Origin of the sequence: Actinomadura madurae, assembly GCF_047130825.1 — a bacterium.
Classification (GTDB): Bacteria; Actinomycetota; Actinomycetes; order Streptosporangiales; family Streptosporangiaceae; genus Spirillospora; species Spirillospora madurae.
Genome location: NZ_CP083237.1, coordinates 6186768 through 6243601, shown reverse-complemented (window position 1 = coordinate 6243601; position 56834 = coordinate 6186768). Strand labels below are relative to the sequence as shown.

Here is a 56834-nt window from a genome sequence, read left to right as displayed (position 1 = left end):
AGATGGCGGGCCGCTTCGCCGAACTCGAACGCGCCGCCGACGAGGCGCTGGAACGGGCGAGGGGTGACCTGCGTCTCAGTGCCGGGCTGCTCGACCGGCGGGGCGAGTTGCGCGGGCGGCTGGAGGCGTACCGGGCCAAGGCGGCGCGGCTCGGCCTGGCCGAGGACGAGCGGCTCACCGTCCTGTACGGGGAGGCCCGCGAGGTGCTGTGGACGGCACCCTGCGACCTGCGCAGGGCGACCACGGTACTGGCGGAGTACCAGCGAGCGATCAGGGCGTGCGAAAGCGAGACGGGGACCCGGCGATGAACCGATGCACCCAGCCCGGCTGCACGGGCGAGGTGGAGGCCGACGGCTTCTGCGACGTGTGCGGCATGGCCCCGGCCGCCGCTCCGGCCGCCGCTCCGCCGCCCGCGGAGTCCGCCGCCGGACCGGTCGCGGAAAGCCCCGCGAACTCGGTGTCCCGGCCCGCGCCCGCCGCACCGGCGCCGCAGATGCCGCCCGCGCGGGCGGCGGCGCCCGCGCGTCCCGCCGCGCCCGTGGCCCCCGGCTACCCCGGCGCGTACGGGCGGCCTCCGAACCCCGCCCCGGTCACGACTCCGGCGACTCCCGCGGCCCCCGTCGGCGCGCCGCCCGGGCCTCCGGTCGGGGCGCCGCCCGGCTCGTCCGGCCCGAGCGGGCCCGGCTCGTCGTCCGGCGGCTCGTCGAGCAGCGGGTCGCCGGCCAGCGGGTCGCGGAGCGTCGGGTCCGGGCGGACGGCGTCGCGCGGCGGCACCCGCGGCACGGGCTCCAGCGGCTCGGCCCGGCGCGGCATGCTCGGCGCCGGGCTGGTGGAGGTGCCGCCCGTCCCGGCCCGCGACCCCGCCTCGGCGATCATGGACAAGCCGGAGGTGCCGGAGAACCGGCGCTTCTGCAGCAAGTGCGACGAGAAGGTCGGGCGGAGCCGCGGCGGGCGCCCCGGACGCACCGAGGGGTTCTGCCGCAACTGCGGGCACCCGTTCTCGTTCACCCCGAAGCTGCACCCGGGCGAGATGATCGGCGGGCAGTACGAGGTGCTCGGCTGCCTCGCGCACGGCGGGCTCGGCTGGGTGTACCTCGCCCGCGACCACAACGTGAGCGAGCGGTGGGTCGTCCTGAAGGGCCTGCTCGACACCGGGGACGCCGACTCGCTGGCCGCCGCGACCGCCGAGCGCGCCTTCCTCGCCGAGGTCGAGCACCCCAACATCGTCAAGATCTACAACTTCGTCCGGCACGGCGAGTCCGGCTACATCGTGATGGAGTACGTAGGCGGGCGGTCGCTGAAGGACATCCTGCTCAGCACCCGCAAGCAGCAGGGCGAGCAGGCGGCGCTCCCGCTCGGCCAGGTGATCGCCTACGGGCTGGAGGTGCTGAGCGCCCTCGGCTACCTGCACGGCGTCGGGCTGCTGTACTGCGACTTCAAGCCGGACAACGCCATCCAGTCCGAGGAGCAGCTGAAGCTGATCGACCTCGGCGGCGTCCGCCGCGCCTTCGACGTCGACAGCCCCATCTTCGGCACGCCCGGCTACCAGGCCCCGGAGATCGGCTCGCAGGGCCCGTCGATCACGTCCGACCTGTACACGGTGGGACGGACGCTGGCCGTGCTGAGCTTCCCGTTCCGCGGCTACACCGGACGGCACCTGCGCAGCCTGCCGCCCCGCGAGGAGGTGCCGCTCTTCCAGCGGTACGAGTCCTACCACCGGCTGCTGCGCCGCGCCACGCACCCTGACCCGGCCCGCCGGTTCCAGAGCGCCGCCGAGATGGCCGAGCAGCTCACCGGCGTCCTGCGCGAGGTCCTGTCCGCCGAGGACGGCCGCCCGCGCCCCGCCCCGTCGCCGCTCTTCGGGCCCGAGCAGCAGACGGCCGGCACCGAGATCGTCGAGGGGCTGGAGCACACCGCCGCGAACGGGGCGGCCCCGCCGATCCTGGCGCGGCTGGAGCCCGCGGCCGCCGCGGCGGCGCTGCCCGTCCCGCTGGTGTACGCCTCCGACCCGGCCGCCGCGTTCCTCGCCGGGCTCACCGCCCGCGACCCCGCCGACCTCGCCGCCGCCCTCGGCTCGGCCCCGGTGGCGTCCCGCGAGGTGCGGCTGGCGCTGGTCCGCGTCCGCATCGAGCTCGGCGACCTCGACGGCGCCGCCCGGCTCCTGGAGGACATCGCCGCCGAGGCCCCGGACGACTGGCGCGTCGACTGGTACCGCGGCGCCCGCGCCCTCGCCGGCGGCCGCGGCACCGAGGCGGTCGCCGTCTTCAACGACCTGTACGACCTCGCGCCCGGCGAGCAGGCGCCGAAGCTGGCGCTGGCGTTCTGCCACGAGACCCTCGGCGACATGCAGAGCGCCGGCCACTTCTACGAGACGGTCTGGCGCACCGACCCGACGCACGTCAGCGCCGCGTTCGGGCTGGCCCGCACCCGCCTCGCCGCCGGTGACCGGGCGTCCGCCGAACGCGTCCTGGACTCGGTGCCGAACATCTCCAGCCACTACCTGTCCGCGCAGCTCGCCGCCGTCGCCACCACCGTCCGGGGACGGCGCCCCGCCGAGCTGACCGCGCCCGCGCTCATCGAGGCGGGCCGCCGGCTGGCGTCGCTGAGGCTCGACACCGAGCGCTCCGCCGCGTTCACCGCCGAGGTCCTGGAGGCGGCGCTCGGCTGGCTCCGCGCGGGCCGCGGCTCCGCCCCGCCCGGCGTCCGGCAGCAGGTCCTCGGCACCGACCTGGACGAGCAGGCCCTCCGCAAGAGGCTGGAGGACACCTACCGCGTCCTCGCCAAGCTCGCCGACGGCTCCGAGCACCGCCACGCGATGGTCAAGCGCGCCAACGCCGTCCGCCCGAGGACGCTCTTCTGACCATGAACGCGGACCAGCACACCCCCGTGGCGCTCTGCCGTACCTGCGGCGAGCCCGTCCAGCCCCGCGACCGCTTCTGCGAGGAGTGCGGCCGGCCCGATCCGACCATCCGGCGGACCCCGCCCCTCGGCAACTCCCTCCCGAACGCCGCCCCTCCGCCCGCCGGCCGCGACGTCCTCTTCGTCCCCAACCCCTCCCCCGCTCCCGAGACGCCCGCACCGCCCGGTGGAGGTGCGGTCTGCGTGGACTGCGGGAGCGGGGCCGTCGGGGCGGACGGGTACTGCGAGCAGTGCGGGCTGCGGCAGCCGAGCGGGCGGGAGCATGTGGAGGCCGACCTCGGCCGGCTGGGGGCGGCGGTCAGCGACCTCGGTCTCCGGCGCAGCCGCAACGAGGACGCGTTCGCGCTGGCGGCGCTGCCCGCGGGCGCGTGCGCGGTGGTGTGCGACGGCGTCGCGACGGCCCCCGGGTCGGAGGAGGCGTCGCGGGTGGCCGCCGAGACGGCCGTGTCGGTGCTGACCGGACGGGTCTCGGTCGGCATGGATCCGCGCGGCGCGATGCGCGCGGCGGTGGCGCGGGCGGCCGAGGCCGTGGCCGGGCTGCCGGGCGATCCGGAGTCCTCGCCCGCCTGCACGTTCGTGTCGGCCGTGGTGGACGCGTCCGGCGTGACCGTCGGGTGGGTCGGCGACAGCCGCGCGTACTGGCTGTCCGCCACAGGCTCGTGCCGGCTGAGCACGGACGACTCGTGGGCCGCGAACATGATCGAGCAGGGCACGATGACCGCCGCCGACGCGTGGGCCGACAAGCGGGCGCACCTGCTGACCGCGTGGCTGGGCGCGGACGCGGGGCCGGTCGAGCCGCACGTGACGGCGTTCCGCCCGACGCGGCCGGGGATGGTGGTGCTCTGCAGCGACGGGCTGTGGAACGACCTGCCGGAGCCGTCCGACCTCGCGCGCGTGGCGCTGGACGGGCGGGACGGCCCGCTCGGCGCGGCGCGCAGGCTGCTGCGGGCGGCGCTCGACGCGGGCGGGCACGACAACGTCACGGTGGCGGTGATCCCCTGTCCACCGCCGGAACCGATCAGGGAGCGGGGCAGATGAGCGATTTTCCGGAGTTCACCGTCCGGGTGGACCAGAACCCCTACCTTCCGGCGGGCGGACGGGAGATGCACGCGATCGTGTCCGTGGAGGCGCGGTCGTCGGGCGCCGCGCCGGCCGCGGCCGGGCGGGCGCCGGCCGCGGAGATCATCATGATCGACACGTCCGGGTCGATGTCGTACCGGGGCAAGATGGCCGCGGCGAAGCGGGCGGCGCGGGCGGCGGTGAACGTGCTGCGCGACGGCGTGCACTTCGCGGTGGTCGCCGGCGCGAACCGGCCGCGGATGATCTACCCGCAGGGGGAGCGGCTCGTCGTGGCGGACGAGACGTCCCGGCGCAACGCGGCGACCGCGATCGGGCGGCTGGAGGCGGCCGGCGGCACCGCGATCGGGTCGTGGCTGCGGCTCGCCGAGCGGCTGTTCGCCGGGCACGACGCGGCCGTCGGGGAGAGCGCCGTCAAGCACGCGATCCTCCTCACCGACGGCAAGAACCAGCACGAGTCGGACGAGGAGCTGGACGCGGCGCTGCGGCAGTGCACCGGCCGCTTCCTGTGCGACGCGCGCGGCGTCGGCACCGACTGGGACGTCGCCGAGCTGCGCAAGATCAGTTCGGCGCTGCTGGGCGGGTTCCTGGACGTCCCCGACCCGGCCGACCTGGAAGCCGACTTCCTGGCGATGACGCGCGCCGCGATGAGCAAGGAGATCGCGGACGTGACGCTGCGGGTGTGGACGCCGCAGCAGGCGAAGCTCCGGTTCGTCAAGCAGATGGTCCCGGTCGTGGAGGACCTGACCGGCCGCCGGGTCGAGTCGGGCACGCAGACGGGCGACTACCCGCTCGGCGCGTGGGGGAACGAGAACCGCGAGTACCACGTGTGCGTGGAGGTGCAGCCCGGGGACATCGGGCGGCAGATGCGCGCCGGGTGGGTCAAGCTGGTCGCGGGCGACGAGGTGCTGGCGTCCGGGAACGTCCTCGCCGAATGGACCGACGACGAGGCGCGGTCGACGCGCATCAACGGCCGCGTCGCGATCCACACCGGCCAGTCGGAGCTCGCCGACGCCATCCAGGAGGGTCTGGAGGCGCGCCGGGAGGGCGACGAGGACACCGCGACCGCGCGGCTCGGCCGGGCCGTGGTGCTGGCCCGCGAGGTCGGCAACGAGCAGATCTCCGATCTGCTCGACAAGGTCGTCGACGTGGTCGACCCGGTGCGCGGCACGGTGCGGCTCAAGCGGGACGTGGCGAAGGCGGATGAGATGTCGCTCGACACCCGTTCCGTCCGGACCGTGCGGACCCGGCACGGCGACGAGGCAGGGGGCTGAGGCCCATGCCGGTCTGCCCGAGCGGGCATTCCTCCCAGGCCACCGACTACTGCGACGTGTGCGGTGACCTGATGGAGGGCGCCCAGCGCGCCGAGTTCGCCGAGCCCGTCCCGAAGCCGCCGGAGCCGTCCGCGCCGTCCCAGCCGTCGGCGTCGTCGAAGCCGGAGCCGGCGGACTGCCCGCACTGCGGGACGCCCCGCTCCGGCCGGTTCTGCGAGGTCGACGGGTACGACTTCGAGACCGGCACCGTCTACACCGTCCAGCTGTCCGCGGCGGGCACCGCGCACGCGGTGCCGCTGGTGCCGCGGCAGCGTACGCCCGGCCCGCCTTCCGCCCCGACCCCGGCGCCGTCCGCGCCCGCCGGCCCGTGCGCGGTCATCGCGGCCGACCGCGCCTACTTCGACACGGTGGTCGCGGAGATGGGGCCGGACGCCGGGGGCCTGACGTTCCCGCCGTACTGCCCGGAGCGCCGCGTCCCGCTGCTCGGCGACCAGATCCGCATCGGGCGGCGCAGCACGTCCCGCGCGCTGCTGCCGGAGATCGACCTGAGCACGCCGCCGGAGGACCCCGGCGTCTCGCATCTGCACGCCGTCCTGCTCGCCCAGCCGGACGGCACCTGGAACCTGATCGATCCCGGGTCGACGAACGGCACGACCGTCAACGGCGGGACGGAGCCGATCCCGGTGAACGTGCCGATGCCGGTCGGTGACGGCGACCGCATCCACGTGGGCGCCTGGACGACCATCACGCTGTCCCTTCAGGAGGGCACGCCATGACGATGAGTCCCGCACCGCCGGCGGCCCCCGCCCCGCAGCCGTCGCGGCCGCCCGTTACGGAGGACGCCGCGGAGGTGCGGCGCACCGGCCGCCTGCGGACGTTCGTCCGCGGACGGTGGCTGAAGACCATCCCGGGCCGGATCCGCTCCCACGTGGTGCTGTGCCTGGCCGCGCTCCTGGCGCTGCTTGCCGTTCTCACCGTGGCGATCGGGAACGCCCGCGACTCCGTCGAGACGATCGGGCACGACGCGGGCCCGCAGGTCGTCGCGACCGGCACGCTGTACTTCGCGCTGAGCGACATGGACGCGCAGGTCTCCAACATCCTGCTGATCGGGCGCGAGCACGATCTCGGCATCGGCTACGACGAGACGCTGCGGGTGTACGAGCGGCGCCGCGCGGAGGCAGACGCGGCGGCCGTGCAGGCCGCGCAGCTCGCCGGAAGCGACCTGGCGCTGAAGCGGACCGTCCAGGAGGTGCTGGACGGCCTCGGCAAGTACGAGCGGCTGGTCGGTCAGGCGATGCAGCTCGACGCGCAGTCGAACCACGCGCCCGGCGAGACCCCGCCGCAGGTCGTGAACGCCTACCGGCAGGCGACCGACCTGATGAAGCTGCAACTGCTGCCGAAGGCGTACAACATCACGCTCGACACGGGCGCGCACGTGCGGGAGTCCTACGAGACGAAGCGGTCCGCGGTGCTGACGGGACGCGCCTGGGTCGCGCTCACCGGCCTGATCGTGCTGCTGTTCCTGATCGCCACGCAGCTGTACCTGATGCGGACGTTCCGCCGCGTGCTCAACCCGGCGCTGGTGCTGGCGACGCTCGGCACGCTCGTCCTCACCGCCGTCGGGGCGGGCCTGCTGACGGCCCACGCCGGGCACATCCGCAAGGCCAAGGAGGACGGGTTCGACTCCATCCTGCAGCTATCGCGGGCCCGCGCGATCAGCCACAGCGCGTTCGGGGACGAGAGCCGCTACCTCCTCGACCCCGGCCGTGCCGACACCTACGAGCAGACGTACCTGGACAAGTCGCTGTCGGTGATCTACCCCGACCTCGGCGACAAGCCGGTGAACCTGGAGAACTACTACGCGGGCCTGGAGCAGAAGGCGGGCGCGTACAAGTCCGGCCAGCGCACCGTCGGGTTCCTCGGGTTCTTCGGGGACGAGGCCCGCACCGCCGGCACGGGCCGCGAGGGCGACGCGCTGGCCAAGACGCTCGCGGCGTACCGGGCCGTCCAGCGCAACGACGCGGAGATGCGCCGGCTCGCGTCGGCCGGGAACCGGACGGCGGCGGTCGACCTGCGGATGGGCCGCAACAGCAGCACGATCCGTGACTTCGACGACTACGACTCGGCGCTGAGCGCGCTGACGGCCGTCCACCAGGACGTCTTCGACGAGGCGATCGAGGACGCGGACGGCGGGCTGCGCGGCTGGAACGCGGTCCCGCCGATCGCCGCCGCCGTCATCGCCGCCCTGATCATCGCGGGGGCCCGTCCCCGGCTGGCCGAGTTCCGCTGAGCGAGGGAGAGCAAGCCATGCGCGCGACCCGTGCGATCGCCGCCCCGGCGGCCGTCCTGGCGGCGGTGGCGCTGCTGCCCGCCTGCGGCCTCGGGGCCCAGGAGGAGCAGTCCATCGCCGACAAGGACACCCTCGTCATCGGTGTGAAGGAGGACCAGCCGGCCCTGGGCGTGAAGCGCCCGGACGGCAAGTACGAGGGCTTCGACGTCGACGTCGCCAAGTACATCGCGGGGCGGCTCGGCGTCCCGGAGAGCAGTCTGACGTTCCGGACGACGAACTCGTCCGTCCGCGAGGACGCGCTCGCCAAGGGCACCGTCGACATGATCGTCGCGACGTACTCGATCACGGCCAAGCGCAAGATGAAGGTGACCTTCGGCGGCCCGTACTACGTCGCGCACCAGGACACCTTCGTCCGCGCCGACGCGACCGCGGTCAAGGACGTCCGGGACCTGAAGGGCAAGCGGATCTGCGAGGTGACCGGGTCCAACTCCTGGCGGCGCGTCATCGAGGAGCGCAAGGTCGCGGCGAAGCCCGTCACCGTGAACACCTACGGCGCCTGCATGGACGCCCTCGCCGCCGGCCGGCTCGACGCCGTCTCGACCGACGACCTCATCCTCGCCGGGTTCGCCACCGGCCGCCCCGGACGGATGATCAACGCGCCGTTCACCGACGAGAAGTACGGCGTCGGGCTGAAGAAGGGCGACCTGAAGGGGTGCGAGGAGGTCAACCGGGCCATCACCGCCATGTACCAGGACGGGACGGCGCAGCGGCTGCTGAACAAGTGGTTCGGCCAGTCGGGGCTGAAGCTGACGACGAGCGTCCCCCAGTTCGAGGGCTGTACCTGAGCCGCGGAGGGCCCGGACCTATCTGGTCGTGGACGGGAAGGCGACGATCGCCTCCCGCAGCGTGTCGTGGATCGGGATGAACTTGTCGAGCCCGGTGATGCGGAAGACCCGCTGGACGCGCGGCGGCAGCGCCACCAGCGCGATGTGCGTGCCGCGCTCGCCCGCGCGGCGGTTGGCGGCGACGATCGCGTTCAGGCCCGTCGAGTCGCAGAACGTGACCTCGCGCATGTCGACCACCATCGGCTCGCCCGATTCGACGACCTCGAACAGCGTCTCCTCGAAGCGCGTGCGCGACACCACGTCGATGTCGCCCTTGACGCGGACGAGCGTGCAGCGGTCGTCGCGCATCAGACTGATGTCGAAGTCCATCGTCACCTCACGCCCCACTCCGGCGGTTCCCGGCCATCTCAGGTGACTCCTCAGGATTGCGCACCCGTGCCCGCATTCCAAGCACTTCCCGGGAAAAGGACCAGGTCGCCCGCCCCTCACCCGGGACCGTAACGCCCGCCAGGACGTCCGCCCGGTGCTCCGTGACGACTCTACCTGACGATGCGCCCGGGGCGTCCGGATGCCTCCCGGGGCGTCCGGGAAACAGGCGTAATAACTTACTCAAGAGAAACTTACTTGAGGGTAGGAAATGGCGTCCAATACCGCCTGGGTGGCCTTTGACCTGGGCTTGAACCATTCCTGACCGGCTCTCGGCCGGGAAAGGAGGGCGCTGACCGGGGCCCGGATCGGCGCAGAGGTTACAGTGGCGTTGGCGAATTCGGGAGGCTGGGTGTTCTACACGTTCATGACGCGCGTGGTGCGTCCGATCCTCTGGCTTCTTTTCCGCCCGCGGGTGGTGGGCGGCGAGAACGTGCCGAGCTACGGGCCGCTCATCGTGGCGAGCAACCACCTGTCGTTCATCGACAGCTTCATCATCCCCCTGGCGGTCCCGCGTCCGGTCACCTACATCGCCAAGGCGGACTACTTCGAGGGCGGCGGGCTGAAGAACGGCTTCGTCCGCTGGTTCCTCACCAACCTCGGGCACGTCCCGGTGCGGCGCGGTGCCCGGCGGGCCGCCATGGGCGCGCTGGAGCAGGCCGCCGAGGTCCTCGGCAACAGCGGCGCGTTCGCGATCTACCCGGAGGGCACCCGCTCCCCGGACGGGCGCCTCTACCGCGCCCGGACGGGCATCGGCTGGCTCGTCCTGCAGTCCGGGGCGCGCGTCCTGCCGGTGGCACTCGAAGGCACCGAGAAGATCCAGCCGATCGGCGCGAGCCTCCCTCGCGTGTTCGGCCCCCGCCCCACCGTGCGGATCGGCCCGCCGATGGACTTCTCCCACTACCGCGACCTGCCGCCCGCCAAGGCCCGCCGCGCCATCGCCGACGAGATCGTCGAGACCATCCAGAAGATGTCCGGCCAGGAGTACGCCGGCGAGTACAACGAGCGCGCCGAGAAAAGCTGACGGGTTCGTCCGGGGGTGTGTCGTCCGGGGCGACTCGCCCCCTGTGCCCCGTAGGGTCGCGCCATGGCGCACAGGCTCCTCCCGATCATGCTGCTGTCGACGGCCGCCGCCGCGACCGCGTGCGGCGGCGGCGACGCCGGACGCGCCTCCCAGGTGGGCGGCACGGCCCGCGCCGAGGTGGCGGGCATCGGCTACACCTCCGACCAGCTCGCGCAGGCGCTGCTCACCGCGCCGACCGGCTACCGGCGCGCGGGCGAGCCCGACTCGGGCGAGTACGGGTCGCTGAAGGCCATCCAGAACGCGGCCAGGCTGCAGCGGGAGGCGGCGCTGGACAAGCCCCGCTGCGGGACGGGACGCCTCGCCGGGGACGTCGCCGGCGACGTCCCCGCCGCCCTCGTCTCGTTCACCAACAGCAGCGGCCAGACCGCCACCGAGACGCTGATGGGCATGTCCGCCGCCGACGCCGAGAAGCAGGTCAACGCCCGCGTCCCCACCGGCTGCCTGACCTTCCGCACCAAGGTCGGCACCACATGGTCCGAGCACCGGGTCGTCGAGGCGCCCAAGGGCGACATCGGCGAGGGCTCCCGCACCGTCGGCGTCACCACGATCAGCGGCGGCGCCCGCACCCGCACCTGGTACGTCGTGTTCCGGGGCCGCCACTACCTGTCCACCATCACCGTCTTCGGCCCCAACGCGACCCGCACCGACGCCGAACGCCTGGCCCACGAAGCCCTGGCCCAGGCTCAGCGCGTCCTGCCCTAATTCCCAGGGGGGCGACCCCCTGGAACCCCCGTCACGAGCCGGTCGATCCTCACGCCACGGTGCGGGTTGTCGTGACCGTGCGGGTCGGTGTCGTGCGTGGCCCCGGCTGAGCTTCAAACCCCGAAGGGTGCCCGCGGGGGTGGGGTGCGGCGGTGCGGGAGGGGGGTTTCAGCAGATACGGTTCGGCTTACACGAGCCGCAGGGTGCGGTGAGGCATGGCGTTCGCAGGGGTGGTCGTGGTCGGTAGGGAGGGACGGGTGACCGGCCGGATCGGGCCTGGACTCGTCGGCGAGGTCATGGTGGGCATCCGCGGGGGTGTGGAGGCGTTCTACGCGCACCCGGTCAATCCCCGTGACGAGATCGACGTCGGGGCGATCGTCGTCGTGGTCGAGTACCACCCGCCCCGGACGGTGTACGTGGCACCCGCGCTTCCCTCGTGACGCCACGACGATGAAATTGGCCTCATCAGGACGCGAATACGTGCGGCGGTGACCGAACCGTCCGCGCGCGGATGGCGTCTATTGGGAAACGCGGACGGGCCGCCCCCGGGCCGGCCGCGCCCCTGACATCTGAAGAGGAGGCCCCATGCCCGTGATCGCCGTGGCGGTCGGTGCCGTCGTCGCAGTCATCGTCTTGATCATCTTGTTCAAGATGGTCTGGCGGGTCGCCGAGCCGAACGAGGCTCTGATCATTTCCGGGCTGGGCGCCAGGTCCAAGCCGATCGACGGCGTGGACAGCCTCGGTTTCAAGATCATTACCGGTAAGGGCACGGCGGTGCTGCCCGGCTTCCAGACGTCCCGCCGGCTGCGGCTCGACAGCCGCGCGGCCAACCTCGAGGTCAGCTGCGTGACGCAGCAGGGCATCCCGGTCAAGGTCCGCGGCGTGGTCATCTACAAGGTCGGCGACGACTTCGTGTCGATCGCCAACGCGGCGCGGCGCTTCCTGGAGCAGCAGAAGTCGATGGACGGGGCCATCCACGAGCTGTTCACCGGCCACCTGCGCTCGATCATCGGCAACCTCACCGTCGAGGACCTGATCCTCAACCGCGAGCGCCTGACGTCCGAGACCCGCGGCTCGGCCGCCGACGAGATGAGCAAGCTCGGCCTGATCGTGGACTCCCTGCAGATCCAGGAGATCCACGACGACGCCGGCTACATCACCAACCTGGGCCGCCCGCACGCCGCCAAGGTCGCCGCCGCCGCCCGCATCGCCGAGGCCGAGCGGAACCAGGAGGCCACCCAGCGCGAGCAGGAGGCCCTGCGGGAGAACGCCGCGGTCATCCGGGACACCGAGATCAAGAAGGCCGAGTACGAGGGCCAGGTGCAGCAGGCCGCGCAGCAGGCCCGGCAGGAGGTCATCCTCAAGGAGACCCGCAACGCCGAGCTGGAGGCCGAGCGCACCGAGAAGCGGCTGGAGAGCGAGGTCCGCAAGCCCGCGGACGCTCGCGCGTACGAGCAGGTCAAGCTGGCCGAGGCGGAGCGCGAGGAGCGCATCTCCTACGCCCAGGCCGCCGCGACCGAGGTCCAGCTCAAGGCCCAGCGCGAGTCCGAGGCGATCCGGCTGCTCGGTGAGGCCGAGGCGGACGCGACCCGGCAGAAGGGCCTCGCCGAGGCGGAGGCGATCAAGGCCCGCGCCGTCGCCCTGGCGGAGAACACCGACGCCGTCATCGCCCAGCAGCTCGCCGAGAAGTGGCCGGAGATCGTCGAGGCCGGCGCGGGCGTGTTCGGCAACGTCGACAACATGGTCCTGCTCAACGGCGCCCAGGGCATGGAGGACATGCTCGCCAAGGCGCTCACGCTCGGCGGCACCGGCCTCGGCGTCGCCCGGCAGCTCCTCGCCGGGATGAACGGGCAGAACGCCGCGAACGGCCACAACGGCGTCCCGGCCGCCACGGTTCCCGTGGAGGTCCCCGCGGAGACGCCGAAGGAGGACTGACCGCCGAAGGCCCGGCCCGGTCCCGGGCCGGGCCTTCTTGGCGTTAACGGCCCGTCGCTCCCGCTAAGTTCGTTGCATGTCCGTGCCGCGGCTTGCCGTATCCGTCGACCTCGTCGTCCTCACCGTGCGGGAGCACCGGCTGTGCGCCCTCCGGTGGCGGCGCGACCGGGCGCCGTACCAGGGGGCGTGGTCGCTGCCGGGCGGGTTCATCCAGCTCGACGAGGACCTGCCCGCCGCCGCGTCCCGCCTCATGGCGGAGCGGGCCGGGCTCGCGGACGTGCGCATCCACCTGGAGCAGCTCGCGACCTACGGGTATCCCGACCGCGACCCCCGGCAGCGGGTGGTGAGCGTCGCCTACCTCGGGCTCGCGCCGGACCTGCCCGCCTCCAGCCGGGCGCAGGTGCTGTGGACGGCCGTGGACGACCTCGTCCACCGGGACCGGGCCGCGTTCGACCACCGGCGCATCCTGTGCGACGGGATGGAGCGGGCACGGGCGAAGCTGGAGTACACCTCGCTGGCCGCCGCCTTCTGCCCGCCCGAGTTCACGGTCGCGGAGCTGCGCCGCGTCTACGAGATCGTGTGGGGCACCAGCCTCGACCCGCGGAACTTCCACCGGAAGGTGACCGGCGCCGACCGGTTCCTCATCCCGACCGACCGGACCACCACGCGGGACGGCGGACGCCCCGCGAGGCTCTACCGGCGCGGCGACGCCGAACAGCTCAGGCCGCCCATGCTGAGACCCCGCGCATGAGGTTTTACCTGGGGCGATGTCGCAAGCAGCGCCGGGCGGTTGCTAGTTTCACCCCCTATGAACGGTGACCCTTCCGACGCTCTCGGCCTGCTCGTCCGGGACATCGGGGAGGCCGGCGTCGCGGAGATGGCCGGCTCCCCGGGCCTGGCGGCGGCCGTCGACCAGCATGTGGCCAGCCTCCGCGACGAACTGGGCGAGCCCGGCGCGCCGCCCGGATCGGCCGAGCTGATGGGATACCTGCATGGTTTCGCAGAGGACGCGTTCAACCGGGGCTGGTGGCCGGACGACACCCGCGACTGGGAGTTCGTCCGGATCGTGGCCGTTTGCTGGATGATGATGGACGCTGCATAGGCTGGGGCTCATCACCCCCTGTGCGATCTGGAGGACAACGGTGTCCGAGGCAACCACTCCGCGCTTCCGCTCCGTTCTCGACCGGTTCGTGGCTTACAAGCCCGGCAAGGTCGTGATGTCGCCCGAGGGCCGCTCGTTCAAGCTGTCGTCCAACGAGTCGCCGCACGGTCCGCTCCCGTCGGTCGTGGACGCGATCGGCGAGGCGGCCCGGAACGTCAACCGCTACCCGGACAACAACGCGACCGCGCTGACCGAGGCGATCGCGGAGTTCTGCGGCGTCCCCGCCGACCATGTCGCGGTCGGCTGCGGGTCGGTCGGGATGACCCAGATGCTGCTGGAGGCCGTCGCCGAGCCGGGCGCCGAGGTCGTCTACGCGTGGCGCTCCTTCGAGGCGTACCCGCTGCTGGTGTCGCTGTCGGGCGCCACGGGCGTCCAGGTCGCGCTGCGGGACGAGACCCACGACCTGCCCGCGATGGCCGGCGCGATCACCGACCGGACCCGCCTGATCTTCCTCTGCAACCCGAACAACCCGACGGGCACGATCGTCCGGCGCGCGGAGATCGAGGCGTTCCTGGACCGCGTCCCCGCCGACTGCCTGGTCGTCCTGGACGAGGCGTACCGCGAGTACGTCCGCGACGACGAGGTGCCGGACGGCCTCGCCCTCTACGGCGACCGGCCGAACCTGGCGATCCTCCGCACGTTCTCCAAGGCCTACGGCCTCGCCGGCCTGCGCCTCGGGTTCCTCGTGGCGCACCCGGAGGTGGCGGGCGCGATCCGCAAGACCTTCCTCCCGTTCAGCGTGAACTCGGTCGCGCAGGCCGCCGGGATCGCGTCGCTGCGGGCCACCGGTGAACTCCTGGAGCGCGTCGAGGGCACGGTGAAGGAGCGCGACCGCGTCCGGGACGCGCTCCTCGCGGACGGCTGGACCGTCCCGCCGACGGAGGCCAACTTCGTCTGGCTCCGCCTGGGCGACCGCACGATGGACTTCTCCGCAGCCTGCGACGCCCAGGGCGTGAGCGTCCGCCCCTTCGCGGGCGAGGGCGCCCGCGTCTCGATCGGCTCCCCAGAGGAGAACGACGCCTTCCTCGCGGTGGCCAAAGCCTTCCCCCACCGCAACTGACGGCCCTCGGACGGCAGCGCACGACGGCCTTCGCGTGCGCTGCCGTCAGTGGACCGCCTGATCCGTCCTCGTCGGCTCGGCAACCGGTTCGGGCTGTTCCGGCCCGGACCGTGAGAGCCAGCGAAGCGCGATGACGCCGAGGACGACGTGCAGGAGGCTCGCCACGGCGGCGGCGACGCGGAGGCCGGTGACGAAGGCCGCCTTCGCGTCCCCGATGGCCGCGGGCGTCACCCCGGGGAGCCGGAGCGTCTCATCGAGGGCGGGCGCCAGGCCGGGCCCCTGGAGCCGGAAGATCAGCGCGGCGAGCGAGCCGAGCAGCGCGATCCCGAGGGCGTTGCCGATCTCGTTGCTGGTCTCCGCGATCGCTCCCGCCGAGCCCGCCCGCTCGACCGGGACCGCGCCGACCGCCGTGTCGGCGACCACGGCGAAGGAGATGCCGTAGCCGACGCCCGCGGTGACCGTGGCGGCGACGTACCATCCGGCCCCGCCGCCGGTCGTGACCGGCAGGAAGAGGAGCAGCCCGGCCGCGATGGAGAAGTGGCACGTGATCAGCGCGGCCCGCCTGCCGACGCGGTCGGCGACCGGCGGTGTCACGACGCAGGCGGTGGTCAGGACCGCGGCCCCGGGCAGGGCCAGCAGCGCGGCGTCCAGGATGGGCAGGCCGAGGACCGACTGGAGGTGGACGCCGGCCAGGAAGGCGGTGGCCGACCACGCGGCCAGCGGCAGGAGACCGGTGATGATCGCGACGGTGAAGACGCGGTCGCGGAAGAGCGAGAAGTCCATCAGCGGGTGCACGAGGACCCGCTGCCGGCGGGCGAACCACGCGAGCAGCGCCACCCCCGCCGCGCCCGCCAGGACGGCGGCGGGCGAGAGGCCCTCGGCGGCCCCGTGCTTGAGCCCGTGGACGACGAGCAGGAGGCCCGCCGCCGAGGTCGCCACGCTGAGGACGTCCACGCGCCCGGGACGGGCCGCGCGCACCTCGCCGAGCAGGAGGGGGGCGAACACCAGGAAGAGCACGGTGACGGGCAGGTTCACCAGGAAGACCGATCCCCACCAGAACCGTTCCAGCAGCATCCCGCCGACGACGGGGCCGATCGCGAACCCGGCCGAGAACGCCGCGGCGAAGATGCCGATCGCCTGCGCCCGGCGGCGGGGGTCGGCGAACAGCTCGCTCAGCACCGCCAGGGCCGACGGCAGCAGCGTCGCGCCGGCGGCGCCCATCAGCGCGCGGGCGGCGATGAGCAGCTCCGGGGTGGGCGCGAACGCGGCCGCCGCGGACCCGAGACCGAAGACCGCTGCGCCGATCATGAGCAGCCGCAGCCGGCCGTACCGGTCGCCGATGGCGCCGAACGCGATGAGCAGGGATCCGACCGCGAATCCGTAGACGTCCAGGATCCACAGGGCCTGGTCCGCCGTGGGCGTGAGGGCCTGACCGATCCGTGGCATCGCCAGGAACAGGATCGAGCCGTCCATGGACACCAGGAGTACGGGACCGAGGATCACCAGGAGCCCGAGCCAGGAACGGAGACCGGCGGGGTTCGTCGCGTGCCGCTGAGACATGCCGTCCACGCTCCGGCACCGCCCGGACGGCAGCCATCCACCTGCCGTGGGTACACCTCGCAGGTGCACCCGGTCAGACGCCGGACCGCTTACGCTCGAAATCGTGGAGAGCCTCGGAACGTTCCTGCGGAGCCGTCGTGACCGGGTCACGCCGGCCCAGGTCGGGCTGCGTACCTACGGCACCGCGCGGCGGGTGCCGGGACTGCGACGCGAGGAACTCGCCCAGCTCGCCGGAGTGAGCGCGGGCTACTACACGCGCCTGGAGCAAGGCCTGGCGGACACCGCTTCCGAGCAGGTTCTGAGCGCCCTCGCCAGGGTGCTGCGGCTCGACGCGGTCGAGCGCACGCACCTGCTCAATCTCGCGCGGCAGTCTCCTGTTCCCGGTCTGTCCGAACCACCTCGTGAGGCGCCCCACGCGCGGGTCCTCGCGCTCTTGAACTCCCTCGGTGAGGCGATACCGGCGCTCGTGCTGGGCCGCCGGGGAGACGTCCTGGCCTGGAACCGCACCGGTCACGCCCTGTTCGCCCGGCACCTCGCCTTCGACGCGCCGAAGGAACCAGGGCACCGGCCGTCCATCCCGCGCATGTTCTTCCTCGACCCGCGCACCCGCGACCTGCACCGCAACTGGGAGGAGCTCGCGCGCATCCACGTCGCCTACCTCCGGCTCACCGCCGGCCGGTTCCCCACCGACGCGCGGCTGGCGGAGCTGATCGGGGAACTCGTCATGCGAAGCGACGAGTTCGCGGCCATGTGGGCGACCGGCGAGGTCGCCGACTGCACCACCGGCGACATGCACCTGAGCCACCCCGCCGCCGGCGCGGTCAGCATCGCCTACCAGGTCTGGCTCCAGCCCGACAGCCCCGACCACCGGCTTGAGATATACACACCGAACGACCCCGCCTCAGCAGCCGCGCTGCAATCCCTCGCCAACGTCTCTCGCCAGGGCGACGTCCGCGAAGCCGGCGCCGCCCCTCGCGGACGTCCGGAACCGTCTCGGGGTCAGCCGGCCTTGGCGGGGCCGAGCTTCTCCACGATCAGCCGGTAGAGCTGGCGGGGGCGGCCGGGCTGCGGGGTGCGGTTCGGGGGCAGCGGCCAGGCCAGGCCCTCCTCGACGAGGGTGCGCAGGAGGCGGCGGGCGGTGCGGGGCGTGACGCCCAGCATCTTGCCGGCGTTCTCCGCGTCCACGATGAGCGGCTGCTCCTGGTCGCCGAGCTTGTCGGCCAGCCGGGCGAGGATCTCCAGGCCCTTCGGCTTGGCCTGCGGCTGAGCGCGCGGGGGAGTGCGGGGCGCGGGGACGAGCGCGCGGCCGTCGCGGTCGAGGGCGAAGCCCTGGGCGCGCTGGGAGCTCTGCGAGCGGGCCAGGGCGGCGCGGGCGTGGTTCTCCGCCTCGTGCGCCGTGCGGCCCATGCCGATGCCGACCTCGATGGCGAGGCCCAGCTCCTCGCGGACGCGCTCGACGAACGGCGGGGTGCGGAACCCCTCGGTGGACGCGGTCACCGAGCCGCGCGTCGCGATGACCAGGTAGCTGTGGTCGTCCAGGGGCCACACGGAGGCGTTCATGCGGTGCGCCTCCTGGAGGAGGACGCGGTGCAGGGCGAGCTTCAGCTCGTCCCGCCAGTAGCGGGGGGTGACGCGGCGCGGCGTCTCGCGGAGGGTGGGCACGTCCACCAGGACGACGACGAGCTGCGACTCCTCCAGGCGGTGGTGGGCGCCGAGCAGCGCCGCGGTCTGGAGGGAGCTGCGGATCGCGGCGCCGGTCGGGCGGACGCGGATGGTGGGCACGCCCGCCATCTCCATGCGCTCGGCGGTGGCGTGCACGCAGGTCATCGCGACGGTGGTGGCGCCGCGCCGCCACAGCCGCTCGTGGAACGCGGCGAGCGTGCCGGGGCCGGCGGCCTCCTCGCGCAGGTGCACCTGCTCGGTGCCGAGGCTGATCTCGGAGTAGGCCTCCTCGACCTCGGCGCGGCCGAGCACGTCGATGCTGACCCGGGACGGGTCGAAGCGCTCGTCGAGGGACGCCCGCAGCAGCGCGCCCTGGAGCGCGGCGCCGTTCAGCGGCACGTAGGTGGCGGGCATGCTGAGGACGCCCGCCTTGCGCGCGAAGTCGTAGGGGACGGGGCTGGCGAACAGGCACACGTCGACGCCCGAGCCCAGCCGCACCACCTTGTCGGCGGCCTCCTGCTCGTCCCGGTACGCGGCGGCCACCAGCCGGCTCGGGACGGGTGTGGGGCCATGGCCCATCAGCATGACCCGTTCCACCAGGTCATGCGGGCCCACGACCCCGATCGTGAGGTCGGGGGTGACCGACCCCGTGCGTGCCGCCGTCATCGATGATCGCTCGCTTCCGGTCCGTCCTCTCGGCGGGGTCGCCGCCCCGGCCACCTGCTCGCGCACGTTCCGCCCAACGGTTGACTCATGGCTCGTCGTCCCTGCCTTCTGCCCCAGCACCGCAGTTCCCGTGCGATTCGCCTTCCCACAGTCCGCAGATCGGGTCAGGACGACGATGTGTGACGCCCAGAGGCGAAATCGAATCAAGAGTGCGGCGAAAAAGTAACCTACGCGACCCCTTGGTCAGTAATTTGTCACCAATCGGCCAGGCATGATCCTGCATCTTCGGACGTCCGAAGTTGAAAAACAAGACCCGAAAACATGGCGGGGGGTCCTTCCTGACGCTGTCACGTACAGGGGGGACCCCTAGGGTGTCCGTTTGGTTTACGCGCGGGCCGAAATCCGTGCGAGCCCGTGCCGACCGGGCCGGAAAGACGAGCGATCCGTGCAGGCAGGGCCGCGGATCGGCGCCGGTGATTTTTTACCGCGTTACGGTCCGCCCCATTGGGAGCGGTCCAGGGGGCACTTCCCAGGTCAGCGGGACGCCCTACAGGCGGTCAGGACGGCTGTCCGAGCGGTGCGTCACCGGCCGGTGACGCACCGCTCGGGCGATTTGGCCGCCGGGCGTTACATGCCCCGTCAGGGATCACGCCCGAGTTGGTCAGAGGGAGGCCACATTCGGCCGATTAAGGCCCCGGGGCGGGCGCCGCGGCGCCTTAGTCGGCCTCGCGGACGATCTCCGCGCCGAGCTGGGAGAGCCGCTCGGCGGTGTGCGCGTGCCCGCGGTCGAGGTAGTACGCGGAGGTGATCGTCGTCTCGCCCTCGGCGGCCAGGGCCGCGAGGACGAGGGCGCTGCCGCAGCGCAGGTCGTGCGCCTCGACCTCGGCGCCGCGCAGGCCGCGCGGGCCGTTCACCTTCGCGCGGTTGCCGTCCACCTCGATGTCGGCGCCCATCTTCGCCAGCTCGCCGGCCAGCTTGAACCGGCCGTCGAAGATCCGCTCGTAGACGTAGGACGGGCCCTCGGCCAGGCAGGACAGCGCCATGATCGGCGACTGCAGGTCGGTGGCGAAGCCCGGGTACTCGTCGGTGATGACGTTGATCGGGCGGAGCGTCCGGTCGCGGCGCACCTGCAGGACGGCGCCCTGCTGGTGGAACTCGACGCCCATCTGCTCCAGCTTGTCGGCGGCGACGCCGAGGTGCTCCAGCGAGGCGCCGACGAGGCTGAGGTCGCCGCCGGTGATCGCGGCGGCCATCACGAACACGCCGGCGTCGATCCGGTCGGGCATCACGGTGTGCTCGACGGCGGTCAGCTCGTCCACGCCCTCGACGGTGATGAACCCGGTGCCGCCGCCGCTGATCCGGGCGCCCATCGCCTGCAGGATCGCGATGTTGTCCAGCACCTCGGGCTCCAGCGCCGCGTTCTTGATCAGCGTGGTGCCGTGCGCCAGCGCGGCCGCCATGATCAGGTTCTCGGTGCCGGTGTGCGACGGGGTGTCGCAGTACAGCGTGCCGCCGCGCAGGTCGCCGGCCTTGATGTGGATGATGCCGTCGCCGTTGTCGGCCACGTGCTCGGTGACCGTGGCGCCCATCCGCTTGAAGCCGTTGTAGTGGAAGTCCAGGTTGCGGCTGCCGAGGTTGCAGCCCCCGACGCCCTCGATCACCGCTTCGCCGAGCCGGTGCAGCAGCGCCGGGACGAACAGGAACGAGCCGCGGAACCGGGAGGCGATGTCGGCGGGCAGCACGGGGCTGCTCAGCGATGACGCGTCGATCACCAGGGTGCGCTCGGTCTCGTGCAGCTCGGCCTTGGCGCCCACCGCGCGGGCGAGCTCCACCGCCCGCCGGACGTCCTCGATGATCGGGACGTTGCGCAGGACGGTCCGTCCCTTGGCCGCCATCAGCGAGGCGCCGATCATCGGCAGGACGGCGTTCTTCGCGCCCTGGATGAAAACGGTGCCGTGCAACTGCCGGCCGCCGCGCACGCGGTAGCGAACCTCGTGGCCCATGCTCATGCCGCCTTACTTCCTCTCAGATGCGGTTTCAGTGCCTGCAATCCAGTGGGAGCACGAGGGCCGAGCGCGCCGAGTCCCCCCTCTGCGTCAACGCGACCCCAGTAAACCACCGGGCCGAGGGTGTGAAGCCCGGCCCGCGCCTCGTCGGCGTCAGTCTGCTCGTTGAGACTTCCGCGACACGCCAAAGGTTCGCGTTCCCCAGGAAAATTCCCAAGGTCAGCCTAGGGCCGCGAGGCGGGCGAATACGGGCTATCGTGATCATTTATGGATGATGAGACGCCCGGCTGGGACGCCATCGACGACGCCCTCCGCGGCATCTACGGGGACGCGAAGCCCTATCACCTGGGCACGCTCCTCAAGTGGGCGCTGGGCGGTCCCGATCCGCTGGACGGGATCAGTGTCTACGCCCGCACCGAACCCATCCCGCACTGGCATTTCGTGTCGTACGGGATGAGCGAGCTGTACACCAAGGAATCGGAGAATCCGGACGAGTCGGGCTGGGGGTTCGAGTTCACCTTCCGCCTCGCCCGCGACCCGGCCGAGGAGACGCCGCCCGCGTGGGCCGCGAACTTCCTGCAGAACCTGGGCCGCTACGTCTTCACCAGCGGCAACTGGTTCGAGCCCGGCCACCACATGGACGTCAACGGGCCGATCGCCGCCGACCGCGACGACTCGGAGATCCGCGCGGTGACCTTCGCCGCGGACCCGGAACTCGGAGAGATCGCGACCCCGCACGGCAGCGTCCTCTTCCTCCAGGTCGTCGGGCTCGCGGCGGAGGAGTACGAGGCGCTGCGCCGCTGGAACGCCGACGGCCTCATGGCCGTGCTCGCCCCGCACCTCCCGCTGCTCGTCACCGACGTCGACCGCCGGTCGCTGCTCGCCGACCCCGGCGTCGCCCGCGCCGTCGAGGCGGGCATCGCGCGGGACGGCTCCAGCAGCGGGCTGCTGTTCGTGACCACGGCCGGCTGGCTGCGCGACGCCGGGTCCACCACGCTGCGGCTCGGCGCGCTCCAGGCCCCCGCGATCGCGGACGCGCTGCGGGGCCGACTCCCCTTCGGCCGGGAACTGATCCTGCAGACCGAGGACACCGTCCTGGCGTTCCGTCCCGGCGACGCGTTCGCCGTCGAGGAGCCGGACGAGGGACAGTTGGAGGTCCACGTCCCGCCGGCCGCCCTGGACGACCTCACGGCCGTCCTGCGGCCCACCGCGGGCAGCGCCGCGGTCCCCGCCCTCCCCGGCCTCACCGTGGAGATCGTGCCGACCGCCATGCGCGACCGCTACGGCAACGAGACCGGCGAAGTGGTCGGCTGACCCTCCGCGGGTCAGCGGGGTTCCAGGACCTCGATGGGGTCGCCGACCGTGAGCGTGCCCAGAACGCGCGGAACGCAATTCTGACCGAAGAGGATGCCGCGGTCACGGTTGCGGTAGGAGGCGAGCGTCCGCAGCGGCTCACGGCCCCGTTCGGCCGTTTTCTGGTCGGTGGTGGTGATGACGCAGCGGTTGCACGGCTTCACCATTTCGATGACGGTCTCGCCGACGCGCAGGAGTCGGACGTCGTCCTCGCCGAAGGGGCCGAGGCCCTCGACGACGAGGCTCGGACGGAACCTGTTCATCGGCAGCGGTTCGTCCAGGCGCGCGTTGAGGTCGTCCAGCGACTCCGCGGAGATGACCAGCAGCGGGTATCCGTCGGCGAACATGACCTCACCGCCACCCCGGGACGTGGGCCGGTGACCGGTGAAACGCACCAGGCGGCAGTCGATGTCGAACAGTTCGGAGAACCACGCCGCGGCCTCGTCGCCCTGGTCGACGCCCTGGCATTCCTTGCGCTGGACGGTGACGTCCCTGACCTCGCCCACGTCCGAGGCCTTGTGCACCAGCGGTGAGACTCCGGGCGCGTCCACCGTGAGGATCTCGCCGTCGTAGGACGGGCGCAGCAACGCCATCCGCGCGAGATCCCGCTGAGAGAGGAAGCGGCCCTCGGGTGTGACGAGCATGAACTCGCGGTCGAACGGCAGACCGCGCGCGGTCAACTCGGCAGTGCGCAGCGCGGTCACGGCGCCGCTCTTGAGCGGATAGACGTTCAGCTCGGTCAGGGTCCCCTGCAAGGCCCCTCCTACCTCAGATCGGCCAGTCGGTCGAACATCGCCCCGAGACGCTCGACGAAACGCTCGGGACGGCACACCTCGTCCAGGCGCCGCTCGTCCAGGGTCAGGCCCGCCTCCGCGGCGTGCTTGCGGAGCGTCTCGCGGAACGGCGTCCCGCTCTCCCACGTCTCCATGGCGGCCTTCTGGACCAGCGGATACGCCTCGTCGTCGCGCGACATGCCCGCCTCGACCAGCTCCAGCAGCACGGTCGAGGTGTAGATGAGGCCGCCGGTCGAGTCCAGGTTGGCCCGCATCCGCGCCTCGTCCACGACCAGACCGGACATGAGGCGGTTCGTCAGGTTCAGCATGTAGTCGAGCGCGATGGACGCGTCCGGCAGCGCGATCCGCTCGGTGGACGAGTGCGAGATGTCGCGCTCGTGCCACAGCGGGATGCCCTCCAGCACCGGGACGACCTGGGCGCGGACGATCCGCGCCATCCCCGCCAGCCGCTCGGAGATGATCGGGTTCTTCTTGTGCGGCATCGCCGACGAGCCCTTCTGGCCCTTGCCGAACGGCTCCCACAGCTCCCGGACCTCGGTGCGCTGCCCGTGCCGCACCTCCAGCGCGATCGCCTCGCACACCGTCGCCATGATCGAGAGGGACGACACCCACTCGCTGATCCCGTCCCGCATCACGACCTGCGTCGACACGTCCGCCGGCCGCAGCCCGAGCTTCCGCGCGACGTGCAGCTCGACCGCCGGGTCGATGTTGGAGTACGTCCCGACCGCGCCGGAGATCGCCATCACGCCGACCGCCTCGCGGGCGCGCCGCAGCCGGTCGCGCGAGCGGGCCAGCGCGAACGCGAAGTCGGCGACGCGGTGCCCCCACACGTCCGGCTCGCCGTGGATCCCGTGCGTCCGCCCGACCCGCAGCGTCGCCCGGTGCGCGAGGGCGTGGTCGCGCAGCGTCGCCACGAGCGCGTCCGCCTTGTCCAGCAGGATGTCGGTCGCCTCGACGAGCTGCAGCGCGAGCGCCGTGTCGAGCAGGTCCGACGACGTCATGCCGAAGTGGACGTACCGGGCGGCCTCCCGCGGCTCGGTGTTGTCCGCCCACGCCGACAGAAAGGCGATCACGTCGTGCTGCGTGACCGCCTCGATCGCGTGCACCGCCTCCGGCGTCGGCGGCGGCGCCGCGCGCACCGGCTCCACCACCTCCGGCGGGATCGTGCCGGCCTCGGCGTGGGCCTCGACGACGAGGACCTCCACCTGGCACCACAGCTCGTATTTGTGCGCGTCGCTCCAGACGCGCCCCATCTCCGGAAGGGTGTACCGCTCGATCACCCGACGATTGTCCCAGGCTGGACGGTCAGCGGTCGCCCCGGGGCCTCACGTGTCCCGGAGCGCGCCGGCCCGGGTGGCGCGCAGGGCGATGTCGGTGCGGTGGTGGGCGCCGCGCACGGCGATCTTCGAGACGGCCTCGTAGGCGGTGGCGCGGGCCGCCGCGAGGTCGGGCCCGGTGCCGACGATGTTGAGGACGCGCCCGCCGTTGGCGGTCAGCCGTCCCTCGCCGCCGAGCTTGGTGCCCGCGTGCAGGACGTACGCGCCTTCGACCCCGGCGGCCCCGTCCAGGCCGGTGATCTCGTCGCCCTTCACCGGCGCGGCCGGATACCCCTCGGCGGCCACGACCACCGTGACGGCCGCACCCGGGTGCCATTCGGGACGGAACTCCGGGTCGAGCCCGCCGATCGCGCAGGCCTGCAGCAGCCTGCCGATCGGGGTCGCGAGCCGGTCCAGGACGACCTGCGTCTCCGGGTCGCCGAAGCGGGCGTTGAACTCCACCACCCGCACGCCCTTGGACGTCAGCGCCAGACCCGCGTACAGGACGCCGACGTACGGCGTCTCGCGGCGGCGCAGCTCGTCCACCGCGGGCTGGACGACCGTGGACATGACCTCGTCCACCAGTTCCGGGGGCGCCCAGGGGAGCGGCGTGTAGGCGCCCATCCCGCCCGTGTTCGGGCCCTCGTCCTTGTCGTAGGCGCGCTTGAAGTCCTGCGCCGGCAGCAGCGGAACCGCGTGCTGCCCGTCGCACAGCGCGAACAGGGAGACCTCGGGGCCGTCCAGGAACTCCTCGATCACCACGCGCTCGCACCCGGCCGCGTGCCGCTCCGCGGCGGCCCGGTCCCCGGTGACGACGACGCCCTTCCCCGCCGCCAGACCGTCGTCCTTCACGACGTAGGGCGGGCCGAACGCGTCGAGCGCCTCGGCCACCTGCGCGCTCGTGTCGCACACCCGCGACGCGGCCGTCGGCACCCCGGCCTCCGCCATGACCTCCTTCGCGAACGCCTTGGACGCCTCGATCCTGGCCGCCGCCCGGTCCGGGCCGAAGCACGGGAACCCCGCCCGGCGCAGGGCGTCGCCCACCCCCGCCACCAGCGGCGCCTCCGGGCCCACGACCACCAGGTCGACCCGCAGCCGCCCGGCCAGCTCCGTCACCGCCACCGGATCCGTCGGGTCCAGCTGGTGGTTGTCCGCGATCTCCGCCGTGCCCGGATTGCCGGGGGCGCAGTGGACGGCGGTGACGGCAGGGTCGCGATGCAGGGCGCGGGCGAGCGCATGCTCGCGGCCACCCGATCCAAGGACGAGTACTCGCACGTCACGCGAGCTTACTGGTCCCGCCTCCGCCGAGGGCGGGCATGACCCCTCGGAGACCGGCGTCGCTCCGGATGAGGCGACCGTCACACCCGAGCCGGGTGAACCTCGCCGTTACAGGCGGCGTCCCAATTGTCGGCTGATAAGCTGCGACGGGCTTGACCGCCGCATGTCGAGGTGCGTGAAAGGAGGTGGTCGGGATGAGTCCTGGTGATCCTTGCAGTTCGCCGGAAAACCCTCACAGTCCGGGCAGGACTGTCTCACCGTCCGCCTCCATCTGGCGTCCGGCCACCCCCCTCGCGCGCTCCCTTCGCTGACCGGCCTGGGTTGAGCGCGCGCTGCGCGCGTGGCCGGCGGGTTTAGGAGCACCTCATGGCCATGACACGAGTTCGCCCGAGCCGCGTGCTGTTCAAGACGCGCGGCCGCCCCACCGGCGTCCAGGCTCCGAACCGCGATTCCGCCGTCATCGACTGGGCCGCCTACATCGACGGGCACCGCGTCTCCACCGACACCGTCGCCGACGCCGTCCGCCTCATCCGCGACGGCCGGCTCACCCCCGAGGGCGACAGCGCCGGCTTCGTCTGGGTCGGCCTGCACGAGCCGTCCGCCACCGAACTGGCCGACCTCGCCGAGGTCTTCGGCCTGCACCCCCTCGCCGTCGAGGACGCCATCCACGCCCACCAGCGCCCCAAGCTGGAACGCTACGACGACGTCCACTTCGTCGTCATGAAGACCGTCGGCTACGTCTCCACCGGCCCCGGCGGCGCCGAGGTCGTCGAGACCGGCGAGATCATGATCTTCTGCGGGCCCGACTTCGTCGTCACCGTCCGGCACGGCGCCCACGGCGCCCTCGGCCCCGTCCGCCGCGACCTGGAGCAGGACCCCGCCCGGCTCGCCCTCGGCCCGGCCGCCGTCCTGCACGCCGTCGCCGACCGCGTCGTCGACGGCTACGTCGGCGTCGCCGACGCCGTCATGGAGGACATCGACGAGGTCGAAGAGGCCGTCTTCTCCCCCGAGCGCACCGACGAGTCCCGCCGCATCTACCGGCTCAAGCGCGAGGTCATCCAGCTCAAGCGCGCCGTCGGCCCCCTCGCCGGCCCCCTGCGCAACCTCTCCGGCCGCCGCTTCGTCCCCGCCGAGATCAAGGAATACCTCCGCGACGTCGAAGACCACCTCACCCGCGTCCGCGAGCAGGTCGAGTCCTACGACGAACTCCTCAACCCGATCCTCCAGGCCCACATGACCCAGGTCACCGTCGCCGACAACCAGGACATGCGCAAGATCTCCGCCTGGGGCGCCATCTTCATGGTCCCCACCGCCATCGCGGGCGTCTACGGCATGAACTTCGACTTCATGCCCGAAACCCAGTGGCGGTTCGGCTACCCCATGATCCTCGGCGTCATCGGCTTCGCCTGCCTCTCCCTATACCGGGGCTTCCGGCGTAATGGTTGGCTTTAATCTCCTCCTTCGGGCCTGGCGGCCCTCCATCGTCGATCAAAGCGGGCGATCGCTGGCATCGCTCCGACTCGCCTAGCGGCTCACTTCGCGATCAGGTTCTCGCAAGCTCGAACCTGCCTTCGGACGCGATCGCGGCCCTCATGTCGTTGCGTGGTTGCGGCGGTGGCTGAGGTGGAAGCGCCCGGGGGTCCGGCCGCTGCCGTCGGGCGCTGGGGCGCCCTCCTTTGTCGAGGGAGGCTCAGGAACTCGCCAGTACGGATTGGAGAAGGTCTGGGTAGTCGGTGACTATGGCGTCTGCGCCGTACTTGATGAAGCGGGTCATGTCTTCGGGGGTGTTGACCGTCCAGACGATGACGGGGAGGGCGGCGTCGTGGGCGTCGTCTATCAGGCCGGGGGTGGTTATGGCGTGTTCGGGGGAGATTGCCGTCGCGCCTATGGCCTGGGCTGCGGCTATGGGGTCGTGGGGGTTCTGGCCTGCTAGCCAGGTGGTGTTTGGGGTGAGGGTCTTGCGTTCCAGGAGGGCGACGCGGCCCAGGGTGGGGTAGTGGCGGCGGGCCTCTGTCAGGACGCGCCAGTCGAACGCCAGGAGGCTGGCTCTGGGGGTCAGGGCGTGGTGGTCGAGGACGGCCACTACGGCGGCTGTGAAGAGCTCGACTTCCTCGTTGGTCCAGGTGGGGTCTGTTTTGAGTTCTACGGAGAGCTTGACCGTTGTGGGGGCCAGCAGGGCGCATGCCTCGGCGAGGGTGGGGATGCGTGTGCCCGGCATCGGTGCGGGGCGGAAGAGGGTGCCCGCGTCCACGGTTCGGAGCTGGGCGAGGGTCAGCTCGCGGATCGGCTTGCCCACGTAGGGGTGGGCGGGGTCGTCCGGCCAGGCGGGGGCGGTGTCGGCCAGGTTCGCCGGGGAGAGGGACTGGTCGTGGTTCAGGACGACCACGCCGTCGGCGGTGAGGCCCACGTCCAGCTCGATGGCGTCGACGCCCAGGTCGAGGGCGTGGACGAAGCCCGGCAGCGTGTTCTCCGGACGGAGGCCGCGCGCCCCGCGATGCCCGTGCACCTCGACGGTAGTGATCACCGCACGCACGCTACAGTCCGCGACCGAACGGGCGGTGGAGAACGGGTGAGGTCAAAGGAAACGGAAGTCAGATGAGGGAGCGGCGGGAAAGCGTCTGGTCGCGGCCCGGGCCGACGCCGATCGCGGAGATCTGCGCGCCGGACATCTCCTCCAATGACCGGACGTACGCCTGCGCGTTCGCCGGGAGGTCCTCGAACTTCTTGGCGCCGGAGATGTCCTCCCGCCAGCCGTCCAGGTATTCGAGGATCGGCTTGGCGTGGTGGAACTCGGTCTGCGTCGTGGGCAGCTCGTCCACCCGGACGCCGTCGACCTCGTAGGCGACGCACACCGGGACGCGCTCCAGGCCGGACAGGACGTCCAGCTTCGTCAGGAAGTAGTCGGTGATGCCGTTGACGCGGGTGGCGTAGCGGGCGATGACGGCGTCGAACCAGCCGCACCGCCGGTCGCGTCCGGTGGTCACGCCGTACTCGCCGCCGGTCTTGCGCAGGTACTCGCCCTGCTCGTCCAGCAGCTCGGTGGGGAACGGGCCGGAGCCCACCCGGGTCGTGTAGGCCTTCAGGATGCCGATCACCCGGGTGATCTTGGTGGGGCCGACACCGGAGCCCGCGCAGGCGCCGCCCGCCGTCGGGCTGGACGACGTCACGAACGGGTAGGTGCCGTGGTCGATGTCCAGGAGCGTGCCCTGGGCGCCCTCCAGCAGGACGATCTTGCCGTCGTCCAGGGCCTTGTTCAGCACGAGCGTGGTGTCGGCGACGAACGGCTTGAGGCGCTCGCCGTAGGCCAGGTACTCCTGCACGATCGGCCCGGTGTCGATGCGGCGCCGGTTGTAGACCTTGGTGAGGACCTGGTTCTTCTCGCGCAGGGCGAGGTCGAGCTTCTGGGTGAGGATGTTCGGGTCGAACAGGTCCTGGACGCGGATGCCCATCCGGTTGATCTTGTCGGCATAGGTGGGGCCGATGCCGCGCCCGGTGGTGCCGATCCGGGCCTTGCCGAGGTACCGCTCGGTGACCTTGTCGAGGGCCCGGTGGTGGGGCATGATCAGGTGCGCGTTCGCCGAGATCAGCAGCCGCTCGCAGGTGATGCCGCGGTCCCGCAGCCCGTCGATCTCCTGCAGCAGGACGGCCGGGTCGATCACCACGCCGTTGCCGATCACCGGGACGACGTCGGGCGACAGCACCCCGGACGGCAGCAGGTGGAGCGCGTAGCTCTTGTCACCGATGACCACCGTGTGACCGGCGTTGTTGCCACCCTGGTAGCGGACGACGTAGTCGACGTCGCCGCCGAGCAGGTCTGTGGCCTTGCCCTTGCCCTCATCTCCCCACTGGGCACCGACAAGAACGATGGCAGGCATGCCACATTTCCTTCCCACGACGAAGGCCCCGGTCGCCGCAAGCGCGCGAAGGGGCCTCTTGCGATCAAAGCGTACCCGGCCCCGGGCGGCAAGGAAACCGGAGCCGGGTCCGGCCCGGCTCAGGCCCCCGCGCGCCGCGGCCAGTAGTTCTCCGCGAACAGCCGGGCGACGAGCTCGCCGCGGCTGGAGACGCCGGTCTTGGCGAAGACCGCCTTGACGTGGTCGCGGACGGTGTGCGGGGAGATCACCAGCTCGGCGGCGATGCCGCCCGTCGTCAGCCCCCGCGCGACGAGCTGGGTGATCTCCAGCTCGCGGGCGGACAGCCCGTACGCCTGCGCGATGACGGGCGCCATGTCGGAGCCGGCGGCGGGCTGGACGACCACCGCCGTGGGGCCGGGCGCGCCGCCGGGGCCGTCGGTGCAGGAGGCGTGGCAGACGAGCCACTGGCCGTCGCGGGTGCGGATCCGGATGCGCGCCGCCCCGCGGTCGTGCCCGGCTGCCACGGCGCGTGCCTGCGCGGCCGTCCCGACGAGCCAGACCGGCAGGGCCGGGCCGAGCGGCGACGGGGTGGACGGGCCGTCGGGCAGGCGCTCCAGATGGTGGCGCGCCTCGTCGTTGATCGAGATGGGCGTCCCGGACGGGTCGAACAGGATCAGCCCGGGATCCTGCTCCCTGCCGGGTGCCGGCGTCCGGACGGGCCGGGCGAGTTCGCGCAGGCGGTCGCCCAGCGGTGCGGAAAGGTCGGCGACCAGGGAGATCTCGGCTGGATTGAACGGAGGTCGGCCCTTGTCGCGGAAGAGGCTCACGACTCCCCAGGGGCGCCCGCCCGCGCGCAGGACGGCACGGAGTTCGTCGCCCACCCCTTGGCGGCCGAGGAGCTTGCGGTACTGGGCGCTGCGCGCGGGGAGGCCGCCGGTGCTCGCCGCGAGCCCTGCGGCCGGGACCGCCGCACGGGCGAGCTCGCGGAACGGTATGACGGTCTCCTCCAGGATCGCGCACTCCCAGTAGGTGAAGCACTGGTCGCCGCTCCCGAGGTTCTCCACCCGCATCGGCGCGGTGATCAGCCCGGTCTCCGGGTCGGTCGCCGACCACGCCGCCGCCTGGAAGCCCACCAGCCGGCGGAGCCGCGCCGACACCCCGCCGAACAGGCCGGACGCGTCCCGCGCGCCCGCCGCCCGGTCGAGGACGGCCCGCCGCTCCCGTTGATCGAACACGGGATCAAGTCTGCCTCCGGGACGCGCCGCGCGAACCCCTCACTTGGGGGATTCCGGTCCGGGCCGGTTCCCGGACCGGGGGGATGGGGCGGGCGCGGCCCGGCGGCGAGGCTCGTCGGCATGGATCTGGCCATCATCGGGGCGGGTGCGGCGGCCGTCGGCCTGCTGGACGCCCTCGCCCCCTCGGACGTGCGATCGGTGACCGTCTTCGACCCCGCGCCGCTGCCATGGCGCGGCCGTCCCTATCGACCCGACCTCGATTCCGTGCTCGTCAACGCCCCTCCGGAGATCATGTCGATCCGGTTCGGCGACCGGGACCACTACGCGCGCTGGCTCGGTGAAAGGGCTCCCGCCGGGACCTACCTCGATGAGCGGCTCGGTGCACCGGTCCCGCCGCGCGCCGTTTACGGGCGGTACCTGGTGGACACGGCGGAGGCCGCGCTCGCCCGGTTCGCCCGGACGGAGGTCGTTCAGGCCGCTGTGACCGGGGTGTCGCTGGAGGCCCGCCCGGTCGTGCGAACCTCGGACGGCCGCCGGCACATCGTCGATCATGTCCTGCTCTGCGTCGGCGGTGGTACGCCCCCGGACCTCTACGGGCTGGCGGGCGCGCCGGGTTTCGTCGCGGACCCGTACCCGCTGGAGTCGACACTGGATGGGATCCCGCCCGGCCGTGACGTCGCCGTCGTCGGCGGGGGCCTGACCGCGGTCGACGTCGCGGTGTCGCTGGCCGCGCGGGGGCACACGGGCAGGATCAGCCTGGTGTCGCGCAGCGGAGCCCTCCCGCTGGTCTGGCAGCGCTTGGCCGACACCGGCATCCGGCACCTGAAACCCGATCGCCTGCCGTCGCCGGACGGGCCGGTCACGCTGGACCGGCTGGCCGGCCTGATCCGCGCGGAACTGGCCGATCATGGCGAGAGCTGGGACGAGCTGTCCGCCTGGATCGCCGCGGCGATGCGGCGGGACCCGGTCGCGAACCTGCGCGAGCAGCTCGCCATGGTGGACGCGCCCCAGCTCGGCCGCCGGATCCTGCAGGAGGCCGCGCACACCGCCGGCCCGGTGGCCTGGCGGCTGCTCGGCGCGCGCGACCGGGAGCGGCTCCGCGTGGACCTCGGCCGGACGATCACCAGCCTCGCGTCGCCGATGGTGCCCCTCAACGCCGCCGTGCTCCTGGAGCTGTTCGAGGCCGGAACGCTGGACGCGGTATCCGGGGTCGAGAAGATCGAGGCCGGGGGCGGGTTCCGCATCCTCCACGCGGCCGGGGTGCGCACCGCCGACGTCGTGATCAACGCGGTGAACCCGCCGCCGCACGCGGTCCCCGAACCGGCCGGACCGCTCGTCTCGTCCCTGCTCGGCCAGGGGGCGACGCGGCATCCGGACGGCGGCCTCGTGGCGGACCCGGAGACCGGGCGGCTCGTCGTCGGCGGCCGTCCCGACCCGCGGATCCACGTGGCGGGCGACCTCGCCGGCGGGCCCTTCATCGTGTCGGGCATCGCCGGCGTCGCCGTCCAGGCGCACCGGGCGGCCCGATCGGTCCTCGCGGCGCGGCACGCCGCGAGGACCGTGCCGGTCAGGAGGAGCTGAGCTCGTCGGCCGCGGTGGCGCTGCTGTCGCGCAGGAAGGACTTGCAGCGCTCGGCCTCGTCGTCCTCGCCGATGGCGGCGGCGGCGCGGCCGAGGGCGTGCAGGGCGCGCAGGAAGCCGCGGTTGGGCGCGTGCTCCCACGGGATGGGGCCGTGGCCCTTCCAGCCGGCGCGGCGCAGCTGGTCGAGGCCGCGGTGGTAGCCGGTGCGGGCGAACGCGTAGGAGTCGATGACGCTCGCCTTGGCGAAGGCGCGGTCGGCCAGCTCGGCCCACGCGGCCGGGTAGTCCGGGTGCCGCGCGGCGACTTCGAACGGGTCGACGCCGTTCTCCAGGGCCGTGCGGGCCTCGGTGTTGTCCGGCAGTTCGGTCGGAGGAGGGCCGCCGAGCAGGTTCTGGGTCATGCGGGTCATCGTAAGTGGGCTCGCCCGCCCCGGATCAACCCGGGGCGTGGCCGGTCGTTTCGCGCGATCACGCGGGGATGGGGAGCGGCAGCCGGAAATGCGCGGCTCCGCCGTCCCTGGTCGAGCGGACGCCGGGCCAGCCGCGCCGGACGAACAGCAGCGCGTCCCGGTTGGTGAGGACGACGTCCGCGTCGAACTCGCGGATGCCCCGCCGCTCGGCGAGCCGGGACAGGCAGGAGACGAGGGCGCTGCCCAGCCCCCGGCGCTGCCAGGGGTCGGTCACCAGCACGGCGAGGTCGGCCCGGCCGGGCTGCGCGGCGTTGCGGGCGTACTCGGCGATGCCCGCGATCTCGCCGTCGGCCAGGGCGACGAGGGCCTCGCGGTCCCAGTGGTCGAGGGCGTCCAGCAGCCGGACGTAGTGCTCGGGGATCCGCGGCGTGCCCGAGAAGAAGCGCGTGTAGAGGCTGGCGGAGGACAGCCGGTCCGACATCCGCCGCACGCGGTCGCGGTCGGTCCGGCCGTACGGGCGGATCCGGACGTCGTCGAGCGTCGCGGCGATGTGGGCGGCGCTGCGCACATCGAGTTGCTTCATAAAACCCATTGGAGCGTAGTTGGGTTGCTTGACGCAACTCATTGGCCGGCAAAAAGTGCGTGCGCTTTCCGTGAACCGGGGGTCAGGCGCCGGGGCCCGGGCGCGGCTCCACGTCGCCCGGGCCCAGGTGGGAGCCGCAGGACGAGCAGGTGAACTGCCTGGTCAGCGTGCCGTCACAGCCCCGGTGACCGATGATGACCGGCGCGCCCTCGGGCGCGTAGTGGCGGTCGCCCCACATCAGCAGGGTCATCATCGCCGGCCACAGCTCGACGCCCTTGCGGGTGAGCCTGTACTCGTACCGTTCCGGCCGCACCTGGTAGGGGACGCGGCGCATGATGCCCTCGTCGCACAGCCGGTTGAGGCGGTCGGTGAGGACGTTGCGGGCCACGCTCAGGACGTCCTGGAAGTCGTCGAAGCGCCGGACGCCCTCGAAGGCGCTCCGGATCACCAGCAGCGTCCACCGGTCGCCCACGACCTCCAGCGAGCGGGCGATCGAGCAGTTCTGCGACTCGTAGGTGCGGGGTAGTGCCACACCCCGACCCTACCTGAGTTTCATCAAACAACGATGTCGTGCTCAGGGAATGCGTCCCCTGGAACCCGGCCGGGCCGGGCGGTCGCCCGCCCGGCCCGGGTCCGGCCGTCCTACTTCAGCTTCTGGCCGGCGGACTGGAGGTTCTCGGCGGCCTGGACGATGCGGGCGGCCATCGCGGCCTCCGCGGCCTTGCCCCAGGAGCGCGGGTCGTACTGCTTCTTGTTGCCGACCTCGCCGTCGACCTTCAGCACGCCGTCGTAGTTGCGGAACATGTGCTCGGCCACCGGGCGGGTGAACGCGTACTGCGTGTCGGTGTCGATGTTCATCTTGACGACGCCGTACGACACCGCCTCGCGGATCTCCTCCAGCGTCGAGCCGGAGCCGCCGTGGAAGACCAGGTCGAACGGCTTGTCCTTGCCGTACTTGGCGCCGACCGCGTCCTGGATCTCCTTGAGCACCTCGGGACGCAGCTTCACCGAGCCCGGCTTGTACACGCCGTGCACGTTGCCGAACGTCGCCGCGAGGATGTAGCGGCCCCGCTCGCCCACGCCGACGGCCTCGGCGGTGGCGAGCGCGTCGCCCGGCGTCGTGTAGAGCTTCTCGTTGATCTCGTTGGCGACGCCGTCCTCCTCGCCGCCGACGACGCCGATCTCCATCTCCATGATGATCCGCGCCTTGGCGCACTGGTCGAGCAGCTCGGAGGCGATGTCGAGGTTCTCGTGCAGCTCGACCGCCGACCCGTCCCACATGTGCGACTGGAACAGCGGCTCCTCGCCGCGCGCCACCCGCTCCTGCGAGATCTTGATCAGCGGACGCATGAAGCCGTCCAGCTTGTCCTTCGGGCAGTGGTCGGTGTGCAGGGCGATGTTCACCGGGTACTTGGCGGCCACGACGCGGGCGTACTCGGCGAGCGCGGACGCGCCGACGACCATGTCCTTCACCGTGGAACCGGACAGGTACTCGGCTCCGCCGGTGGACACCTGCACGATGCCGTCGCTCTCGGCCTCCGCGAACCCGCGCAGCGCGGCGTTCAGCGTCTGGCTGGACGTCACGTTGATCGCGGGGAAGGCGAAGCCGTCCTGCTTCGCACGGTCGAGCATCTCCGCGTAGACCTCGGGCGTTGCGATGGGCATTGTCAGCGTCCTTTCATACGCAGGGTGCCGCCGGGCATCCGGCCGGGCGGTTGCACCCGGTCGTCCGAGTACCCAGGTGAGTGCCCAGGTCACACGGTTTCCGGGTCGGGCATGCCGTCCGCGCTCAGTATCCCGCCTAATCGGAGCGTGGGGAAAGGTACGCTCACGGTGTGGATCTCACGACCCTTCCCCTCAATATCACCGAGTGGCTGCATCCCACCGCGTGGCTGCAGCTTTTCGGCACGTTCGCGACGATCGGCGTGCTCGCCATCATCTTCGCGGAGACCGGACTGCTGTTCGGCTGCATCCTTCCGGGTGACTCGCTGCTCTTCACGGCGGGGATCCTCACGGCGGTCTCGACCGTCAACGGGCAGGAGTTCCAGCCCCTGTCGCTGCCCTGGCTGCTCATCGGGGGGCCGGTCGCGGCGATCGCCGGCGCCCAGCTCGGCCACTTCCTCGGGGCGCGCTACGGCCGCAAGCTCTTCGACAGACCCGACTCGCGGATCTTCAAGCACGAGTGGGTGGAGAAGGCCGAGTACTACTTCAACCGGTTCGGGCCCGCGAAGGCGGTGGTTCTCGCCCGGTTCATCCCGATTGTGCGGACGTTCCTGAACCCGCTCGCCGGGATGCTCGGCATGGACACGCGAAAATTCTTCATCTGGAACGCCATCGGCGCCATCGTGTGGACCGACAGCCTGTTCCTGCTCGGCCACTTCCTCGGCTCCGAGGTGCCTGACATCGAGAAGTACATCCTGCCGGGCGTCGCGGTCATCCTGATCCTGTCGGTCATTCCGATCATTCGCGAGGTCCTCAAGGGGCGCAAAGCGGACCAGGGTCCGAATAAGAATGGCCCCGAAGAGTCACGTCCGTCGCTCAGCGGTGACAGTTATCGCTAACCTCCCCATGTGGGACGTCATCGGTCGGACCCTAGGGGTCTCGCGCGCATACTGATCGCGGCCTTGGCCGTGGTGGCCGCCTTGGCCCTTCTCGTGGTCGGCGGCATGGCTCTGGTCAACGCGATCTCAGGCGAGCCCGAGAACTCGGGGCCGTCGACGGCCGCCTCGCCCTCCGAGAGCGGTGCCAGGACGCCCGCGAGCAGCAACGCAGCCTCGACATCGCCGACGGCGACGGTCCCGCTGGTGATCCGCGTGACCGGCCAGCCCACGAACGTCGTCGTCCGCGTCGCCGACACCGGCGGGAAGGTGCTCACCAACGGCACCCTCAACACCGGGGACACGCTCAAGTACGACGAGGCCCCCCTGCAGGTCGTCGCCACCAACGGCGGCTCCCTGCAGGTGGTCATCTACGGCAAGCTGCAACCGCGCCAGCCGAACGGCCAGCGCGCCCAATGGTTCGTCAAGACCCGCAGCGGCTCCTGAGCCGCGCCTAGTCCAGGCCGAGGTCGGTGACGTCGTACGGGTGCCGGTAGTCCAGCCCGGCCTCGGCGATCCGGCCGGCGGCGCCGCGCTCCAGGATCGTCGCCACCGCCACCACCTCCGCGCCCGCCTCCCGCAGCGCCTCCACCGCGGTCAGGACCGACCCGCCCGTGGTGGAGGTGTCCTCCACGGCGAGGACGCGGCGCCCGCCGACGTCCGGGCCCTCGATGCGGCGCTGCAGCCCGTGCGCCTTGCCCGCCTTGCGGACGACGAACGCGTCGAGCACGCGCCCGCGCGCCGCCGCGGCGTGCAGCATCGCGGCGGCCACCGGATCCGCGCCGAGCGTGAGCCCGCCGACGGCGTCGTAGTCCAGGTCCGCCGTCTCGTCGAGCATGACCCGCCCCACCAGCGGCGCCGCGGCCCCGTCCAGCGTCACCCGGCGCAGGTCCACGTACCAGGACGCCCGCTTGCCCGAGGACAGCACGAAGTCCCCGTGCACCACGGCCCTGTCCTTGATCTTCTGCAGCAGCTCATCACGATCGCTCACGTGCAGAACCCTAATGACCTCCCGCCGGGCCCCCGGTGCCGCCGTGTACGGTTCGCCGGGTGACCACCGGAACCGTCGTCCTGCTGCACGCCCCGAACGCCACCGCCGCCTCCTGGGGCGATCTGCCCGAGATGCTCCGGTCGTACGGGCTGGACGTGGTCGCGCCGGACGTCCCGGACGACACCGGCCCCCGCTACATCGCCCGCGTCTCGCTGATCATCGCCGCGACCGCCCCGGCACCGCCGCTCACCCTCGCGGCGCACGGCGCCGCCGGGCCGCTGGTGCCGGGCATCGCCCTCGCGCAGCGCGCCGCCCACCGCCCCATCCGCGGGTACGTGTTCATCGACGCCGACCTCCCGCGCCGCCTCGCGCACGACCACGCGGAGCCGCAGAACGACGTCCCCATGCCCCCAGATTGGCCGGAGGCGCCCTGCGGCTACCTCTGGACCCATGCGGACCGCACCGCCTCCTCCGGCCACGCCCAGGCCGTCAGAGAGGCGCGCCTGCGCGACTGGCGCGTCACCGAACACGAGCCCCCGGCCGCGGTCGCGCAGTCGCTGAGCGAACTGGTACTGGGGCTGTCCTAGCCCCGCAGGCCCCGGGTGATCACGCGTTCTTGAGGAGGTCGTCCAGGAGGGCGTCGTAGTCGTCCTCGCTGCGGCCCAGGTCGATGCGGGCGCGGTAGCGCAGGCGGAGGAGGGCTTCCAGGCTGTCCTCGGCCAGGGCGACGTCGTCGGGGCCCGGGGTGAGGGAGTCGGCGTCGGGAGCGGGGGCCTCGTCGGGGCCGCCGCCCATGCCGGTGCCGACCGCGCGGTCGCGCAGTTCGAGGACGACGTCGGCGCCGCTGGTGGCCCATTCGTGGGCGCCGGTCGCGTCGCCCTGGGCGTAGAGCACCTCGGCCACGGTGCGGTACACCTCGGGGTCGCGCGGCTTGTCGGCACGGATCCGCTCGACGAGCTTGCGGGCCTCGCCGGCCTCGCCCAGTTCGAAGAGCGCGTCGGCGAGGTAGGCGCGCGGGTCGCCGTAGGTCTCGCCGCCGTCCTCCATGGCCCTGCGGTACAGCTCGGCCGCCTTGCCGTGGTCGCCGGCGTGCTGCCACTGCTCGCCGGCCCGCAGCAGGACGTTGGCGCGTGACACTCCGCCGGACACCGACTCGGCCAGCTCGGACAGCCGCCGGGCCGCCGAGATGTGATCGCCGGTGCGCAGGGTGTCGAACTCCAGGTCGTCGAGATCGTCTTCCGTCACATGCGTCACGGTTCAACGCTACCCGCCGTCGCGCGACCGAAGCGGGCGAATCGATGATGATCGTGGAATACCGGTGCGTAGGTGTCAGGTCACCTGCGGGAACGTTCTAGCGCGTCCCAGAAACCGCGGCGCAGCGCGTGCCGCACTTCGTCGTGCAGGAGGAAGTCGATGGGCAGCGAGGAGCCCTGCAGCAGCCTCGCTTCGAGGTCGGACGGCATGCGCGGCTTGCGGGCGAGGACGGCCTCCAGCCACAGCGCGGGCGCGTCGCGGGCGACGGACTCGCCGAAGTCCTGGCCTTCCTGGTGGGCGGCCTTGACGGCGTCCGCGAGCGTGGGCGTCTGCTGCACGGGGACGGGCGAGACCTGCTGCGGGCCCGTGTAAGGGCCGTGCTGCCCCGTGGGCTGCACGGTCTGCGGGGGCGGCGGCGGGGAGGGCGACGGGACGGGCGAGGAGCTGTACTGCGGGCTCGGCGGTGGCTGGGACGGCGCCGGTGGGGGCGACGGGGCCGGAGCCTGCGGGGCCTGCGTCGAGGACGGCCCGGCCGGGGCCGGTTGCAACGGGACCTGCTGCCCGCCGGTGCCGTAGGACGACCCGGAGTAGCCGCCCCCGCCGCCGTTCGGCAGCGGCATCGGGCCGGTGCCCGCGCTCGGTCCGGGGCCGACGCCGCCGGTCGTCCCGGGCCCGCCGCTCAGCCCGCCGCTCAGCCCGCCGGTCATGGCCGGGCCGAGGTCGCGGACGGACGGGGTGGCGGGCGGCTGCCCGCTGAGCGGGGACGAGGGCGGCGGACCTCCGTTGTGCGAGGTCGTCTGGAGCGGGCCGATCGAGCTGCCGTGCCCGTTGACGGAGCCGTGCCCGTTGGACAGCGGGCTCGTCCCGTGCGAGGACGCCCCGTCCATCCCGGTGAGCATGTTGACGTAGGGGCGCAGGTGGCCGGAGCCGATCTCGATGAGGTCGTCGCACTCCTGCCGGAGCACCCGGGAGATCGTCCAGTTGCCGTCGACGGCGACGTGCACGACGGTGACGCGGACGCCGAAGTCCTGGGCGTCCGCGATGACCTGCGCGAGGTCCTCGTCGCCGCTCACCAGGACGGCGTCGGTGAGCGCGGAGTTGCGGGCCAGCGTCATCAGATCCCGGTGGATCTCGGTGTCGACGCCTTCGCGGCGGCCGGGGCGGATCCGGCCGAGCCGCAGCTTGAGGCCGGGGAGGTCGGCGAGCGCGTCGTGCTCGGGGTTGCGGCGTCCCTCGACCGTCGCCTCGTACCAGTAGCAGCGCAGGAGAGGCATGCCGGTGCGTTCTCTGGCGAGGTTGCCCAGGAGTTGCAGGAGGCCGCCGAAGTCCCACGAGACGGTCTCGCGATGGCGGGTGCCGTGCACCGCCATGGCGCCGTCGGCCAGCAGGTAGCCGGCGTCTACGAACAGCGCGCAGCGATCCATGCGACACCGTCCTTCCTCAACACGGGAGCTCACAGCATGCCCACATCGGCGTAGCGGCCCCGGGCGCTTATAGCGTAGTGAAGCCCGTCTGCCCGGTAGGCCAATACGGCGATTCGCCACTCTTTCATGGCGACCCGCCGGTTGGCGACTCCCCAGTAACCGTGAGATGGGAGCCGCGGCGGACGCTACCAGCCGATCCGGCCCCGCCCTGAGCTTCCGCAGGATCTTTACGGGAAGAATCAGGTCGCCGGTTCAGTCGCGGTGTACCCGCGACCCTTACTTCAACCGGTCATGGCGGGTCCTATGCAGTGCGGTGTCGCCCCTGAGATGGACGTGCACCTTCACGGAGCGCGGTGTCACGCGCAGGTGGATCTGGACGGGTGAGCCTCCAGGTCTTTCGGCGGGCTTTTCGGGTGCCGGCTGGTGCGGGGCACCGGGTTCTTCTGGTTCGGGCGGGACGTGCTGCGGCGGTGAGTCGGGTGTAAGGCGTGGTCTGGGCTGTGGTGTCCTCGGGTTGGGTGCGGTCGCCGGCTTGGGTGTGGCCGTCGGCTCGGGGGCGGACTTCGGGTCCGGGTTCCCCGTCGCTGGACGGGGAGGAGGCTGCGCGGCCGCCGGGACGGTCGGTATCGCCACGGCCGGTGGCGTGCGCGGAGCGGGAGCGGGCTCGTCGTTGGCCACCAGCACCATCGCGAGTGCCGCCGCGACGGCGACGATGCCCGCGCCGAGCGCCTGGGCGCGTATCGGCATACGCCGGAACCACAGCAAGGTGCCGCTTTTGGACGCCAGGTAGGCGGTACTGGCCGAGCCCAGGACGAGAGGGCCGAGGACGTCGCGCAGTGCCGAGTTCACGCAGGCCAGCTCGGCGTGGAAGGCCTTGCAGCGTTTGCAGCCGTCCAGGTGACGTTTCACCCGGCGCGTTTCGCGGGCGGCGAGCGCGCCCCGCACGTACGAGCCGAGCTTCTCCTGGACGGGACGGCACGCGTCGTCCGCCTCGACGCCGTCCAGGTGCATGCGCAGGTACGCCTGGCGCAGTCCTTCACGCGCCCGGTACGCGAGCGCGGCGGCGCTGTTCGCCGTGACACCGAGGATCGGGGCCACCTCGGCCGGTTTCGCGCCCTCGACCTCGGTGTGCCAGAGGACCGTCTGCCAGCGGTCCGGGAGGGACAGGAACGCGCGCGCCACCAGCGAGCGCTCCAGTTCCTCGACGGCGGTGTCCTCGAACGGCGTCCCGGGATCGAACGCCTCGATGTCGCCGGTGTGGTGGACGCGCCGGTCGGTGCGCCGCCGGTCGTAGACGGTGCGCCGCACCACCGTGAGCAGGTAGGGGCGGAAGTCCGATCCGGGCCCGCCGCCGCGCTTCAGGACGGCAAGGATCCTGGCGAAGGCGTCCTGGACGGCGTCGTCGGCGGCGTCGCGTCCGGCCAGATGGCGAGCGAGGCCTCGCGCGGCGGGCAGGTGCCGTTCGTAGAGGGCTCCGTAGGCCGAGGCGTCGCCGTCGCGAGCACGGCGGATGAGGGCGGCGTCACTGACCCCGGCATCACTGACCCCGGCGCCGCTCGTTTCAGGCGCGTCCTCTCCTCGCTCCATACTTGCTCATTGTGACGGGTTGACCACTGCTTGTCGCGCGTTTTGGTCACAGAAAGCCGGGCGAAGTGGCGTCATGGACCGGACGCGACGCCGTTGGAGAAGTGCGTGAAGCGGGTGCGTTCGTTCCGTCGAGGGGGTGGAACGAACGCACCCCACGTGTCAGGTGATGTCGGCGTGCCCCATCTGGGTGAGCTTGCCGCCGTCCTTCGGGGTTTCCCAGCGCACCGTGCAGTCACGTCCGGACAGCTCGACGGTGGCGATGGCGTTGTCGAACCATGGGCCGTCGGTCATGCGCCACCGGATCGGCACGGCGGGCACCTTGGCCAGCTTCGCCAGGAGCCGGAAGGGGCTGCCCGTCGCCCGCGAGTAGGCGATGCGGTTCGCCCACCGGAACTTCCCGACCAGCGGGTTCCGCAGGGGGGAGCAGACGATCTGGGAGACCTTCGACCGGGTGTCGGGTGACGTGACCCGCGCCAGATACGAGTAGTGGATGTCGCCCGACAGGAACGAGATGCTCGCGGGCGCGGGGCCGCGCTCACCCCGTCCCACGGCGACGACGTCGGCGGCCACATCGCGGAACGACTTCTCGAACGCGGCCCAGTGCTCCAGGTCGGCCGCCTGGCGGACCTTCTCGGCCAGCCGCGCCCCACGCTTGCCCCACGCGCCGCTGGCGACCGCCTCGTTCCACGACTCGGCATGGTGGATCGCCATGGGGAGCAGGTAGGGCAGGGAGCTGGCGATGAGCAGGTGGTCCACGCCGCCTTGGCACTGACCGTCCAGCCAGTCGAACTCGTCGTCATCGAGCATTCCGCGGCGGTCGGCGGTGAGCAGCCGGGAGCATCGGCTGTCGACGACGATGAGGCGCGTGCCGCCCCAGTCGTGGGCGTAGCTCCAGCGCGTGCTGTCCGGCTGCTTGTCGGCCTTCTCGGCGAACTCGTCCAGGACGGTGCCCGCGTCGCCCGTGGTGTCGGACGCCGTCCGCACCGCCTTGTAGACCGGGTCGGACGCGCGTTCCTGCGGCGACAGGTTCCCGAGATGCTGGTAGATCCAGTACGACCCGATCCCGCCGGTGATGCGGTCCCTCCACCAGGGCTGCGACCACATCTCCTGGCGCCACGCGTACGAGGTGTTCCAGTCGTCCCGGATGTCGTGGTCATCGAAGATCGTGAACGTGGGGACGGTGGACAGCAGCCACCGCACCTCCGGGTCGTCATGCCACGCCAGCTTGTACAGGTGCGTGTAGTCCTCGAAGTCGGCGGCCTCGTCGTCCGGCGGCTCGCCCTGGGCGCGGCGGCCCCGGATGAACGCGCGCATCTCGTCGCTCAGCTCGTCGGCATAGACCTGGTCGCCGACCATGAGCAGGAGGTCCGGCCAGGTGACCGCGTCGCCGCCCGTCCGCAGCCGGTGCGCGAACGAGGTCAGCGCGTCGTGCCCGAACTCCTCCACGGTGCCGGGCGAACGGCGGCAGGACCCGAACGAGATGCGGAGCCTGCCGTCCTCGGTCAGCGTCCTGATTTCGGACGGCGGAAACCCGGTGTCGGCCTCCGGCCAGACGGTCTCGCCGTCGATCGACACCTCGTACGGGATCCGCGCCCCGGGCGCGAGCCCGTCGATCTCGACGACTGCGTAGTGGTGGCCATGCGCGGTGAACGTGCGGGAGCCCGCGTCCAGGTCGTACTGCCGGCTGACGACCCTGACTTCGCAGGGCCGGTCGGTCTCCACCCATATCGTCGCGGTGCGGTGACTCACGTGGCGGAGGTGGGGGCCGAGTACCAAAGCGGTCATACCCCGTCTCTCTAGCGGACCGGGGGGCGCCGCGTCCACTCGTCTCGTCTCAGCGGCCCAGCACCGCCGCCTCGGTCACCGGGTCCAGCCCCACCACCGGACGGTCGGGGCGCTGCGGGGCGCGTCCGCCCATGGACTGGAGCCACTCCCAGGTATCCGTCACCGTTTCCTGGACCGGCCTGCAATGCAGCCCCGTGTTTAGGGCCTTCTGCACGTTCGCCTGGTGCAGCGTGTCGTAGTCGTCGCCAGGCGGGAGCCACACCGGAAGCTGCACCCACGGCTGGATACCCGCTTCGAGGATGGTCTCCGGGGCCGTCCAGACCAACTCGGCGTCGGACCCCGTCGCTTCGATGCACGCTTCCAGCAACTCGGCCATCGTCGTGTGGTCGGCTGGGCTGACCAGGTTGTACGGCCCGTCAAGGCCTTGCTCGACGGCGTCGAGTGTCCAGGCGGCCAGGTCCCGGACGTCGATGTACTGCATGCCGGCGTCGCGCGGGCCGGGTGCCAGTACAGGGCCGCCCTTGGCGATCCGGGTCAGCCACCAGGGGAGCCGGCCGATGTTCTCGTACGGGCCGAGAATGAGCCCCGCCCTCACCAGCAGCGCCTTCTGGCCGAACGTCTCAAGTGCCGCCAGTTCACCGCCGCGCTTGGCCGTCGCGTAGTCGACGTCCCCGTCGTTCGGGGAGCCGTCCACCACGTCCGCCTCTTCGCCCAGACCGAGCGGCGTGGGGAACCGGTAGACCGAACGGCTGGAGATGTAGACGTAGCGTTCTGCGCGTCCTTCCAGGAGGCGAGCGGCGTCACGGACTGCGGACGGCGCGCCCGACCAGGTGTCGACGACCGCGTCCCACTTTCCGTCGGCGAGAGCCTTCAGACCGTCTTCGGTGGTCCGGTCGCCATGCAGGGACGCCACGCCTTGGGGCGGCTCGTGGCGTCCTCTGTGGAAGACGGTCACGTCCCAGCCGCGTGCGAGCGCGTCCTCGGTGATGGCGCGTCCGACGAACTCCGTACCGCCCAGCATCAGAAGTTTCATGGGGAAGACTCTGCCTTCTGTACGTTCTGTACGGAAAGTCTGCACGCTTACAGCGGAACCGGGGTCTCGGTGGCGATTCCCCGCAACAGCGTGTCCACCACAAGGCTGGTGAGGGCGCCGACGTCGTCGCCGCCGTCCACCCCACCGCCCGTGCTGACCTCGTGGATGAGGGCGTAGTACACCCGCCGGGCCCAGGTCAGGTCGACGTCGGGCCGGATCACGCCCGCCTCCTGGGCACGGCGGAACAGGCCGTCGCATTCCCGCAGGACGTCCGCGTGCACCCGGGCGACCTCCGGATCGGACGACGATGCCGCCCGTCCCATGGCGAAACCCCAGCCGGTCTTCACTTCGAGCACGTTCGCGGTGACCTGGTAGAGCGCGACGAGCGGCGGCGCGGTGTCGGCACGCGCGGCGGCGACGGCCGCCGCGAACCGCTCGGCCGCCCACCGGGTCAGCGCGTCGATCAGCGCCTCGCGCGTGGCGAAGCGCCGGTGGACGGTCGTCCTGGCGACCCCGGCGGCCTCCGCGATCCGCTCCATCGAGGCGGCCGGATCCTGCGACAGGACCCGCTCGGCCCCTTCCAGGATCGCCCGGACGGTCCGTTCGGCATCGGCGCGCAGTGCTCTCGTCACCCCTAAACAGTACAGGCGCGTCCCGACTCAACCGCTACTTGCATCATCAGTGTTGCAGTTATTAGGCTGAACGCATCAACGTCGATGCATTACGGAGTCTTCAATGGATTTGCGACTGAACGGCAAGACCGCGGTGGTGACCGGTGCCGGCAGGGGGATCGGCCTGGCCACCGTCAGGGCCCTCACCGCCGAGGGGATGCGCGTCGTGGCCGCCTCCCGGACCGCGCCGCCCGAGCCGGCGGAGACCGGAGCGATCAACGTCGCCGTCGACCTGGCCGACCCGGGCGGGCCCGCCCGCCTGATCGAGACCGCGCTCGCCGAGCTGGGCGGCGTCGACGTCCTGGTCAACAACGTCGGCGGTGGCGACGGCGGCGCCGTGGGCGGTTTCCTGGCGTTCGACGACGCCCGCTGGCAGGAGGTCATGGAGCTGAACCTCTTCGCCGCCGTCCGCACGACGCGCGCCGCCATGCCGAGCCTGCTGGAGCGTTCGGGGGTCATCGTGAACGTCTCGTCCAACGGAGCGCGCCTCCCGCATTCCGGGCCCGTCCCGTACACGACCGCCAAGGCCGCGCTGACGGCGCTCGGCAAGGCCCTCGCCGAGGAGTTCGGGCCGCAGGGCGTCCGCGTCAACACGGTGTCGCCCGGCCCGGTCCGGACCGCGTTGTGGGAGGCCCCCGAGGGCTACGGCGCGGAACTGGCCTCGTCGATGGGGCTGCGGCACGATCAGTTCCTGGCCGGCCTGCCGGACGCCGCGGGCATGCTCACCGGACGCATGGTGGAACCGGCCGAGGTCGGCGCCCTCATCGCCTACCTGGCGTCGCCGCTCGCGGCCAGCACGGTCGGCGCCGACCACGTCATCGACGGAGGCGCCATCAAGACCGCCTGACGGTGTCGGACGAACGGAGTAGCTTCGCCTGCGTGACCTCATTCGAGCTCGTCCGCGACCTCCCGGGCGCGCTGGCCGACCGGGCGGCGGCCTGGGAGTACATCCGTGGCTTCGCCGAAGCCTGGTCCACCCCGCTGACGGCCGGCGACGGCACGCCGGAGACCGAACTGACCGCGGCCGAGGAGGCCCTCGGCATACGCCTGCCCGCCGCCCTGCGCGAGGCGTACACCCTCTTCGGCCGCCGCTTCGACCTGCACAGCAACATGCACCACCTCCTGAGCCCCGGCGAGTTCTACGTGGACGACCGCAAGGAGGCCCTGGTCTTCCGCGAGGAGAACCAGGGCGCCGCGTCGTGGGGCGTCCTCCTCGCCGACCTCGACCAGGCGGACCCGCCCGTCCGCACGCGTCCCGACCTCGCAGACAAGGAGGCCGAGCGCTGGGAGGGCTGGCTGGACGCCTTCTCCATCTCCTGCATCGAGATCGTCCTGACGGAGTCGCTCCTGGCGGAGGAACCCGTCTGCGACTCCGGCGACTACGAGGACGGCGACGAACTGGCCCGCCGCTTCACCCGCCTGCCCTTCCCGGCATACCCGGACGGCGAGTCCGCCTTCTACACCGGCCCGGGAGTGCTCGTCTGGGACACCGGCGGCTGGCTCTCCGTCCGCGCCCAGGACGAAGAGACCCTCGACCGCTTCCGAGACGACTTCCCCGCCGACTGGCTCAACGGCTGACGAATATCCTCGCCCAACGAGGATATTCTGAACGCGTGGAAGTCCACGACTTCGTCATCGACGTGCCACAGCGTCAGCTGGACGATCTGCACCGCCGCCTGGAGCGCACACGCTGGCCGTCCCAGGTGCCAAGGACCGGCTGGGAACGCGGCGTCCCGGTCGACTACCTCGCAGGCCTCGCGGAGTACTGGCTGACCTACCGCTGGAGAGACCACGAAGCCAGGCTCAACCGCTTCCCGCAGTTCATCACGGAAATCGACGGCCAGCCCGTCCACTTCCTCCACGTGCGGTCGCCGGAACCGGACGCCCTACCGCTGATCCTCACGCACGGGTGGCCGAGCTCGATCGTCGAGTACACCGACATCATCGGACCGCTCACCGACCCGCGCGCCAACGGCGCCGACCCGGCCGACGCGTTCCACATCGTGGCGCCGAGCGTCCCGGGCTTCGGATTCTCCACCCCGCTGAAGGAACCCGGCTGGAACCACGCGCGCATCGCGAGAACCTGGGCCGCGCTCATGGCCCGCCTCGGCTATGACCGCTACGGGGCGCAGGGCGGCGACACGGGCTCGATCGTGTCACCAGAACTGGGACGAATCGCGCCACACCAAGTAGTGGGCGTCCATATCAACGGCGGACTGGCCTTCCCGGAAGGCGACCTGCAGAACCTCACACCCGATGAGAGGGCACGCATCGCCGCAGCGGAACGCCTCCGCGAGGTCGGCACCGGCTACGCCGACCTACAGAGCACCCGACCCCAAACGCTCGCCTACGCACTCAGCGACTCACCGACCGGGCAACTCGCGTGGATCGTGGAGAAGTTCTGGGAGTGGACGGACCCGACCAAACCGCTCCCCGAGGACGCCGTGAACCGCGACCTGCTCCTCACCAACGTGACGCTGTACTGGCTCACCAACACCGCCGGCTCATCCGCCCAGCTCTACTACGAGGTACGCGCCGCCCCGGTAGCACCACCCGGACCCCACAGCGTCCCAACAGGAATCGCAATCTTCCCCAGCGACCCCGCCATCCGCCGCATAGCCGAACAGCAGCACAACCTAGTCCACTGGACGGAACACCCCCGCGGCGGCCACTTCGCCGCCGCCGAAGCCCCCGAGGGACTGTCTGAAAGTTTGTGGGTGAGGTGGTGATCGCCTGTCAGTTCAGGGTGATGCGGTCACCGTAATGCAGGGCCAGCGCGTTGAGCGCGGTCTTCCATCCTCGGGTTTTGCCGGTCACGTTGGTCCGTCCTTTCAGAGGGCTGCGGATGACCAGGTAGAGCACCTTGAGCGCGGCCTGTTCGGTGGGGAAATGCCCGCGGCGGCGGGTGGCCTGGCGGAACCGGGCGTTCAGGCTCTCGATCGCGTTGGTGGTGTAGATGACCTTGCGGATCTCGGCTGGGAACGCCAGGAACGGGGTGAAGGTCGGCCAGGCGTCCTGCCAGAGCCGGATGATCGCCGGGTAACGCTCGCCCCATTCGGCCTCGAAGTCGGCGAACCGCTGCTGGGCGGCGTCCTCGCTCGGGGCGGTGTAGATCTCGCGCAGATCTTTGGTGAGCCGGCTCCAGTGCGCCTTGGAGGCATACCGCAGCGAGGAGCGGACCAGGTGCACGATGCACTGCTGGACGGTGGCCTGCGGCCAGATCTCCTCGATGGCCTCCGGCAGCCCTTTCAAGCCGTCGCAGCAGGCAATGCACACGTCGGCGACGCCCCGGTTGCGCAATTCGGTGAGCACGGTCATCCAGTGTTTGGCGCCCTCGCCGCCGGCCCCGACCCACATGCCCAGCACGTCGCGCTCGCCGGCGCAGTCGATGCCGACCGCCACATACACCGGACGGTTGGCCACGTTGCCCTCACGGATCTTCACATACAGCGCGTCGATCAGCACCACCGGATACACCGCATCCAGCGGTCGGGCCCGCCAGGCCTCCATCTCCTCCAGCACCTTGTCGGTCACCCGGGAGATCAGATCCCGCGACACCTCGACCTGGTAGATCTCGGCCAGGTGCGCACGGATCTCACCAGTGGTCAGACCCTTGGCATACAGCGAGACGATCGCCTCATCGAACCCCTCCACCCGGCGGGCATGCTTGGGCACGATCTGCGGCTCGAACTCACCCGCGCGGTCCCGCGGGACCTGGATCCGCACCGGTCCGACCTCGGTCGACACCGTCTTGGACGAGCTGCCGTTGCGGTGATTACCGGTCGGCTCGGCCGGGCGTTCGCCCCGGTCATAGCCCAGACGATCGGACATCTCGGCCTCAAGAGCAGCCTGCAGCACGGTCCTGGTCACACCGGCCAAAAGCCCGTCCGGCCCGACCAGCGACACCCCCTCCGCCCGCGCCCGCTCCACCAGCTCGGCAGCGAGCCGGACGTCCAGCCCGCTCGACTGCTCATCCTTGTCCTCGTCGGTCACAGATGATCCTTCCCAGCCGGGGCATCAGCCCCAGCCTTCCGGATCACCACCTCACCCACACGATCTTCCGGACAGTCCCGCCCCCGACCTCCTGACCAAGGACATCCGCACCTTCTTCCACCCCCTCCGCGGCGGGTGAGTTTCTCGGGGGTGGGTGTCGAAAACGGGGTCGGTCGATTGTCGGGAGGGGGAGAGCTGACTCCGGCGGAAGGGGAGAGACATGGGGGCGCGGCTTTGGGGAGTGTTGGGGCTGCTGTGTGCGGCGAACTTCATGGTGATCCTCGATTCGCAGATCGTGCTGCTGGCGTTGCCGTCAGTGGAGCGCGATCTGGGGTTCGCGGGAGGTGGGGCGCAGTGGGTGCTGAGTGCCTACCTGCTCGGGTTCGGCGGGCTCCTGCTGCTCGGCGGGCGCACGGCCGATCTCGCGGGCAGGCGGCGGACGTTCCTTGGCGGGACGGCCCTGTTCCTCGTGGCGTCGCTGTTGTGCGGGTCCGCGTGGACGGGCGGGGTGCTGATCGGTGCGCGGGTTCTGCAGGGGATTTCGGCGGCGCTGATGGCGCCGAGCGCGCTGTCGATCGTGACCGCGACGTTCGCGGAGGGGCCGGAGCGGAACCGGGCGATCGCGGTGTGGGGCAGCGTCGGCGGCTTCGGCGCGACGGCGGCGCTGCTGGTCGGCGGGCCGTTGACGGGCGTGCTGGGCTGGCGGTCGATCTTCTTCCTGAACGTCCCGGTCGCGGTGCTGCTGCTCGGTCTGGGCCCGGTGCTGCTGGCCGAGAGCCGGGGCGGGGGACGTGCCTATGACCCGGTGGGGGCCCTGACGGTGACGCTCGCGGTGTCGGCGGCGGTGTACGGGGTCGTCCGGGTTCCCGAGGTCGGCTGGACGAGCGGCTGGACGGCCGCCGCGTTCGCGGTGGCGGTCGTCGCCGGGGCGCTGTTCGTGCGGGTGGAGGCGCGGTCGGCGGCACCGCTCGTCCCGCTGCGGACGTTCCGGTCGCGCCGGCTGGTCGGCGGGAACACCGTGACCCTGGTGGCTGCGATGGCGGTGTTCGGGACGTCGTTCGCCCTGTCGCGGTTCGCGCAGGGCGTCCTCGCGTACTCGCCGCTGGAGTTCGGGTTCGCGACGGCGGTGTTGCCGGTGATGGCGGTCGCCGGGTCGTACACGGCGCAGGCGGCGCTGCGGCGCGTCGCCGTCCGGCCGGTGGCGATGGCGGGGCTCGCGGTCATGGCGGCGGGCTGCCTGCTGCTGGGCCGCGTGACGGAGACCAGCGGGTACGCGGCGGGACTGCTGCCGGGCCTTGCCCTGCTCGGGTTCGGGCTGGGGGCGTGCGGGGTGGCCGGGGCGGTCGCCGCGCTCGCCGGGGCCGCCGCCGGGGACGCGGGCCTGGCGTCCGGGATCAACACGGCCGCGTTCCAGCTCGGCGGCGCGTTCGGGGTGGCGGTCTCGTCCACCGCCGTCCTGTCCTGGCCGGGCCCCGCCGCCGGGTTCCGCGCGGCGTTCGACGCGTCGGCCGGGATCGCCCTGGCCGGCGTGCTCGTCGTGGGCGTCCTGCTCACGGCACCGGTCCGACGAGTTTCGCGGCCGGAGAAGGTCAGAGTCCGATAGGAGGAACCATGCAGTACATGATGCTCATCTGCGGCGTGCCGGGGCGCGAGATGTCCCCGGACGAACAGGCGGCGATGATGGCCGACACGGTCGCGTGGGTCAAGGAGATGGACGACCGCGGCGTCCGCCGGTTCGGGGACCGGCTGCGGCACGCCGACGCCGCCACGACGGTCCGGGTGCGGGACGGCGAGACCCTGATCTCCGACGGCCCGTTCGCCGAGACCAAGGAGCAGATCCTCGGCTTCGACCTCCTCGACTGCGCCGACCTGGAGGAGGCGCTGGAGATCGCGTCCAGGCACCCGTCGGCGCGGTACGGGTCGATCGAGCTGCGGCCGTTCTGGCCGCTCGGGGAGGGATGACGGGCGGCGTCGAGCGGGCGGTCGCGGCGGCCTTCCACGACGAGTGGGGACGGGTCGTCGCGACCCTCATCCGCATGACGGGCGACTGGGACCTCGCCGAGGAGTGCGCCCAGGAGGCGTTCGCCCGAGCCCTCGAACGGTGGCCGGACGACGGCGTGCCGCGCCGGCCGGGCGCCTGGCTGACCACGACGGCCCGCAACCACGCGCTGAACCGGATCCGGCGCGGCGCGACCGAGACCGCCAAGCTGAAGGAGCTGGGCACGATGACCGGGCCGCAGGAACCGCCCGACACCGGCGGCGTCCCCGACGACCGGCTCCGGCTGATCTTCACCTGCTGCCATCCGGCGCTGCCGATCGAGGCGCGCGTGGCGCTGACGCTGCGCACGCTCCTCGGCCTGACGACCGGCGAGATCGCGCGGGCGTTCCTGGTCGCGGAGCCGGCGATGGGGCAGCGGATCGTCCGGGCCAAACGCAAGATCCGGGACGCGGGCATCCCCTACCGGGTCCCTCCCGCGCACCTGCTGCCGGAGCGCACCGCGTCCGTCCTCGGCGTGGTGTACCTGCTGTTCAACGAGGGGTACGCGGCGACCGAGGGCGACGACCCCGTGCGGGTCGACCTGTGCGCCGAGGCGATCCGGCTCGCCCGCGTCCTGCACGGCCTGATGCCCGCCGACCCGGAGGTCACCGGCCTCCTCGCGCTCCTGCTGCTCCAGCACTCCCGGCGCGCCGCCCGGCAGGACGCGGCGGGCGACCTGATCGCCCTGGAGGACCAGGACCGCGACCGCTGGGACCGCGCCGCGATCGCCGAAGGGACCGCGCTCCTGGACGAGGCCCTGCACCAGGGCGCCCCCGGCCCCTACCAGGTGCAGGCGGCCATAGCGGCCTGCCACGCCACCGTCCGCACCGCCGAGGACACCGACTGGCCGCAGATCGCCGCCCTGTACGGGCGCCTTGAGACCATGAACCCGGGCCCGGTCGTCCGGCTGAACCGGGCGGTCGCGGTGGCCATGGCCGACGGCCCGCAGGCGGGCCTCTCTCTCGTCGACCGGATCGAGGGTCTCGACGGCTACCACCTGCTCCACGCCACCCGCGCCGACCTGCTCCGCCGCCTGGGCCGCAGGGACGAGGCGGCGGAGGCCTACCGCGAGGCCCTCGCCCTGGCCCGCGCGACCCCCGACCGCCGCTACCTCGCCCACCGCCTGAACACCCTCTGACCACTCGCCCCTGCCGCCTGATCCCTCGGCTCCGGTGTCTGTTGCCTCGGCTCCGGTGTCTGTTGCCTCGGCTCCGGTGTCTGTTGCCTCGGGCCCGGTGTCTGTTGCCTCGGGCCCGGCGTCTGATTCCTCGGGCCCGCCGCCCGTGCGGGTCGCCGATGGCTTGGAGCTCTGCAAGCCGATGGTCGCGAGTTCGGCCGCCGGAGTAGTGATGGGTACGGCGCCGCGGGGAGGCTGGGCGTCCGCGGCGCCGTACGTTTCGGGGCGACTCGGGCTTCGGTCGCATTACCTGCTGGGTTGGCAGGTGGCGAGGGGGCCGAGGTCGGTGATGGCGATGGTGATGCGTTGGCCCGTCCCGTGGACGGTGAACGCCTCGGTGACGGTGAGGCCGCCGTCGCGCACGGCCTTGGTGTCGGGCTGGGCCGTATGTGGTCACCTCTCCTTCGCGGGGCCCCGGTCGGCGCGCCGGGTCGGCGGGACCCGTCTGGGAGAGGTACGCAATCGGGGGCGAATCCGATCAAACGTCGCGGCTTCAGGGCTTTTGGGGGTGTGTCGGAGAGGGGTGGGTGGCGGGCCGATTTTGCGGGTAAGGCGGGCATATCCGCGCTGACCGGTTCGCATACTAGGTGGTACTTATATCCCGGTCGCTCGCTTTACCGAGTTTGTGGTGCGAGCGGGGAAATTCTGGCTATGGTCGAGTTCCTGCAACTCTCATTCGGTGGGGGAATAGGCTTGCGCATTGACGACTGCCTTGCGCGGATGATGGCCATACCGGGGGCGCAGCGGGTGACCCTGGTCGACTGCGCCAGCGGGCTGGCCGTGGCCGCGGTCGGCCGGGAGGACCTCGTCGACCAGCACGAGGACGCGGCGGGGACGACCGACGTGGTGCGCGCCGTGCTGACGGCGCCGGCGCTGAGCGCGACCGCCGCGGGGGACGACGTCGAGGAGATCATCGTTTGCGGCACGCACGGATATCACCTGCTGGCCCTCACCGACGCCGATCTCGACGGCCACCTGTTCGTCCATTTGCTGCTCGACCGGCAGAACGGAAACCTCGCGCTCGCCCGGATCCGGATGCGCTCTCTCGTCGGCGAAATGACGGGCGGCTGAGATGGTGCGGAACACCATTTCGGACGTCCTCGGCTCGCTCGAACGGGAAAGGCGCACCGGCCTGCTCCGCGTGGGCGGCGACGGCACGGTCCATGTCGACCGCGGAGCCGTCGTCCATGCCGAGAGCCCGCACGCGCCGGGGCCCCGGCCGGGTGGAGCCGACCCTGAACTGCCGGCGCTGCTCGCGCTGTTCGACGCCGCCTACTTCCTCCTCGGCTCCACGGCCGAGCCGGTGTTCACCGAGGGGGCGCCGCGCGGGCGTCCCTTCCGGGTCACCGTGGCGACGCTCGTGCACGAGCGGCGCCGGCGCCGCACCCTCCTCGACGCCGCCTGGCCGGACGCCGGCGTGGACGCCGCTCCCGTCGTGCCGGTCCGCCGCGTCCGGCGGCAGCGCGTCATCCTCACCGGCGTCCAGGCGGAGATCCTGCTCAACGCCGACGGCCGGCGCACCCCCGGCCGGCTGGCCCGCGACCTCGGCCGGACGGCGTTCGGCTGCCTGCTCGCGGTCCGCGGCCTCGCCGCCGCGTCCCTGATCCGGACGGACCCGCCCGCCGTCCCCGGCCCCCCGCCACCGCCCCGGGCCGAGATCCCGGCCGAATGGGCACCGGCCGACCACGACCTGCTCGGACGGCTCCGGGCGGCGCTGGTGGAGCTCGGCTGACCGTGCGACGGGCCGAGTGGGCCGGCCGACCGGTGAGACGTTCGATCGAAAGGCTGACGAAGGTGGCGAGACGAGCGGCGGTACCGCGCCCCGCGACGGAGGTGGCGGCGGAGCTGCGCACGCTGCGGGCACGTGTCCCGCAGCTCACCGGCAGCCTGGTCGCGTCGGCGGACGGGCTGCTCGTCGCACAGGACCTGCCCGAGTCCGTCGAGCCGTCCGGGATGGCGGCCGTGACGGCGACCGGCCTGTCCCTCGCGCACCGGATCGCGCAGACCGCGCACGGCGGCGCCTTCCACGAGGTGGTGATCCGCGGCGTGGACGGCTACGTCGTCATCTACGCGGCCGGTCCGACCGCGTCGCTCACGGTTCTCGCGGGCCCGTCCGTCAACGTGGGCCGGCTCCACCTGGAGTCGCGCCCCGCGGCCCGTGCCATCGCCGCGCACCTCACCGGCACGCGCCGCCTGTAACCGCAATCACGCGTCACCGAAATCGAAAGGGGAACACGCATGTCCAACCTGGACCTCGCCCTGAAGGACATGATGGCGATCGACGGCGCCGTGGGGGTCGCCGTCGTCGACTACAACAGCGGCATGGCCCTCGGGCAGCTCGGCGGCTCCAAGGCCCTCGACCTGCAGATCGCCGCCGCCGGCAACACCGAGGTGGTGCGCGCCAAGCTCCGCACGATGGAGCAGCTCGGCATCAAGGAGGAGATCGAGGACGTCCTCATCAGCATCTCCACGCAGTACCACGTCATCCGCCCGGTGACCGGCCGCAAGGGCAAGGGCCTCTTCCTCTACGCCGCGCTCGATCGCGGCCGGGCCAACCTCGCCCTCGCCCGCCACCGCCTCCGCGAGATCGAGGAGAACCTGGAGGTGTGACGCGCGTGCCCCAGGGGGCGACCCCTGGGGCACCGGGTCAGACCGTCAGCCCCTTGGCCGCGTGGACGGTCAGGGCGTCGGCGGCCTCGTCCAGGTCGACGATCACCTCGTCGCCGTCGCGGATCCCGCCGGACAGGAGCTCGCGGGCGAGCTGGTCCCCGATCGCGGTCTGGACGAGGCGCCGCAGGGGACGCGCCCCGTACAGCGGGTCGTAGCCGGTCATGGCCAGCCACTCGCGGGCCGCGGGCGTCACCTGGAGGGTGAGCCGCCGGTCCGCGAGGCGTGCGGCCAGCGTGTCGACCTGAAGGTCGACGATGCGGGTCAGCTCGTCCGTGGAGAGCGCGTCGAAGAGGATCACGTCGTCGAGGCGGTTGAGGAACTCCGGCTTGAACGAGTTCCGGACGGCGTTCCAGACCGCCTCGCGCTTCGCCCCGTTCTCCAGCGTCGGGTCGACGAGGAACTGCGACCCGATGTTGGACGTGAGGATCAGGATCGTGTTGCGGAAGTCGACCGTGCGGCCCTGCCCGTCGGTCAGGCGGCCGTCGTCCAGGACCTGCAGGAGGATGTCGAACACCTCGGGGTGCGCCTTCTCCACCTCGTCCAGCAGCACCGCCGAGTACGGGCGGCGCCGGACGGCCTCGGTGAGCTGCCCGCCCTCCTCGTAGCCGATGTACCCGGGCGGGGCGCCGACGAGCCGGGCGACGGAGTGCTTCTCGGAGTACTCGCTCATGTCGATGCGGGTCATCGCCCGCTCGTCGTCGAACAGGAACTCCGCGAGCGCCTTCGCCAGCTCGGTCTTGCCGACGCCGGTCGGGCCGAGGAACAGGAAGGAGCCGGTCGGGCGGTCCGGGTCGGAGATGCCCGCGCGGGCGCGGCGCACCGCGTCCGACACGGTGCGGACGGCGGTCTCCTGGCCGATGAGCCGCCGGCCCAGCTCGTCCTCCATGCGGAGCAGCTTGGCCGTCTCGCCTTCGAGGAGCCGTCCCGCCGGGATGCCCGTCCAGGACGCGACCACGTCGGCGACGTCGTCCGGGCCGACCTCCTCCTTGACCATCGCGTCGCGGTTCTCGGCGTCCTCCGACGCCTCCTCCAGCTGCTTCTCCAGCGCGGGGATCTCGCCGTAGGTGAGCCGCGCGGACGTCTCCAGGTCGCCGTCGCGCTGGGCGCGCTCGGCCTCGCCGCGGAGCTGGTCGATCCGCTCCTTGATCCCGCCGACGCGGTTCAGGCTCGCCTTCTCCTTGTCCCAGCGGGCGACGAGGCCGGTGAGCTGCTCCTGCTTGTCGGCCAGGTCCTTGCGGAGCCGGTCGAGGCGCTGCCGGGACGCCTCGTCGGTCTCCTTCGCGAGGTTCAGCTCCTCCATCTTCAGCCGGTCCACGGCGCGCTGCAGCTCGTCGATCTCCACCGGGCGGGAGTCGATCTCCATGCGCAGCCGGGACGCGGCCTCGTCCACCAGGTCGATGGCCTTGTCCGGAAGGAACCGGGACGTGATGTAGCGGTCGGACAGCGTCGCCGCCGCGACCAGCGCCGAGTCGTTGATCTGCACCTTGTGGTGCGCCTCGTAGCGGCCCTTCAGCCCGCGCAGGATCGCGATCGAGTCCTCCACCGAGGGCTCGCCGACGAAGACCTGCTGGAAGCGGCGCTCCAGGGCCGGGTCCTTCTCGATGCGCTCGCGGTACTCGTCCAGCGTCGTCGCGCCGATCATCCGCAGCTCGCCGCGGGCCAGCATCGGCTTCAGCATGTTGCCGGCGTCCATCGCGCCCTCGGCCGCGCCGGCCCCGACGACGGTGTGCAGCTCGTCGATGAACGTGACGATCCGCCCGTCGCTCTCCTTGATCTCGTTGAGGACGGCCTTGAGCCGCTCCTCGAACTCGCCGCGGTACTTGGCGCCCGCGACCATCGCGCTCAGGTCCAGGGAGACGAGCCGCTTGCCGCGCAGCGACTCCGGGACGTCGCCCGCGACGATCCGCTGCGCCAGCCCCTCCACCACGGCGGTCTTGCCGACGCCGGGCTCGCCGATCAGCACCGGGTTGTTCTTCGTGCGCCGCGACAGCACCTGGACGACCCGGCGGATCTCCGAGTCGCGCCCGATGACCGGGTCGAGCCGCCCGTCGCGGGCCGCCCCCGTCAGGTCGACGCCGTACTTCTCCAGCGACTGGTAGGTGCCCTCCGGGTTCTCGGTCGTGACGCGGGCGTGGCCGCGCACCTTCTCGAACGCGTCCAGCAGCGCCTGCGGCGTGGCGCCGAACTCCTTCAGCAGGCCCGCCGCCGGGCCGCCGTCCGCGGCCAGCCCGACCAGCAGGTGCTCGGTCGAGACGTACTCGTCCTCCAGCTGCTGCGCCCGGTTCGCCGCGGTGTTGATCGACCGCTGGAGCTGGCCGGACAGCCGCGGCGTCGCCACCGTCGACCCCTGCGCCTTCGGCATCGCGGCGAGCCGCTCCTCCGCCCGCCGCCGGATGACCTGCCAGTCGGCGCCGATCGCCTCCAGCAGCGGCACGGCCGTGCCGTCCGGCAGCCCGATCAGGGCCACCAGCAGGTGCTGGGGATCGACCTCGGGGTGTCCCTCGGCCGCGGCCCTGCGGACCGCGACCGACACCGCCTCCTGA

General features: G+C 72.1%; 54 protein-coding genes (2 of these 54 cut by a window edge). 31 read left to right on the top strand and 23 right to left on the bottom strand.

Translation table 11 applies throughout. The annotated features are described in order from the left end of the window. The 7 genes in view from K8Z49_RS28455 to K8Z49_RS28425 are tightly spaced (at most 17 nt apart) and all read left to right on the top strand, a layout consistent with a single transcriptional unit that may run on beyond the window. Nucleotides 1-308: the 3' end of a hypothetical protein gene (locus K8Z49_RS28455; protein ID WP_021599151.1), read on the top strand. It extends 907 nt beyond the left edge of the window; only the last 308 of its 1215 coding nucleotides appear in the window; its start codon lies beyond the left edge, outside the window; the stop codon is at nt 306-308. After that, nucleotides 305-2860 (top strand): serine/threonine-protein kinase, encoded by a 2556-nt coding sequence (locus K8Z49_RS28450; protein WP_143118624.1) that lies wholly within the window; start codon nt 305-307, stop codon nt 2858-2860. The genes K8Z49_RS28455 and K8Z49_RS28450 overlap by 4 nt, the downstream gene beginning before the upstream one ends. Nucleotides 2861-2862: 2 nt before the next feature. Then, the gene (locus K8Z49_RS28445) at nt 2863-3957 is read left to right on the top strand and encodes a PP2C family protein-serine/threonine phosphatase (protein ID WP_075022790.1); all 1095 of its coding nucleotides are present in this window, start codon (nt 2863-2865) and stop codon (nt 3955-3957) included. Continuing rightward, nucleotides 3954-5270, top strand: coding sequence for a VWA domain-containing protein (locus tag K8Z49_RS28440; protein ID WP_021600066.1), 1317 nt, complete (start codon nt 3954-3956; stop codon nt 5268-5270). Before K8Z49_RS28445 ends, K8Z49_RS28440 begins: the two co-directional genes overlap by 4 nt. Before the next feature lie 5 nt (nt 5271-5275). Further along, nucleotides 5276-6046, top strand: coding sequence for an FHA domain-containing protein (locus K8Z49_RS28435; protein WP_412515673.1), 771 nt, complete (start codon nt 5276-5278; stop codon nt 6044-6046). Next, on the top strand, nt 6043-7560 hold the full coding sequence (locus K8Z49_RS28430; RefSeq protein ID WP_412515672.1) for a hypothetical protein: 1518 nt from the start codon (nt 6043-6045) through the stop codon (nt 7558-7560). Before K8Z49_RS28435 ends, K8Z49_RS28430 begins: the two co-directional genes overlap by 4 nt. Before the next feature lie 17 nt (nt 7561-7577). Continuing rightward, nucleotides 7578-8405 carry a glutamate ABC transporter substrate-binding protein gene (locus tag K8Z49_RS28425; RefSeq protein WP_111830882.1) on the top strand — a complete coding sequence of 276 codons (828 nt, stop codon included), beginning with the start codon at nt 7578-7580 and terminating at the stop codon, nt 8403-8405. Between the two features lie 18 nt (nt 8406-8423). Here K8Z49_RS28425 and K8Z49_RS28420 read toward each other — a convergent pair whose 3' ends face one another. Beyond that, on the bottom strand, nt 8424-8774 hold the full coding sequence (locus K8Z49_RS28420) for an STAS domain-containing protein (RefSeq protein ID WP_021593804.1): 351 nt from the start codon (nt 8772-8774) through the stop codon (nt 8424-8426). A 409-nt stretch (nt 8775-9183) separates the two neighbouring features. Here K8Z49_RS28420 and K8Z49_RS28415 point away from each other — a divergent pair, with 409 nt between their 5' ends. From K8Z49_RS28415 to hisC, 7 genes are all read left to right on the top strand, one after another. Beyond that, nucleotides 9184-9855 (top strand): lysophospholipid acyltransferase family protein, encoded by a 672-nt coding sequence (locus tag K8Z49_RS28415; protein WP_021593805.1) that lies wholly within the window; start codon nt 9184-9186, stop codon nt 9853-9855. A 63-nt stretch (nt 9856-9918) separates the two neighbouring features. Continuing rightward, complete coding sequence (locus tag K8Z49_RS28410; RefSeq protein ID WP_412515671.1) at nt 9919-10617, top strand: hypothetical protein; 699 nt, start codon at nt 9919-9921, stop codon at nt 10615-10617. A 215-nt stretch (nt 10618-10832) separates the two neighbouring features. Continuing rightward, the gene (locus tag K8Z49_RS28405; RefSeq protein ID WP_052357922.1) at nt 10833-11057 is read left to right on the top strand and encodes a hypothetical protein; all 225 of its coding nucleotides are present in this window, start codon (nt 10833-10835) and stop codon (nt 11055-11057) included. Nucleotides 11058-11202: 145 nt separating this feature from the next. Beyond that, on the top strand, nt 11203-12552 hold the full coding sequence (locus tag K8Z49_RS28400) for an SPFH domain-containing protein (RefSeq protein WP_021593808.1): 1350 nt from the start codon (nt 11203-11205) through the stop codon (nt 12550-12552). Between the two features lie 76 nt (nt 12553-12628). Beyond that, nucleotides 12629-13303, top strand: a complete 675-nt coding sequence (locus K8Z49_RS28395) for an NUDIX hydrolase (protein ID WP_021593809.1) — start codon at nt 12629-12631, stop codon at nt 13301-13303. A 57-nt stretch (nt 13304-13360) separates the two neighbouring features. Further along, complete coding sequence (locus K8Z49_RS28390; RefSeq protein WP_021593810.1) at nt 13361-13654, top strand: DUF6401 family natural product biosynthesis protein; 294 nt, start codon at nt 13361-13363, stop codon at nt 13652-13654. A 40-nt stretch (nt 13655-13694) separates the two neighbouring features. Then, a complete protein-coding gene (gene hisC, locus K8Z49_RS28385) occupies nt 13695-14774 on the top strand; it encodes a histidinol-phosphate transaminase (protein ID WP_412515670.1) in 1080 nt (359 codons plus the stop codon). A gap of 45 nt (nt 14775-14819) precedes the next feature. On the opposite strand, the gene K8Z49_RS28380 is transcribed toward hisC, so the two are convergent. After that, nucleotides 14820-16334 (bottom strand): MFS transporter, encoded by a 1515-nt coding sequence (locus K8Z49_RS28380; RefSeq protein WP_412515669.1) that lies wholly within the window; start codon nt 16332-16334, stop codon nt 14820-14822. Between the two features lie 103 nt (nt 16335-16437). Here K8Z49_RS28380 and K8Z49_RS28375 point away from each other — a divergent pair, with 103 nt between their 5' ends. Continuing rightward, on the top strand, nt 16438-17379 hold the full coding sequence (locus tag K8Z49_RS28375) for a helix-turn-helix transcriptional regulator (RefSeq protein ID WP_412515668.1): 942 nt from the start codon (nt 16438-16440) through the stop codon (nt 17377-17379). Here the strand turns inward: K8Z49_RS28375 and K8Z49_RS28370 are convergent. Then, nucleotides 17334-18662 (bottom strand): transcriptional regulator, encoded by a 1329-nt coding sequence (locus K8Z49_RS28370; RefSeq protein WP_021593814.1) that lies wholly within the window; start codon nt 18660-18662, stop codon nt 17334-17336. The two genes, K8Z49_RS28375 and K8Z49_RS28370, sit on opposite strands and share 46 nt — an antisense overlap. Nucleotides 18663-19378: 716 nt before the next feature. Beyond that, nucleotides 19379-20665 carry a UDP-N-acetylglucosamine 1-carboxyvinyltransferase gene (gene murA / locus K8Z49_RS28365; protein WP_024936346.1) on the bottom strand — a complete coding sequence of 429 codons (1287 nt, stop codon included), beginning with the start codon at nt 20663-20665 and terminating at the stop codon, nt 19379-19381. Between the two features lie 270 nt (nt 20666-20935). Between murA and K8Z49_RS28360 the strand changes: the two genes are divergently transcribed. Continuing rightward, nucleotides 20936-21982 (top strand): suppressor of fused domain protein, encoded by a 1047-nt coding sequence (locus tag K8Z49_RS28360; RefSeq protein WP_021593816.1) that lies wholly within the window; start codon nt 20936-20938, stop codon nt 21980-21982. Nucleotides 21983-21993: 11 nt separating this feature from the next. Here the strand turns inward: K8Z49_RS28360 and K8Z49_RS28355 are convergent, their stop codons facing one another. The 3 genes from K8Z49_RS28355 to purD are packed head-to-tail and all read right to left on the bottom strand — an operon-like array spanning nt 21994 to nt 25406. Next, entirely contained in the window at nt 21994-22776 is a 783-nt protein-coding gene (locus tag K8Z49_RS28355) for an MOSC domain-containing protein (RefSeq protein ID WP_021593817.1), read from the bottom strand. Nucleotides 22777-22784: 8 nt separating this feature from the next. Next, the gene (gene purB / locus K8Z49_RS28350; RefSeq protein ID WP_021593818.1) at nt 22785-24095 is read right to left on the bottom strand and encodes an adenylosuccinate lyase; all 1311 of its coding nucleotides are present in this window, start codon (nt 24093-24095) and stop codon (nt 22785-22787) included. Nucleotides 24096-24140: 45 nt separating this feature from the next. Continuing rightward, the gene (gene purD / locus K8Z49_RS28345; RefSeq protein WP_412515667.1) at nt 24141-25406 is read right to left on the bottom strand and encodes a phosphoribosylamine--glycine ligase; all 1266 of its coding nucleotides are present in this window, start codon (nt 25404-25406) and stop codon (nt 24141-24143) included. A 369-nt stretch (nt 25407-25775) separates the two neighbouring features. Between purD and K8Z49_RS28340 the strand changes: the two genes are divergently transcribed. Beyond that, nucleotides 25776-26861: a magnesium and cobalt transport protein CorA gene (locus K8Z49_RS28340; protein ID WP_024936345.1), complete on the top strand. Its 1086-nt coding sequence runs from the start codon at nt 25776-25778 to the stop codon at nt 26859-26861. Between the two features lie 238 nt (nt 26862-27099). Here the strand turns inward: K8Z49_RS28340 and K8Z49_RS28335 are convergent, their stop codons facing one another. The 3 genes from K8Z49_RS28335 to K8Z49_RS28325 all read right to left on the bottom strand — a co-directional run bounded on the left by K8Z49_RS28335 (nt 27100) and on the right by K8Z49_RS28325 (nt 30498). Then, nucleotides 27100-27933 carry a glycerophosphodiester phosphodiesterase family protein gene (locus tag K8Z49_RS28335; RefSeq protein ID WP_412515666.1) on the bottom strand — a complete coding sequence of 278 codons (834 nt, stop codon included), beginning with the start codon at nt 27931-27933 and terminating at the stop codon, nt 27100-27102. Between the two features lie 67 nt (nt 27934-28000). Next, nucleotides 28001-29284, bottom strand: coding sequence for an adenylosuccinate synthase (locus tag K8Z49_RS28330; RefSeq protein WP_021593822.1), 1284 nt, complete (start codon nt 29282-29284; stop codon nt 28001-28003). 119 nt (nt 29285-29403) lie between these two features. Next, complete coding sequence (locus K8Z49_RS28325) at nt 29404-30498, bottom strand: helix-turn-helix domain-containing protein (RefSeq protein WP_255282210.1); 1095 nt, start codon at nt 30496-30498, stop codon at nt 29404-29406. A 120-nt stretch (nt 30499-30618) separates the two neighbouring features. Between K8Z49_RS28325 and K8Z49_RS28320 the strand changes: the two genes are divergently transcribed. Continuing rightward, nucleotides 30619-32079 (top strand): FAD/NAD(P)-binding protein, encoded by a 1461-nt coding sequence (locus tag K8Z49_RS28320; RefSeq protein WP_412515665.1) that lies wholly within the window; start codon nt 30619-30621, stop codon nt 32077-32079. Here K8Z49_RS28320 and K8Z49_RS28315 read toward each other — a convergent pair. From K8Z49_RS28315 to fbaA, 4 genes are all read right to left on the bottom strand, one after another. After that, a complete protein-coding gene (locus K8Z49_RS28315; RefSeq protein ID WP_024936343.1) occupies nt 32066-32488 on the bottom strand; it encodes a DUF3151 domain-containing protein in 423 nt (140 codons plus the stop codon). The two genes, K8Z49_RS28320 and K8Z49_RS28315, sit on opposite strands and share 14 nt — an antisense overlap. Nucleotides 32489-32546: 58 nt before the next feature. Continuing rightward, entirely contained in the window at nt 32547-33071 is a 525-nt protein-coding gene (locus K8Z49_RS28310; protein WP_021593826.1) for a GNAT family N-acetyltransferase, read from the bottom strand. Between the two features lie 82 nt (nt 33072-33153). Next, complete coding sequence (locus tag K8Z49_RS28305) at nt 33154-33603, bottom strand: winged helix-turn-helix transcriptional regulator (protein WP_021593827.1); 450 nt, start codon at nt 33601-33603, stop codon at nt 33154-33156. A gap of 110 nt (nt 33604-33713) precedes the next feature. Next, a complete protein-coding gene (fbaA, locus tag K8Z49_RS28300; protein ID WP_021593828.1) occupies nt 33714-34736 on the bottom strand; it encodes a class II fructose-bisphosphate aldolase in 1023 nt (340 codons plus the stop codon). A 170-nt stretch (nt 34737-34906) separates the two neighbouring features. Between fbaA and K8Z49_RS28295 the strand changes: the two genes are divergently transcribed. Further along, a complete protein-coding gene (locus tag K8Z49_RS28295; protein ID WP_021593829.1) occupies nt 34907-35632 on the top strand; it encodes a DedA family protein in 726 nt (241 codons plus the stop codon). Nucleotides 35633-35704: 72 nt separating this feature from the next. After that, nucleotides 35705-36115 (top strand): RodZ domain-containing protein, encoded by a 411-nt coding sequence (locus K8Z49_RS28290; protein ID WP_235206550.1) that lies wholly within the window; start codon nt 35705-35707, stop codon nt 36113-36115. Between the two features lie 7 nt (nt 36116-36122). On the opposite strand, the gene pyrE is transcribed toward K8Z49_RS28290, so the two are convergent. Continuing rightward, the gene (pyrE, locus tag K8Z49_RS28285; RefSeq protein ID WP_021593832.1) at nt 36123-36659 is read right to left on the bottom strand and encodes an orotate phosphoribosyltransferase; all 537 of its coding nucleotides are present in this window, start codon (nt 36657-36659) and stop codon (nt 36123-36125) included. Between the two features lie 59 nt (nt 36660-36718). Here pyrE and K8Z49_RS28280 point away from each other — a divergent pair, with 59 nt between their 5' ends. Further along, nucleotides 36719-37246: a hypothetical protein gene (locus tag K8Z49_RS28280; RefSeq protein ID WP_021593833.1), complete on the top strand. Its 528-nt coding sequence runs from the start codon at nt 36719-36721 to the stop codon at nt 37244-37246. Between the two features lie 19 nt (nt 37247-37265). Here the strand turns inward: K8Z49_RS28280 and K8Z49_RS28275 are convergent, their stop codons facing one another. From K8Z49_RS28275 to K8Z49_RS28250, 6 genes are all read right to left on the bottom strand, one after another. Then, nucleotides 37266-37913: a tetratricopeptide repeat protein gene (locus K8Z49_RS28275; protein WP_412515664.1), complete on the bottom strand. Its 648-nt coding sequence runs from the start codon at nt 37911-37913 to the stop codon at nt 37266-37268. An 80-nt stretch (nt 37914-37993) separates the two neighbouring features. Beyond that, on the bottom strand, nt 37994-39337 hold the full coding sequence (locus K8Z49_RS28270; protein WP_075022784.1) for an NYN domain-containing protein: 1344 nt from the start codon (nt 39335-39337) through the stop codon (nt 37994-37996). Nucleotides 39338-39613: 276 nt separating this feature from the next. Further along, the gene (locus tag K8Z49_RS28265) at nt 39614-40924 is read right to left on the bottom strand and encodes a sigma-70 family RNA polymerase sigma factor (protein WP_412515663.1); all 1311 of its coding nucleotides are present in this window, start codon (nt 40922-40924) and stop codon (nt 39614-39616) included. 159 nt (nt 40925-41083) lie between these two features. Further along, nucleotides 41084-42709, bottom strand: a complete 1626-nt coding sequence (locus tag K8Z49_RS28260) for an alkaline phosphatase D family protein (RefSeq protein ID WP_412515662.1) — start codon at nt 42707-42709, stop codon at nt 41084-41086. Between the two features lie 49 nt (nt 42710-42758). Continuing rightward, nucleotides 42759-43742 (bottom strand): NAD-dependent epimerase/dehydratase family protein, encoded by a 984-nt coding sequence (locus tag K8Z49_RS28255; RefSeq protein WP_412515661.1) that lies wholly within the window; start codon nt 43740-43742, stop codon nt 42759-42761. A gap of 47 nt (nt 43743-43789) precedes the next feature. After that, nucleotides 43790-44374, bottom strand: coding sequence for a TetR/AcrR family transcriptional regulator (locus K8Z49_RS28250; RefSeq protein ID WP_021599518.1), 585 nt, complete (start codon nt 44372-44374; stop codon nt 43790-43792). Between the two features lie 103 nt (nt 44375-44477). On the opposite strand from K8Z49_RS28250, the gene K8Z49_RS28245 reads away from it, so the two are divergent. The 3 genes from K8Z49_RS28245 to K8Z49_RS28235 are packed head-to-tail and all read left to right on the top strand — an operon-like array spanning nt 44478 to nt 47142. Next, nucleotides 44478-45260: an SDR family oxidoreductase gene (locus K8Z49_RS28245; protein WP_021599517.1), complete on the top strand. Its 783-nt coding sequence runs from the start codon at nt 44478-44480 to the stop codon at nt 45258-45260. A 32-nt stretch (nt 45261-45292) separates the two neighbouring features. Next, nucleotides 45293-45991, top strand: coding sequence for a hypothetical protein (locus K8Z49_RS28240; protein ID WP_021599516.1), 699 nt, complete (start codon nt 45293-45295; stop codon nt 45989-45991). Between the two features lie 35 nt (nt 45992-46026). Next, nucleotides 46027-47142, top strand: a complete 1116-nt coding sequence (locus K8Z49_RS28235; RefSeq protein WP_412515660.1) for an epoxide hydrolase family protein — start codon at nt 46027-46029, stop codon at nt 47140-47142. A 7-nt stretch (nt 47143-47149) separates the two neighbouring features. Here the strand turns inward: K8Z49_RS28235 and K8Z49_RS28230 are convergent, their stop codons facing one another. Then, on the bottom strand, nt 47150-48406 hold the full coding sequence (locus K8Z49_RS28230) for an IS256 family transposase (RefSeq protein WP_412515659.1): 1257 nt from the start codon (nt 48404-48406) through the stop codon (nt 47150-47152). A gap of 220 nt (nt 48407-48626) precedes the next feature. On the opposite strand from K8Z49_RS28230, the gene K8Z49_RS28225 reads away from it, so the two are divergent. The 7 genes from K8Z49_RS28225 (at nt 48627) to K8Z49_RS28195 (ending at nt 54231) form a co-directional block, all read left to right on the top strand. After that, the gene (locus K8Z49_RS28225; protein ID WP_033332730.1) at nt 48627-50009 is read left to right on the top strand and encodes an MFS transporter; all 1383 of its coding nucleotides are present in this window, start codon (nt 48627-48629) and stop codon (nt 50007-50009) included. An 8-nt stretch (nt 50010-50017) separates the two neighbouring features. Further along, on the top strand, nt 50018-50368 hold the full coding sequence (locus K8Z49_RS28220) for a YciI family protein (RefSeq protein WP_021595978.1): 351 nt from the start codon (nt 50018-50020) through the stop codon (nt 50366-50368). Continuing rightward, the gene (locus K8Z49_RS28215) at nt 50365-51582 is read left to right on the top strand and encodes an RNA polymerase sigma factor (RefSeq protein WP_412515658.1); all 1218 of its coding nucleotides are present in this window, start codon (nt 50365-50367) and stop codon (nt 51580-51582) included. The genes K8Z49_RS28220 and K8Z49_RS28215 overlap by 4 nt, the downstream gene beginning before the upstream one ends. A gap of 690 nt (nt 51583-52272) precedes the next feature. Further along, a complete protein-coding gene (locus tag K8Z49_RS28210; protein WP_412515657.1) occupies nt 52273-52692 on the top strand; it encodes a hypothetical protein in 420 nt (139 codons plus the stop codon). Between the two features lies 1 nt (nt 52693). Beyond that, the gene (locus tag K8Z49_RS28205) at nt 52694-53353 is read left to right on the top strand and encodes a DUF4388 domain-containing protein (protein ID WP_111830865.1); all 660 of its coding nucleotides are present in this window, start codon (nt 52694-52696) and stop codon (nt 53351-53353) included. A 62-nt stretch (nt 53354-53415) separates the two neighbouring features. Next, nucleotides 53416-53820 carry a roadblock/LC7 domain-containing protein gene (locus K8Z49_RS28200; protein ID WP_244938523.1) on the top strand — a complete coding sequence of 135 codons (405 nt, stop codon included), beginning with the start codon at nt 53416-53418 and terminating at the stop codon, nt 53818-53820. Nucleotides 53821-53859: 39 nt separating this feature from the next. Beyond that, nucleotides 53860-54231, top strand: coding sequence for a hypothetical protein (locus tag K8Z49_RS28195; protein WP_021595972.1), 372 nt, complete (start codon nt 53860-53862; stop codon nt 54229-54231). A 37-nt stretch (nt 54232-54268) separates the two neighbouring features. Here the strand turns inward: K8Z49_RS28195 and clpB are convergent, their stop codons facing one another. Beyond that, a protein-coding gene (gene clpB, locus K8Z49_RS28190; protein WP_021595971.1) for an ATP-dependent chaperone ClpB crosses the window boundary here: on the bottom strand, nt 54269-56834 show its 3' portion. It continues 26 nt past the right edge of the window; 2566 of the gene's 2592 nt are visible here — the last part of the coding sequence; its start codon lies beyond the right edge, outside the window; its stop codon occupies nt 54269-54271.

Coding starts and splice junctions, on each gene's coding strand:
- K8Z49_RS28245 (WP_021599517.1), top strand. CDS start 44,478: ATGGATTTGCGACTGAACGGCAAGACCGCGGTGGTGACCGGTGCCGGC.
- K8Z49_RS28440 (WP_021600066.1), top strand. CDS start 3,954: ATGAGCGATTTTCCGGAGTTCACCGTCCGGGTGGACCAGAACCCCTAC.
- murA (WP_024936346.1), bottom strand. CDS start 20,665: ATGGGCCACGAGGTTCGCTACCGCGTGCGCGGCGGCCGGCAGTTGCAC.
- K8Z49_RS28260 (WP_412515662.1), bottom strand. CDS start 42,709: ATGACCGCTTTGGTACTCGGCCCCCACCTCCGCCACGTGAGTCACCGC.
- K8Z49_RS28340 (WP_024936345.1), top strand. CDS start 25,776: ATGGCCATGACACGAGTTCGCCCGAGCCGCGTGCTGTTCAAGACGCGC.
- K8Z49_RS28450 (WP_143118624.1), top strand. CDS start 305: ATGAACCGATGCACCCAGCCCGGCTGCACGGGCGAGGTGGAGGCCGAC.
- fbaA (WP_021593828.1), bottom strand. CDS start 34,736: ATGCCCATCGCAACGCCCGAGGTCTACGCGGAGATGCTCGACCGTGCG.
- K8Z49_RS28265 (WP_412515663.1), bottom strand. CDS start 40,924: ATGGAGCGAGGAGAGGACGCGCCTGAAACGAGCGGCGCCGGGGTCAGT.
- K8Z49_RS28445 (WP_075022790.1), top strand. CDS start 2,863: ATGAACGCGGACCAGCACACCCCCGTGGCGCTCTGCCGTACCTGCGGC.
- K8Z49_RS28425 (WP_111830882.1), top strand. CDS start 7,578: ATGCGCGCGACCCGTGCGATCGCCGCCCCGGCGGCCGTCCTGGCGGCG.
- K8Z49_RS28310 (WP_021593826.1), bottom strand. CDS start 33,071: ATGAAGCAACTCGATGTGCGCAGCGCCGCCCACATCGCCGCGACGCTC.
- K8Z49_RS28195 (WP_021595972.1), top strand. CDS start 53,860: ATGTCCAACCTGGACCTCGCCCTGAAGGACATGATGGCGATCGACGGC.
- K8Z49_RS28315 (WP_024936343.1), bottom strand. CDS start 32,488: ATGACCCGCATGACCCAGAACCTGCTCGGCGGCCCTCCTCCGACCGAA.
- K8Z49_RS28210 (WP_412515657.1), top strand. CDS start 52,273: ATGGTCGAGTTCCTGCAACTCTCATTCGGTGGGGGAATAGGCTTGCGC.
- K8Z49_RS28225 (WP_033332730.1), top strand. CDS start 48,627: ATGGGGGCGCGGCTTTGGGGAGTGTTGGGGCTGCTGTGTGCGGCGAAC.
- K8Z49_RS28320 (WP_412515665.1), top strand. CDS start 30,619: ATGGATCTGGCCATCATCGGGGCGGGTGCGGCGGCCGTCGGCCTGCTG.
- K8Z49_RS28380 (WP_412515669.1), bottom strand. CDS start 16,334: ATGTCTCAGCGGCACGCGACGAACCCCGCCGGTCTCCGTTCCTGGCTC.
- K8Z49_RS28220 (WP_021595978.1), top strand. CDS start 50,018: ATGCAGTACATGATGCTCATCTGCGGCGTGCCGGGGCGCGAGATGTCC.
- K8Z49_RS28390 (WP_021593810.1), top strand. CDS start 13,361: ATGAACGGTGACCCTTCCGACGCTCTCGGCCTGCTCGTCCGGGACATC.
- K8Z49_RS28270 (WP_075022784.1), bottom strand. CDS start 39,337: ATGGATCGCTGCGCGCTGTTCGTAGACGCCGGCTACCTGCTGGCCGAC.
- K8Z49_RS28370 (WP_021593814.1), bottom strand. CDS start 18,662: ATGACGGCGGCACGCACGGGGTCGGTCACCCCCGACCTCACGATCGGG.
- K8Z49_RS28330 (WP_021593822.1), bottom strand. CDS start 29,284: ATGCCTGCCATCGTTCTTGTCGGTGCCCAGTGGGGAGATGAGGGCAAG.
- K8Z49_RS28430 (WP_412515672.1), top strand. CDS start 6,043: ATGACGATGAGTCCCGCACCGCCGGCGGCCCCCGCCCCGCAGCCGTCG.
- K8Z49_RS28395 (WP_021593809.1), top strand. CDS start 12,629: ATGTCCGTGCCGCGGCTTGCCGTATCCGTCGACCTCGTCGTCCTCACC.
- K8Z49_RS28360 (WP_021593816.1), top strand. CDS start 20,936: ATGGATGATGAGACGCCCGGCTGGGACGCCATCGACGACGCCCTCCGC.
- K8Z49_RS28405 (WP_052357922.1), top strand. CDS start 10,833: ATGGCGTTCGCAGGGGTGGTCGTGGTCGGTAGGGAGGGACGGGTGACC.
- K8Z49_RS28410 (WP_412515671.1), top strand. CDS start 9,919: ATGGCGCACAGGCTCCTCCCGATCATGCTGCTGTCGACGGCCGCCGCC.
- K8Z49_RS28205 (WP_111830865.1), top strand. CDS start 52,694: ATGGTGCGGAACACCATTTCGGACGTCCTCGGCTCGCTCGAACGGGAA.
- K8Z49_RS28420 (WP_021593804.1), bottom strand. CDS start 8,774: ATGGACTTCGACATCAGTCTGATGCGCGACGACCGCTGCACGCTCGTC.
- K8Z49_RS28255 (WP_412515661.1), bottom strand. CDS start 43,742: ATGAAACTTCTGATGCTGGGCGGTACGGAGTTCGTCGGACGCGCCATC.
- K8Z49_RS28400 (WP_021593808.1), top strand. CDS start 11,203: ATGCCCGTGATCGCCGTGGCGGTCGGTGCCGTCGTCGCAGTCATCGTC.
- K8Z49_RS28215 (WP_412515658.1), top strand. CDS start 50,365: ATGACGGGCGGCGTCGAGCGGGCGGTCGCGGCGGCCTTCCACGACGAG.
- K8Z49_RS28435 (WP_412515673.1), top strand. CDS start 5,276: ATGCCGGTCTGCCCGAGCGGGCATTCCTCCCAGGCCACCGACTACTGC.